Annotated in this window: 42 protein-coding genes and 2 pseudogenes (2 of these 44 running past the window's edge); 17 read left to right on the forward strand and 27 right to left on the reverse strand. The window is 70.8% G+C overall.

The genetic code is table 11. The annotated features are described in order from the left end of the window. From ACFYYT_RS03010 to xylA, 10 genes are all read right to left on the reverse strand, one after another. Positions 1–102, reverse strand: the 5' end (the start) of a protein-coding gene (locus tag ACFYYT_RS03010; RefSeq protein WP_351817143.1) for a MetQ/NlpA family ABC transporter substrate-binding protein. Its footprint begins 780 nt before the window's first position; 102 of the gene's 882 nt are visible here — the first part of the coding sequence; its start codon is at positions 100–102; its stop codon lies off the left edge, out of view. Between the two features lie 93 nt (positions 103–195). Continuing rightward, the gene (locus tag ACFYYT_RS03015; RefSeq protein ID WP_351817287.1) at positions 196–579 is read right to left on the reverse strand and encodes a GntR family transcriptional regulator; all 384 of its coding nucleotides are present in this window, start codon (positions 577–579) and stop codon (positions 196–198) included. 96 nt (positions 580–675) lie between these two features. Then, a complete protein-coding gene (locus ACFYYT_RS03020) occupies positions 676–1,662 on the reverse strand; it encodes an ABC transporter permease (protein ID WP_351817146.1) in 987 nt (328 codons plus the stop codon). Beyond that, positions 1,659–2,594: an ABC transporter ATP-binding protein gene (locus tag ACFYYT_RS03025; RefSeq protein ID WP_351817290.1), complete on the reverse strand. Its 936-nt coding sequence runs from the start codon at positions 2,592–2,594 to the stop codon at positions 1,659–1,661. The genes ACFYYT_RS03020 and ACFYYT_RS03025 overlap by 4 nt, the downstream gene beginning before the upstream one ends. A gap of 104 nt (positions 2,595–2,698) precedes the next feature. Next, positions 2,699–4,618, reverse strand: coding sequence for a GAF domain-containing protein (locus tag ACFYYT_RS03030; protein WP_351817149.1), 1,920 nt, complete (start codon positions 4,616–4,618; stop codon positions 2,699–2,701). A gap of 22 nt (positions 4,619–4,640) precedes the next feature. Then, positions 4,641–6,002, reverse strand: a complete 1,362-nt coding sequence (locus tag ACFYYT_RS03035) for an MFS transporter (RefSeq protein ID WP_351817152.1) — start codon at positions 6,000–6,002, stop codon at positions 4,641–4,643. Positions 6,003–6,243: 241 nt separating this feature from the next. Beyond that, positions 6,244–7,482: a multiple monosaccharide ABC transporter permease gene (gene mmsB, locus ACFYYT_RS03040; protein ID WP_351817155.1), complete on the reverse strand. Its 1,239-nt coding sequence runs from the start codon at positions 7,480–7,482 to the stop codon at positions 6,244–6,246. A 3-nt stretch (positions 7,483–7,485) separates the two neighbouring features. Then, the gene (gene mmsA / locus ACFYYT_RS03045; protein ID WP_351817158.1) at positions 7,486–9,033 is read right to left on the reverse strand and encodes a multiple monosaccharide ABC transporter ATP-binding protein; all 1,548 of its coding nucleotides are present in this window, start codon (positions 9,031–9,033) and stop codon (positions 7,486–7,488) included. A gap of 102 nt (positions 9,034–9,135) precedes the next feature. Beyond that, entirely contained in the window at positions 9,136–10,239 is a 1,104-nt protein-coding gene (chvE, locus tag ACFYYT_RS03050; protein ID WP_388606822.1) for a multiple monosaccharide ABC transporter substrate-binding protein, read from the reverse strand. 546 nt (positions 10,240–10,785) lie between these two features. Next, positions 10,786–11,958, reverse strand: a complete 1,173-nt coding sequence (gene xylA, locus ACFYYT_RS03055) for a xylose isomerase (protein ID WP_351817164.1) — start codon at positions 11,956–11,958, stop codon at positions 10,786–10,788. Between the two features lie 91 nt (positions 11,959–12,049). Here xylA and xylB point away from each other — a divergent pair, with 91 nt between their 5' ends. The 3 genes and pseudogenes from xylB to ACFYYT_RS03070 all read left to right on the forward strand — a co-directional run. Next, positions 12,050–13,480, forward strand: a complete 1,431-nt coding sequence (xylB, locus tag ACFYYT_RS03060) for a xylulokinase (protein WP_351817167.1) — start codon at positions 12,050–12,052, stop codon at positions 13,478–13,480. 13 nt (positions 13,481–13,493) lie between these two features. After that, a complete protein-coding gene (locus ACFYYT_RS03065; RefSeq protein ID WP_351817169.1) occupies positions 13,494–14,726 on the forward strand; it encodes an ROK family transcriptional regulator in 1,233 nt (410 codons plus the stop codon). 73 nt (positions 14,727–14,799) lie between these two features. Further along, positions 14,800–15,520 (forward strand): annotated as a pseudogene (locus ACFYYT_RS03070) (transposase); the annotation flags it as partial. Positions 15,521–15,576: 56 nt separating this feature from the next. Here ACFYYT_RS03070 and ACFYYT_RS03075 read toward each other — a convergent pair. Next, positions 15,577–16,101, reverse strand: coding sequence for a hypothetical protein (locus tag ACFYYT_RS03075; RefSeq protein WP_351817299.1), 525 nt, complete (start codon positions 16,099–16,101; stop codon positions 15,577–15,579). A 112-nt stretch (positions 16,102–16,213) separates the two neighbouring features. Here ACFYYT_RS03075 and ACFYYT_RS03080 point away from each other — a divergent pair, with 112 nt between their 5' ends. Continuing rightward, positions 16,214–18,556: a collagenase gene (locus tag ACFYYT_RS03080; protein ID WP_351817172.1), complete on the forward strand. Its 2,343-nt coding sequence runs from the start codon at positions 16,214–16,216 to the stop codon at positions 18,554–18,556. Positions 18,557–19,074: 518 nt separating this feature from the next. On the opposite strand, the gene ACFYYT_RS03085 is transcribed toward ACFYYT_RS03080, so the two are convergent. From ACFYYT_RS03085 to ACFYYT_RS03100, 4 genes are all read right to left on the reverse strand, one after another. Continuing rightward, positions 19,075–20,517, reverse strand: coding sequence for a GH1 family beta-glucosidase (locus ACFYYT_RS03085; RefSeq protein ID WP_351817175.1), 1,443 nt, complete (start codon positions 20,515–20,517; stop codon positions 19,075–19,077). Between the two features lie 124 nt (positions 20,518–20,641). After that, positions 20,642–21,538 (reverse strand): carbohydrate ABC transporter permease, encoded by an 897-nt coding sequence (locus tag ACFYYT_RS03090; RefSeq protein ID WP_351817178.1) that lies wholly within the window; start codon positions 21,536–21,538, stop codon positions 20,642–20,644. 4 nt (positions 21,539–21,542) lie between these two features. Beyond that, positions 21,543–22,607: a sugar ABC transporter permease gene (locus tag ACFYYT_RS03095; RefSeq protein WP_351817181.1), complete on the reverse strand. Its 1,065-nt coding sequence runs from the start codon at positions 22,605–22,607 to the stop codon at positions 21,543–21,545. A 116-nt stretch (positions 22,608–22,723) separates the two neighbouring features. After that, positions 22,724–24,091, reverse strand: coding sequence for an ABC transporter substrate-binding protein (locus tag ACFYYT_RS03100; protein WP_351817184.1), 1,368 nt, complete (start codon positions 24,089–24,091; stop codon positions 22,724–22,726). A 404-nt stretch (positions 24,092–24,495) separates the two neighbouring features. On the opposite strand from ACFYYT_RS03100, the gene ACFYYT_RS03105 reads away from it, so the two are divergent. After that, a complete protein-coding gene (locus tag ACFYYT_RS03105) occupies positions 24,496–25,560 on the forward strand; it encodes a LacI family DNA-binding transcriptional regulator (protein WP_351817187.1) in 1,065 nt (354 codons plus the stop codon). A 135-nt stretch (positions 25,561–25,695) separates the two neighbouring features. On the opposite strand, the gene ACFYYT_RS03110 is transcribed toward ACFYYT_RS03105, so the two are convergent. Together ACFYYT_RS03110 and ACFYYT_RS03115 are read right to left on the reverse strand one after the other, a co-directional pair. After that, positions 25,696–27,444, reverse strand: a complete 1,749-nt coding sequence (locus ACFYYT_RS03110) for a glycoside hydrolase family 6 protein (protein WP_351817190.1) — start codon at positions 27,442–27,444, stop codon at positions 25,696–25,698. 15 nt (positions 27,445–27,459) lie between these two features. Next, positions 27,460–27,660, reverse strand: a complete 201-nt coding sequence (locus ACFYYT_RS03115) for a hypothetical protein (RefSeq protein WP_351817193.1) — start codon at positions 27,658–27,660, stop codon at positions 27,460–27,462. Between the two features lie 471 nt (positions 27,661–28,131). Between ACFYYT_RS03115 and ACFYYT_RS03120 the strand changes: the two genes are divergently transcribed. Further along, positions 28,132–31,059: a glycoside hydrolase family 48 protein gene (locus ACFYYT_RS03120; RefSeq protein WP_351817196.1), complete on the forward strand. Its 2,928-nt coding sequence runs from the start codon at positions 28,132–28,134 to the stop codon at positions 31,057–31,059. Between the two features lie 80 nt (positions 31,060–31,139). On the opposite strand, the gene araA is transcribed toward ACFYYT_RS03120, so the two are convergent. Further along, entirely contained in the window at positions 31,140–32,651 is a 1,512-nt protein-coding gene (araA, locus tag ACFYYT_RS03125; protein WP_351817199.1) for an L-arabinose isomerase, read from the reverse strand. Positions 32,652–32,733: 82 nt separating this feature from the next. Beyond that, positions 32,734–34,428, reverse strand: a complete 1,695-nt coding sequence (araB, locus tag ACFYYT_RS03130; protein WP_351817202.1) for a ribulokinase — start codon at positions 34,426–34,428, stop codon at positions 32,734–32,736. Between the two features lie 533 nt (positions 34,429–34,961). On the opposite strand from araB, the gene ACFYYT_RS03135 reads away from it, so the two are divergent. The 5 genes from ACFYYT_RS03135 (at position 34,962) to ACFYYT_RS03155 (ending at position 40,984) form a co-directional block, all read left to right on the forward strand. After that, the gene (locus ACFYYT_RS03135; protein WP_351817205.1) at positions 34,962–35,963 is read left to right on the forward strand and encodes an ABC transporter substrate-binding protein; all 1,002 of its coding nucleotides are present in this window, start codon (positions 34,962–34,964) and stop codon (positions 35,961–35,963) included. 115 nt (positions 35,964–36,078) lie between these two features. After that, positions 36,079–37,665, forward strand: coding sequence for a sugar ABC transporter ATP-binding protein (locus ACFYYT_RS03140; protein WP_351817208.1), 1,587 nt, complete (start codon positions 36,079–36,081; stop codon positions 37,663–37,665). Next, entirely contained in the window at positions 37,662–38,759 is a 1,098-nt protein-coding gene (locus tag ACFYYT_RS03145; RefSeq protein ID WP_351817211.1) for an ABC transporter permease, read from the forward strand. Before ACFYYT_RS03140 ends, ACFYYT_RS03145 begins: the two co-directional genes overlap by 4 nt. Next, a complete protein-coding gene (gene yjfF, locus ACFYYT_RS03150; protein ID WP_351817214.1) occupies positions 38,756–39,778 on the forward strand; it encodes a galactofuranose ABC transporter, permease protein YjfF in 1,023 nt (340 codons plus the stop codon). The genes ACFYYT_RS03145 and yjfF overlap by 4 nt, the downstream gene beginning before the upstream one ends. A gap of 81 nt (positions 39,779–39,859) precedes the next feature. Beyond that, positions 39,860–40,984 (forward strand): aldose epimerase family protein, encoded by a 1,125-nt coding sequence (locus ACFYYT_RS03155; protein ID WP_351817217.1) that lies wholly within the window; start codon positions 39,860–39,862, stop codon positions 40,982–40,984. A gap of 27 nt (positions 40,985–41,011) precedes the next feature. Here the strand turns inward: ACFYYT_RS03155 and ACFYYT_RS03160 are convergent, their stop codons facing one another. Then, positions 41,012–42,088 (reverse strand): LacI family DNA-binding transcriptional regulator, encoded by a 1,077-nt coding sequence (locus ACFYYT_RS03160; protein ID WP_388606828.1) that lies wholly within the window; start codon positions 42,086–42,088, stop codon positions 41,012–41,014. Between the two features lie 320 nt (positions 42,089–42,408). Between ACFYYT_RS03160 and araD the strand changes: the two genes are divergently transcribed. Both araD and ACFYYT_RS03170 read left to right on the forward strand, forming a co-directional pair. Further along, complete coding sequence (gene araD / locus ACFYYT_RS03165) at positions 42,409–43,146, forward strand: L-ribulose-5-phosphate 4-epimerase AraD (RefSeq protein WP_351817223.1); 738 nt, start codon at positions 42,409–42,411, stop codon at positions 43,144–43,146. Between the two features lie 255 nt (positions 43,147–43,401). Continuing rightward, positions 43,402–45,873, forward strand: coding sequence for a glycoside hydrolase family 9 protein (locus tag ACFYYT_RS03170; protein ID WP_351817225.1), 2,472 nt, complete (start codon positions 43,402–43,404; stop codon positions 45,871–45,873). A gap of 89 nt (positions 45,874–45,962) precedes the next feature. On the opposite strand, the gene ACFYYT_RS03175 is transcribed toward ACFYYT_RS03170, so the two are convergent. From ACFYYT_RS03175 to ACFYYT_RS03205, 7 genes and pseudogenes are all read right to left on the reverse strand, one after another. Further along, the gene (locus ACFYYT_RS03175) at positions 45,963–47,405 is read right to left on the reverse strand and encodes an endo-1,4-beta-xylanase (protein WP_351817228.1); all 1,443 of its coding nucleotides are present in this window, start codon (positions 47,403–47,405) and stop codon (positions 45,963–45,965) included. Positions 47,406–47,742: 337 nt separating this feature from the next. Beyond that, complete coding sequence (locus tag ACFYYT_RS03180; RefSeq protein ID WP_351817302.1) at positions 47,743–47,934, reverse strand: hypothetical protein; 192 nt, start codon at positions 47,932–47,934, stop codon at positions 47,743–47,745. Beyond that, positions 47,935–48,198 (reverse strand): annotated as a pseudogene (locus tag ACFYYT_RS03185) (glycoside hydrolase family 6 protein); the annotation flags it as partial. It lies immediately after the preceding gene. Beyond that, positions 48,105–48,620 carry a glycoside hydrolase family 6 protein gene (locus ACFYYT_RS03190; protein ID WP_351817293.1) on the reverse strand — a complete coding sequence of 172 codons (516 nt, stop codon included), beginning with the start codon at positions 48,618–48,620 and terminating at the stop codon, positions 48,105–48,107. The gene ACFYYT_RS03190 and the pseudogene ACFYYT_RS03185, both read right to left, overlap by 94 nt. A 90-nt stretch (positions 48,621–48,710) precedes the next feature. Next, positions 48,711–50,207, reverse strand: a complete 1,497-nt coding sequence (locus ACFYYT_RS03195; protein WP_351817231.1) for a family 43 glycosylhydrolase — start codon at positions 50,205–50,207, stop codon at positions 48,711–48,713. Then, on the reverse strand, positions 50,204–52,423 hold the full coding sequence (locus ACFYYT_RS03200) for a glycoside hydrolase family 3 N-terminal domain-containing protein (RefSeq protein ID WP_351817234.1): 2,220 nt from the start codon (positions 52,421–52,423) through the stop codon (positions 50,204–50,206). The genes ACFYYT_RS03195 and ACFYYT_RS03200 overlap by 4 nt, the downstream gene beginning before the upstream one ends. 177 nt (positions 52,424–52,600) lie before the next feature. Beyond that, on the reverse strand, positions 52,601–53,614 hold the full coding sequence (locus tag ACFYYT_RS03205; RefSeq protein WP_351817237.1) for a LacI family DNA-binding transcriptional regulator: 1,014 nt from the start codon (positions 53,612–53,614) through the stop codon (positions 52,601–52,603). Positions 53,615–53,839: 225 nt separating this feature from the next. Here ACFYYT_RS03205 and ACFYYT_RS03210 point away from each other — a divergent pair, with 225 nt between their 5' ends. From ACFYYT_RS03210 to ACFYYT_RS03225, 4 genes are all read left to right on the forward strand, one after another. Further along, complete coding sequence (locus ACFYYT_RS03210) at positions 53,840–55,132, forward strand: extracellular solute-binding protein (RefSeq protein WP_351817240.1); 1,293 nt, start codon at positions 53,840–53,842, stop codon at positions 55,130–55,132. Beyond that, positions 55,125–56,114 (forward strand): carbohydrate ABC transporter permease, encoded by a 990-nt coding sequence (locus ACFYYT_RS03215; RefSeq protein WP_388606831.1) that lies wholly within the window; start codon positions 55,125–55,127, stop codon positions 56,112–56,114. Before ACFYYT_RS03210 ends, ACFYYT_RS03215 begins: the two co-directional genes overlap by 8 nt. Next, positions 56,111–56,941 carry a carbohydrate ABC transporter permease gene (locus ACFYYT_RS03220; RefSeq protein WP_351817243.1) on the forward strand — a complete coding sequence of 277 codons (831 nt, stop codon included), beginning with the start codon at positions 56,111–56,113 and terminating at the stop codon, positions 56,939–56,941. The genes ACFYYT_RS03215 and ACFYYT_RS03220 overlap by 4 nt, the downstream gene beginning before the upstream one ends. Before the next feature lie 230 nt (positions 56,942–57,171). Beyond that, positions 57,172–57,671 carry the start of a non-reducing end alpha-L-arabinofuranosidase family hydrolase gene (locus ACFYYT_RS03225; protein WP_351817246.1) on the forward strand. 979 nt of this gene lie beyond the right edge of the window, so only the first 500 of its 1,479 coding nucleotides appear in the window; its start codon is at positions 57,172–57,174; its stop codon lies beyond the right edge, outside the window.

Consider the following 57,671-nt stretch of genomic DNA (forward strand, 5'->3'; position numbering starts at 1 on the left):
GTCCTCGGCGCCGAGTCCGCAGCCGGAGGCGAGGAGGGCGAGGGCGGTGAGGGAGGTGGCGAGGGCGAGCGCGGTGCGGTGGCGCGGTGATTCGGCAATCATCGTGGGATCCAGTGATCAGAGGAACGCGTCAAGCGAGGTACCTCTGAACAGTAGGCAGGAATCCCGGTATTGACTTGATATGCAAGATCGCATTCACGATCTTGCAATGAATGAAAGGTCCGAGGGGTGGTCGGGGTAGATCTCGCCCAGGGCCGCGTCGAACAGGGTCGCCACGTCCCCGGCGCTCAGCCCCTGTTCCCGCGCTTCGCGCATCCACTCCCCGAGCCGTCCCCGCAGCGGGGACTCCGGCGCCGTCTGCGGAGTGGCCAGGGTGCGGGTGATGAAGGTGCCCGAACCCTGCCGGACCTCCACCAGTCCCAGCCGCTCCAGCTCGCGGTACGCCTTGAGGGTGGTGTTGGGGTTCACCTTGGTGGTGGCGGCGACCTGCGCCGCCGTCGGGAGCTTGTCCCCCTCCTCCAGGGCGCCCATGCGGAGCGCCTGTTCCACCTGGTGGACGATCTGGAGGTAGGCGGGCATGCCGCTGCGGCGTTCGATGCGAAACACGACCACGGTGCCCGCCTCCTCGATCTTCAGTGGGAGTTTCAGCCTAGGGGTTCGCCGGGAGCGCGGCGGCTACAGGGCCCGGCGCCGGGCCCGCCACAGCAGGACGCCGACGAGCACGGCGGCGAGCGCCGTGAACACCGCCGCGGCGATCCACTGCATGCCCGCCATCTGGTCCTCGCCGTAGTAGTCCGCGACCGAGTTGACGATGCCGAGCGCGCCACGGCAGCTCTCCGGCGCGCTGTCGTGCACACAGGTGCCCCAGCCGTAGAGCTTTCCGGAGGCGGTCGCGATCCACTCGTCGACCACCGGCACCCGATCGAGCAGGGCGGGCCGGGTGCCCCCGAACGGGTAGGTGAGCCGCCTCGGGGTGGCGAGCAGGGTGCGGAACGCCTCGGCCGCTATCAGGGCGGCGCTGCTGACCACAAAGGTGCAGGCCATGGACGCCACGGTGCGGCGCAGCAGCGCGCCGGTCAGGATGCCGAGGGCGGTGGCGAACAGGGCCGTGCCGATCCCGGTGGGGCCCGTGACCTCGAACACCGGGCTGGTCAGCCAGTCCCCGGCCGTGAACGGACCGGCGGCGCGCCACCACCAGGCGTACGCGAGGCCGAGGATTCCGGTCGTCACCGCGGCGAGGGCCAGGGCGAAGCCCAGCTTCCACGCCAGCCACCGGGTGCGGGACACCGACTGGGTGGTGACGAGCCGGGCGGTTCCGTTCTCCAGGTCGGCCGAGATCAGCGGGGCGCCGAGGAACACGCCCAGCAGCGTCGGGAGGAAGGCCAGCGAAGCGCCCGCGGCGTTCAGGTCGTTGGCGATCATGTTGGTGACGTTGCCGTTGATCTCCGCGCCGGGCTTCCCGGGCCAGCCGGCGCCGTGCAGGGCGTCGAGCATCGCGCCCCGCTGGTACGCGATCCAGGCCGTGCCGAGCACGACGGCCGCGGCGCAGACGATCAGGGCCGTACGGTGCTGGCGGGCCACGAGCCAGGCGAGTCCGCGCAGCCGGCGGCCCGGGGCGGTCGCGGTGCGCCGGCCGGGGCCGGTCTGGGTGAGCGTGCTCATGCGGCGCGCTCCTCTCGGTGGCCGGGGACGGCGGTGGGGGAGAGCAGGGCGGGGGCGCCGGGGGAGCGCAGATAACCGAGCAGCACTTCCTCCATGCTGGGCTCGGCGAGCTGCCAGTCGCCCTCCAGCGGTCCCTGGCGCCGGACCAGCGCGGTGAAGTGCCGCCCCGAGGTGCGTACTTCGACCACCGTGTGGGCGGCGAGCGCCGGGGGCAGGGTGCCGTCCGCGCTCACGCCCGTGACCAGGGTGTGCATGGGGACCAGCTCATCGGCCTCGCCGGCCATGCGGACGCGGCCGTCGGCGAGGACGAGCAGGTAGTCGCACATGTCCTCGATCTCGCTCAGCAGGTGGGAGGACATCAGGACGGTCGTGCCGTGTTCGGCGGCCTCGGACAGCAGCAGCGCCCCGATCTCGTCCCGGGCGACGGGGTCCAGATCGGACATCGGCTCGTCCAGCAGCAGCAGTTCGGGCCGCTTCCCGAAGGCGAGCGCCAGGGCCACGCGGGTGCGCTGGCCGCCCGACAGGTCGGCGGCCCTGGCCCGCATCGGCACCTCGCCGGCACCTACGATCCGCTCGGCCGCCTCCTGGTCCCAGTCCGGGTTCAGTTCCCGGCCCATCCGCAGGGTCTGCTCCACCGTGAACCGCTTGAACAGCGGCTTGTCCTGGCTCAGGTAGGCCCAGCGGGTCATGGCGGCGGGGTCGTCGGCGGGGGCGCCGAAAACGCGCAGTTCACCGGTCGAGGGCTCGGTCAGGCGGGTCGCCAGGTTCAGCAGGGTGCTCTTGCCGGCGCCGTTCGGGCCGACGAGGGCGGCGATGCGGCCCGCCGGAACGCGGAAGGAACAGTCCTTCAGGGCCCAGCGCCGCCCGTACTTCCTGCCGAGCCCGCGCGCCTCCAGGGCCCACCGGCCGTCCGCCGCGCCGGCGGTGGTCATGTCACGCACGGCAGCCCTCCTTTCCGTTAATCCACTAGATAACTAATGGAATCATGGACTCAGGGAGGAGCCCTGTCAACGGGCGTCGGTACGAGCCCCCGGGTTCAGGAAGCGGACGGCCCCGGCGCGGCCCCGCCCGACACCTGGTGCAGGCGCAGGGCCAGTTGGAGTTCCAGCGCCCGGTCGGGCGACTGCCAGTCGGGCCCCAGCAGCCGGCCGATGCGCTCCAGCCGCTGCACCACCGTGTTCACGTGGACGTGCAGGGCGTCCTTGGCCCTGGCCTGGCTCATCCCCGACGCGAAGTACACGCGCAGCGTGCCCACGAGGTCGCTGCCGCGCCGCTCGTCGTAGTCCAGCAGCGGTCCGAGCACCTCCCTGACGTACGCGGGCAGGTCCGCCCGGTCGCCCAGGAGCATCCCGAGGAAGCCGAGTTCCGCGAGCGTGCCGCCGTCCCCCTCCCGCCCCAGCGCACGCAGCGAGGCCAGGCAGCGCAGGGCCTCCGCGTGCGCGGCCGGCAGCACGGCGGGACTGCCCTCGGCGCGCGCCGCCCCCACCGTGACCGGGCCGCCCACCGCCCGGCCGAGCGCGCCGGCCAGTCCCGACGCGTCCGCGCCGGCGGACCGGGAGGGGGCCAGCAGCACGACGTGGTCGTGGTGCACCCCCGCCAGGCCCCCGCGCTCGCGGGCCTGGTGCGCCGCCGCGGCGAGCAGCCGCGGACGCGGGGCGCCCCCGCCGTGCAGGACGAACAGCGCGTGCGGCAGCCCGAGGTCCACGCCGAGGCGCCGGGCGCGTACCGCCAGTCCCGCGGGATCCGCCGACGGGCTCAGCAGGTCGCCCAGCAGCTCCCCGCGTATCCGGTCCTCGGTCTCCGCGACCTGACGGCGCAGGAGCAGCAGCAGCGCCGTCACCGTCGCGGCCCGCTCGAACAGGCGCCGCCCCGCGTCGTCGAGGTCCGCGCGGCCGGTCAGGGTGACGCTGCCCAGGAGCTCCGGCCCGGCCAGCACCGCGCACACCCAGGACCCCTCCCGGGGCACCGCCCGCCCGCTGCCCCGGGACGCCGCCACGGCGGCGGCGGGCGGTGCCGGCGAGTGCGCCCGTACGCGGGCCAGCTCCACGCCGTCCGCGTCGTGGATCAGCGTGCCGCCGTCCAGAAGCGTGCCGATCGCCGCCGCGACCTCGGTGACGTCCCCGCCGCGCAGCACCAGACCGGTCAGCCGGTCGTGCGCCTCCTCGGCCCGCCGCAGCGCGTCGCTGTTCTCCTGGATGGTCCGCGAGGCGGCGTTCAGCTCGGCCAGCGCCCGGCGCGTCTCCTCCAGCAGCCGGGCCCCGTCGATGGCGATGGCCGCGTGGTCGGCCAGCGAGGACAGCAGCGCCACCTCGCGCGCCGAGAACGCGCGCGGGCGCCGGTCGGCGGCGAACAGCACCCCGATCACCCGCGCGCCCAGCCGCAGCGGCACCCCCAGGATCGCGTGCAGATCCTCCTCGGCCACCGCGCCGTCGATGGCGCGCGTGTGCCGGAAACGCGGGTCGCCCTGGTAGTCCCCGGTCGCGTACGGGCGGGCGGTCTGCGCCACCAGCCCGCCCAGCCCCTCGCCCATCCCGAGCCGCAACTGCTGGAAGGCGGCCGACACCGACCCCTCGGTGACCCGCATGAAGGTGTCGCCGGCCGCCTCGTCGTTGAGGGAGAGGTACGTGACGTCCGTGTGCAGCAGTTGCCTGGCCCGGTGGGTGATGGCCCGCAGCACCGCGTCGAGGTCCCGCAGCGCCGCGAGGTCGCCCGCCGTGTCGAACAGCGCCGTCAGCTCCGCCTCCCGGGCGCGGTGGCGCAGCAGCGTCCGGTGCACCTCCAGCGCCACCCGCGTGGCCTCCTCCAGCGCCGCGACCTCCCCGGCGGGCGCCCCGGCGGCGCGCGCGGCCGCGGCCGGCCGGGCGAAGTCCTCGGCCGGCGCGCCCCGCGCGAGCAGGCCGAGCAGCTCCCGTAGGCCGGCCCCCTCGCCGGCGCGGTCCGTCACGGGGGTGAGCATACGTGCGCGCGTACGGATGCCGTCAGCCGCCGACGGACGCCCGCACGGGCGCCGGCGCCGGCCCGGACCCGGTGAGGCTGCGGCCCCGCGTCTCCCGGGCGAACAGCACGGTCACCGTGGTCACCAGCGCCGCCGCGCACAGGTAGAGCGAGACCGGCAGGGAGGACGCGTAGTCCTTCAGCAGCTCGACGGCGACGATCGGGGCCAGGGCCCCGCCGATGATGGAGGCGAGCTGCGAACCCATGGAAGCGCCCGAGTACCGCACCCGGGTGTCGAACATCTCCGTGATGAAGGCGGCCTGCGGACCGTACATCGCGCCGTGCAGCAGCAGTCCGGCGGTCACCGCGGCGGCGATCACCGGGAAGGAGCGGGAATCGAGCAGGGCGAAGAAGGCGAAGGCCCAGCCCGCCATGCCGACCGAGCCCACGAGGGTCACCGCGCGCCGCCCGATCCGGTCGGAGAGGGCGCCCCACAGCGGTATCGCCACGAAGTGCACGGCAGAGCCGATCAGTACGGCGTTCAGGGCGTCGGACTTCGGCAGGTGCAGGTGGGCGGTGACGTACACCAGCAGGAAGGCGGTGAGGATGTAGTACGAGACGTTCTCGCCGAGCCGGACCCCGATGGCCGTCAGCACCCCGCGCCACCCGGTGCGGAGCACCTCGACCACCGGCGGCCGCGCCTTCGCCCCCGCGGCCTCCTCCGCCTCGGCCCGGGCCCGCGCCTCCAGGAACGCGGGCGACTCCGAGACCGACACCCGGTTCCACAGCCCGATCACCACCAGCACCCCGGACAGCAGGAAGGGGATCCGCCAGCCCCAGGCGAGGAACGCCTCGTCGGACTGGACGGCGGCGAGCAGCGCGAGCACCCCGGTGGCCAGCAGGTTCCCCCCGGGCGCGCCGGCTTGCGGCCACGAGGCCCAGAACCCCCGGTTCCGGTCGTCGCCGTGCTCGGCGACCAGCAGCACCGCCCCGCCCCACTCCCCGCCCAGCGCGAACCCCTGCACCAGCCGCAGCACGGTCAGCAGCACGGGCGCCCCGACCCCGACGCTCGCGTGCGTCGGCAACAGCCCGATCGCGAAGGTGGCCCCGCCCATCATCATCAGGCTGAGCACCAGCAGCCGCTTGCGCCCGATCCGGTCCCCGTAGTGCCCGAAGACGACCCCGCCGAGCGGCCGGGCGGCGAAGCCGACGGCATAGGTGAGGAAGGCCAGCAGGGTCCCGACGAGGGGGTCGCTGGAGGGGAAGAACAGCTTGTTGAACACGAGTGCGGCGGCGGAGCCGTAGAGGAAGAAGTCGTACCACTCGATGGTCGTGCCGATGAGACTGGCGGCGACGATCCGTCTGATGCCGGTGGGGACGGAGGGAGCGGGTGCAGAGGCGGCCATGAATACCACTCCGGGCTGGTTGCGGGAACGATTCCGTGTCGCCACAACGTAGAAAAGCCCAGGTCGGTCAGCTATGTGGGAAACCACCACAGTTGCCTGCCCCCGTATGTGCCCGCCCCGCCGCCGCGCCGCCCCCCGCCCGATTCGTGCTCGGGCACGGCGACCTGCCCGAGCGGGTGCTCGGGCAGGCGCTTCCCGGCAGGTGGTCGCAGCCACCCGGGTCGGAGTTCCCGATACGCGGTCAGCCTCTGGCCTTGCGTTTGTTGTAGACGTCGAAGCCGACGGCCGCCAGCAGGACCAGGCCCTTGATCACCTGCTGGTAGTCGGTGCCGACGCCGACCAGCGACATGCCGTTGTTCAGTACGCCCAGCACCAGACCGCCGGTGAGCGCGCCGATGACGGTTCCCACTCCGCCGCTCGCGGAGGCGCCGCCGATGAAGGCCGCGGCGATCGCCTCCAGCTCGAAGTTGATGCCGGCCTGCGGGGTACCGGCGTTGAGCCGCGCGGCGAAGACCAGCCCGGCCAGGGCCGCGAGGAGGCCCATGTTGACGAAGGCGAGGAAGACGACCCGCTTGCTCTTCACTCCGGACAGCCTCGCGGCGGCCTCGTTCCCGCCGATGGCGTAGGTGTGCCTGCCGAGGATCGAGTTGCGCATCACGTAGCCGAAGCCGACCAGCAGGACGCCGAGGATCAGCAGGACGATCGGCACCCCGTGGTAGCTGGCCAGCAGCAGTGTGAAGGCCACCACGGCCGCGGTGATCGCGCCGAGCTTCATCAGGAACAGTCCGGCCGGGAGCGGTTCCAGCCCGTACGAGGCGGCCCGCCGCCGTCCGCGCACCTCCTGCAGGATCGCGACGGCCAGCACCGCGAGGCCCAGCAGCAGGGTGAGGTTGTGGTAGTCGGTGCGGGGGCCGACCTCGGGGAGGAAGCCGCTGCTGATGTTCTGGAAGCCCTTGGGGAACGGCGCCACCGACTGGCCCTGCAGCAGGATCTGGGTCCCCCCGCGGAACAGCAGCATGCCGGCCAGCGTGACGATGAAGGAGGGGATCCCGAGATAGGCGATCCAGAAGCCCTGCCAGGCTCCGGCGAGGGCACCGATCAGCAGCGCGGCCACCAGCGCCACGGGCCACGGCGCGTGGTGTTTGACCATCATCACCGCGGCGGCGGCCCCGACGAAGGCGGCGAGCGAGCCGACCGACAGGTCGATGTGCCCGGCGATGATGACGATCATCATGCCGATGGCCAGGATGAGGATGTAGCCGTTCTGCTGGATCAGGTTGGTGATGTTGAGCGGCTGGAGCAGGGTGCCGTCCGTCCAGAACTGGAACAGCAGCACGATCAGCGCCAACGCGAGCAGCATCCCGTACTGGCGCAGGTTGCCGCGCAGCGCTTGGGCCAGTACGGCGCCCGCGCGCGACGGACGTGGGCCGGTCTCCGGCGTGCCGGGCTCGGTGTCGGGGGTGGTCTGGATCTGGGCCATGCCTCACACCTGCTTGTCGGGGTATGCCGCGCTCATGGTCATGAGCCGCATGAGGGATTCCTGGGTGGCGTCCGCGCGGGTGACCTCACCGGTGATCCGGCCCTCGGCCATGGTGTAGATCCGGTCGCACAGGCCCAGGAGTTCGGGGAGTTCGGAGGAGATGACGAGGACCGTCATGCCCTGGGCGGCGAGCTCGGCGATGACGGTGTAGATCTCACCCTTGGCGCCGACGTCGATGCCCCGGGTGGGTTCGTCGAGGATCAGCACCTCCGGCTCGGCGAAGATCCACTTGCTGAGGACGACCTTCTGCTGGTTGCCGCCGCTGAGTTTGCCGGTCTCGGCGAACACCGAGGGGGCCTTGATGTTCATGGTCCGCCGGAACGATTCGGCGACCCGGGCCTCCTCGTGCCGGTCGACCCAGCCCCGCCGGGCGATCTTGCCGAGGGCGCTCAGCGAGATGTTCCGGCTGATGTCGGCGCCCAGGTCGAGGCCGAGCTGCTTGCGGTCCTCGGTCACGTACGCGATGCCGTGCCCGATCGCCTCCGGAACCGTCCGGGTACGGATCTCCCGGCCGTGCAGGCGCACCCGGCCGCCGGTCCACCGCCCGTACGAGCGGCCGAAGACGCTCATGGCCAGCTCGGTGCGGCCGGCGCCCATGAGGCCGGCCATGCCGACGATCTCGCCTCGACGGACGTGCAGCGAGGCGCCGTCGACCACCTTGCGCCGGTGGTCGATCGGGTGCCGGACGCTCCAGCCCTCGATCTCGAAGGCGACCTCGCCGATCTCCGGAGTGCGCTCCGGGTAGCGGTGTTCCAGGTCGCGGCCGACCATGCCGCGGATGATCCGCTCCTCGGAGATGCCCTCGGAACCGATCGCGATGGTCTCGATGGTCCGGCCGTCACGCAGGATGGTGACGGCGTCGGCGACCCGGGCGATCTCGTTCAGCTTGTGCGAGATGAGGATGCAGGAGACGCCCTGGGCCTTGAGTTCGAGGATCAGGTCGAGCAGCTTGCGGCTGTCCTCGTCGTTCAGGGCGGCCGTTGGCTCGTCGAGGATGAGCAGCTTGACCTTCTTGGCGAGCGCCTTCGCGATCTCGACCAACTGCTGTTTGCCCACGCCGAGATCGGCGATCCGGGTGTGCGGGCTCTCGTCGAGTCCGACTTGCCGGATCAGCGCGGCGGCGTGGGTCAGCGTCCGGTGCCAGCTGATGACGCCGCGAGAGGCGTGCTCGTTGCCGAGGAAGATGTTCTCGGCGATGGACAGGTAGGGCACCAGGGCGAGTTCCTGGTGGATGATCACGATGCCGCGCTGTTCGCTGGCCCGGATGTCCTTGAACCGGCAGAGCTCGCCCTCGAAGTAGATCTCGCCCTGGTAGCCGCCGTGCGGGTGAACCCCGCTGAGTACCTTCATCAGCGTGGACTTGCCGGCGCCGTTCTCACCGCAGACGGCGTGCACCTCGCCCGCGGCGACGGTCAGGCTGACCTCGGAGAGGGCCTTGACACCGGGAAACGTCTTGCTGATCGACCGCATCTCAAGAACGGGTCGGGCCATGGTTGTGCATCCGTATCGTCGGGGCGGTGCGGTGCCGGGCGGTCTCCCGGGCGCCGCACCGCCGGTTGGGCGTCGACGGGCCCGTCGGTCGGGCCCCGTGGGCTACTTGAGCTGGTCCGCGGTGTACTGGCCGCTGTCCACCAGGACCTTCTGGTAGTTCTCCTTGTCGACGCTGACCGGCTGGAGCAGCTGCGCCGGGACGGTCTTGACGCCGTTGTCGTACTGACTGGTGTCGTTGACCTCGGGCTTGCCGCCGGTCAACAGCGCGTCGCCCATCTGGACCGCGGCCCTGGCCAGTTGGCGGGTGTCCTTGTAGACGGTCTGGGTCTGCTCGCCCGCGATGATCGACTTCACCGAGGCCAGCTCTCCGTCCTGGCCCGTGACGACGGGCAGCGGCTGGCCGGCGCCGTAGCCGACGCCCTTGAGCGAGGAGATGATGCCGATCGAGATGCCGTCGTACGGAGAGAGCACGGCGTCGACGCGGGCGGCGGTGTACGACTTGCTCAGCAGGTTGTCCATCCGGGACTGGGCCAGACCGCCGTCCCAGCGCAGTGTGGCGACCTGGTTGAAGGAGGTCTGGCCGCTCTGTACGACCAGCTTCTTGTTGTCGACGTACGGCTTGAGGGCGCTCATCGCACCGTTGAAGAAGAAGGCGGCGTTGTTGTCGTCCGGTGAGCCGGCGAACAGCTCGACGTTGAAGGGGCCCTTGCCCTCCTTGAGGCCGAGCTTGTCGACGATGTAACTGCCCTGGAGGACACCGACCTTGTAGTTGTCGAAGGTCGCGTAGTAGTCGACGTTCTTCGTGCCGCGGATCAGCCGGTCGTAGGAGATGACGGGGATGTGGGCGTCGGCGGCCTTCTGCAGCACGTTGGTGAGCGAGGAGCCGTCGATGGCGGCGATCACCAGCAGCTTGGCCCCCTTGGTGATCATGTTCTCCACCTGGGAGACCTGGTTCTCCACGACGTTGTCGCCGTACTGGAGGTCGGTCTTGTAACCCTTGGCCTGGAACTCCTTGACCATGTTGTTGCCGTCGTTGATCCAGCGCTCCGACGACTTGGTCGGCATCGCTATGCCGATGAGGCCCCCTTTGGCCTCCGAACCGGCCCCCGCGGCGCCGGCGTCGCCCGCTCCGTTGGCGCTCTGGCCGCAGGCTGCCAGAGACAGTGTGAGACCCACGGTGACAAGGCCCGCTGAAAGCTTCCGCACAGTTCCTCCAGTGATGTTCCGCGACCGGCACGGTGCGACCCTGCTGGGAGAACCGGAAGCGGTCGAGCGGGGCCGGCCGGGGTCGTTTTCTCGCGCTGCGCGAAGTCGGGGTTGCAGCGGCTCCGGCCTGGCGATACCTGAGTGTTAACGCTCACAAGTGCGCCGTCAAGGGTCTGTTCGGATCACTCTGGAGGCGACGGCGCTGCCGGGATCGGCGCCTCGGCGGTGCGCCTGCGCACCGGGTGCCCGCACCGGGCGCCATCGCCACGCAGATACCGAGCGGCGTCTCAAGCGGCCCGGAGTCGTCGGCCCGTGTGCGGGGCGGATCCGCGTACTGCGGCGGCCGCCGCCGAGGCTGCTTGCTCCTCGATCGCGGGCCGATCATTTCGGCGCTCCGCGGGTGGTGGATTGTTACCGCTAACATCACGTCTTGTCGAGGAAAGTCCCTCGACTCGCACGACTCCGCAGCGGGCCATGCCCGTGGCCGCCGTGCGGCAGGACCGGTGCCCGGGGAGTGCCAGGGCCCCGGTCCGCCGGTACGCCGGGTCAGCGGGCGCCGAGGAGGTGTTCCAGAGCGAGCTGGTCGAGTTGTTCGAAGGCCATGCCGCGCTGGGCGGCGGCGTCGACGTCGAAGTCGTCGAAGGCAGAGCGGTCGGCCAGGAGGCCGGCCAGGCCGTCCTCGGCGGTGGGGAGGGCGAGTTCGGGCAGCCGGGAGGCGGCGAGCGCGGCCCGGACCTCCGGATCGGCCCGGAAGGCGCGGGAACGCTGCGCCAGAAGCAGGTAGTTGCGCATGCAGGCGGCCGCCGAGGCCCAGACGCCGGCGGAGTCCTCCGTGCGCGGCGGCTTGAAGTCGAAGTGACGGGGACCGTCGTAACCGGCCGACTCCAGCAGGTCGACCAGCCAGAAGGCCTGGCGCAGGTCGCCCGCGCCGAAGCGCAGGTCCTGGTCGTACTTGATGCCCGTCTGGCCGTTGAGGTCGATGTGGAAGAGCTTGCCGTGCCACAGGGCCTGGGCGATGCCGTGCGGGAAGTTCAGCCCGGCCATCTGCTCGTGGCCGACCTCCGGGTTGAGGCCGACCCGCTCGGGCCGCTCCAACTCGTTGATGAACGCCAGGGCGTGGCCGATGGTGGGCAGGAGGATGTCACCGCGCGGCTCGTTCGGCTTGGGCTCGATCGCGAAGCGCAGGTCGTAGCCCTGGCCGTCGACGTACTCGCCGAGCAGGTCGAAGGCCTCCTTCAGCCGGTCGAGGGCGGTGCGGACGTCCTTGGCCGCGCCCGACTCGGCGCCCTCGCGGCCGCCCCAGGCGACGTAGACCGAGGCGCCGAGTTCCACGGCCAGGTCGATGTTGCGGATCGTCTTGCGCAGCGCGTACCGGCGCACGTCCCGGTCGTTGGCGGTGAAAGCGCCATCCTTGAACACCGGGTGGGTGAAGAGGTTGGTGGTGGCCATCGGCACCTTCAGCCCGGCCGTGTCGAGTGCGGTCCGGAAGCGCTTGACCGCCTGCTCGCGGGCAGCGTCGCCGGCGGCGAAGGGGATCAGGTCGTCGTCGTGGAACGTGACGCCGTAGGCGCCGAGCTCGGCCAGCCGCTCCACGGTCTCGACCGGGTCGAGGGCGTGTCGGGTGGCGTCGCCGAAGGGGTCCCGCCCCTGCCAGCCGACGGTCCACAGGCCGAAGGTGAACCTGTGCGCGGGGGAGGGGGTGAGCGGGTCGCTGGTCATGGGCGCTCCGGATCGGGCCGAGGTCTATTTGTAAGGGCGAAAAACAAATTAGTATGCCGAGACGCCAGAAGGAACCCCACCGGAGGAACGCATGTCCGCACAGCATGTCGTGATCGGTGTCGACAGCTCCACCCAGTCCACCAAGGCCCTCGCCGTCGACCTGGCGACCGGCGCCGTCCTGGGCGAGGGCCGCGCGGCGCACACCGTCAGCTCGGGTGCCGGACGCGAGAGCGACCCGGAACAGTGGTGGCGTGCGTTCGGCGAGGCCACGGCCCTCACCGGCTGGGCGGATCGCGCCGCCGCCTGCTCGATCGCCGGCCAGCAGCACGGCCTGGTCACCCTCGATGTGGCCGGCCGGCCGGTGCGCCCGGCGCTGCTGTGGAACGACGTACGCTCCGCCCCCCAGGCGGGCGAACTCACGGCCGCCTTCGGCGCGGCAGAGCTCGCCCGCCGCACCGGCAGCGTCCCGACGGCCGCCTTCACGGCCGCCAAGTGGGCCTGGCTGCGCACCAACGAGCCCGCCGCCGCCGACCGCGTCGCGGCCGTCCGGCTTCCCCACGACTTCCTGACCGAGCGGCTGACCGGTGAGGCGGTCACGGACCGCGGTGACGCCTCGGGAACCGGCTGGTGGGGCCCGGACGGCTACGACCAGGACGTCCTCGCCCGGATCGGACTCGACCCGGAGCTGCTGCCGCAGGTCCTTCCCCCGGGCGCCCGGGCGGGCCTCGTCCGGTCCGGGATGCCGCTGCGCGAGGGCGCGCTGGTGGCCACCGGGACCGGGGACAACATGGCCGCCGCCCTCGGGCTGGGCCTGACCCCCGGACGTCCGGTGCTGAGCCTCGGCACCTCCGGCACCGTCTACGCCGTCGGCCGGACCCGGCCCGCCGACCCCGGCGGAACCGTCGCCGGCTTCGCCGACGCCCTCGGCGGCTGGCTGCCGCTCGCCTGCACGCTCAACTGCACCCTCGCCGTCGACCGCTTCGCCGCCCTCGTCGGCCGCGACCGCGAGGACGTCGAAGGAGGCGGCACGGTGGTGGTGCTTCCCTACCTCGACGGCGAGCGCACCCCGGACCTCCCGGGCGCTTCCGGCCTGGTCCACGGCTTGCGCCACGACACCACGCCGGGACAGCTGCTCCAGGCCGCCTACGACGGCGCCGTCCACGCCCTGCTCGCGGCCCTGGACGACGTACTGCGCGCCGGAGGCGAGAACCCGGCCCCCGACGAACCGCTGCTGCTGATCGGCGGCGGAGCCCGCGGCGCGGCCTGGCAGCGGACCGTCCTGCGGCTGTCCGGCCGAGCCGTTCAGGTGCCCGCGGCCCGGGAACTCGTCGCGCTCGGAGCCGCCGCCCAAGCCGCCGCGCTGCTCACCGGTGAGCCCGCCGATGCCGTCGCCCGGCGCTGGCGGACCGCCGAGGGCCGGGTCCTGGAGCCCGTACCCCGTGACGACGACACGCTCGAACGGATCACCAGTACGCTGCGGCGGGCGCGGGCCTTGCAGGAGGCGCCACAGGAAGGGCGATAGGAGGGCCAGGGTGATGACGGTGATCGGCAGGGCGGGCGGGGGTGTGGAGAGCGTGCCCGCCTCGCAGCAGGGGATGCGCCGCAAGAACCTCGCGGCGGTGACCGGCGCGGTCGCCGCGCACGGCCCGCTCTCCCGGGCGGACATCGCCGGACACACCGGGCTGACCAGGCCGGCCGTCTCCTCCCTGGTCGACGAGCTCATCGGCCGCGCCGCGCTGACCGAGATCGAGACCGCGCCCAGCGGGCGCGTCGGCCGCCCAGGGCGGGCACTGGCCCTGAACGACCGCGGTCCCGCGGGCCTCGGCCTGGAGATCGGCGTCACCCATCTCGCCGCGTGCGTCGTGGACCTGCGCGGTGAACCCAGGGTGTGGCGCCGGGTGGAGCGGGCGAACGCCGGCCGGCCGGCCGGGCGGGTACTGGCGGAAGCCGCCGCGCTGGGCGCGGACGCGGAGTCCGAAGCCGCCGCCCTCGGCCTGCGCGTCGAGGGCCGCGTCCTCGCCGTGCCAGGGGTGGTGGCGAACGCCCCGGGCGGACTGGTGGCGAACGCCCCCAACCTCGGCTGGCAGGCCGTCCGCCCCGCCGATCACTGGCCCGAACCGGGCACCGTGCCCGAGCCGGAGAACGAGGCAAACCTCGGTGCGCTCGCCGAGCAGCGGCGGCGGGGGCACCCCGCCGACACCTTCGTCCACGTATCCGCCGAGGCCGGCATCGGCGCCGCACTCGTCATCGGCGGGCAGCTGTTCCGGGGCGCCCGCGGTTTCGCGGGCGAACTCGGCCACCTGCCCGTCCACCCGGAGGGCGCACCCTGTCCCTGCGGGGCACGCGGCTGCCTGGAGCAGTACGCGGGTGAGGCGGCGGTCCTGCGCGAGGCCGGGCTGGGAGGCGCCGGTGACCCGGTGGCCCTGCTGGCCGAGCGGGCGGCGGCGGGGGACGCGGCGACCCTGCGCGCCCTGGACCGCGCGGGCCGGGCCCTGGGCCTCGCCCTCGCCTCGGCGGTGAACCTGATCGACCCGGACGGCCTCGTGCTGGGCGGCGCCTACGCCGAACTCGCCGACTGGCTCCTCCCGTCGGTACGCGCCGAACTCGCCGCCCGGGTCACCGTCCGGCCCTGGGACCCGGAGGCGGTCCGCCCCTCCGCCCTGGGGCGCCGCGGACCGGTACTGGGTGCGGCATGGTCGACGGTCCAGCAGATCATCGCCGACCCCGGCCGCCTGCCCGTCCGGCCCGGCCCGAAGGGCGGGGCGTAGGCGGCGTATTCAGTCGTGATCAATCTGCGGGATTCGTCTGCGCGGCGGGTCGGGGTCCGGCAGATGTTCTTGCGTGACGCGAGTGCAACGGACTGATGCAGAGTGGGAGTTCATCGGTCCGTACCTGCCGATCGGCGAGTACGGGCCGTATCCCGACCGGCTGAGGCAGCAGTTCGAGGGCGTGATCCGGCGGTTCAGGACGGGCGGGCAGTGGCGGGAGATGCCGCAGGAGTTCGGTGCCTGGTCGACCGTCCACAACCGTTTCCGGCAATGGCGTGACGCTCGTGTCTTCGAGGCCTTGCTGGAGGGCCTGATCACGGAGGCTGCGAAACGGGGCGAGGTGGACCTGTCCCTGGTCAGCATCGACTCCACCACTGCCCGTGCCCACCACGACGCCGCCGGGATGCACCTGGGCCAAGACGTCGTCACCGCTCTGGAGAAAGCCGCCGCCGAGGAGAAGAGCGGGTCAAGGGAGGGGCAGCCGCGACGAACAAACCGGGCAGGACACCGAAGTCGATCCCGAGCGAGAACAGCAACGGCGCATCCAGCGCCGACGCAAACTCCGGCTGAGGGCCACGCTCCTCGGGCGGTCCAGGGATGGGTTGACCAGCAAGGTCCACCTTGCCGCCGACCGCAAGGGCCGCCCGCTGGCGTTCGTCTTGACCGCAGGCCAGGCTGCGGACAGCCCGCAGTTCGTCCCCGTGCTGGGGCGGATACGAGTCCGCGGGTCTGTCGGCCGCCCCCGCACCCGGCCGGACGCGGTCGCCGGGGACAAGGCCTACCCCCCGTCGGGGCAACCGACCACGTGATGATCACGACTCGATTGCAGATCGGCGCGCGGGGAAACTGGTCATCCGTCGTAGGTGCGATGGCACCGCCAGGTCAGCCCCGAGCCTTCCGTTCCGGGCGCTGGCGCGAGCACAGGCTGGCCGCGCACGAGTAGATGCCGGGCGACCACACCGAGTTCGGAGGACACGATGCTCTGGTGCACGGCGTGCAGGATTCTCGACCGGTCATCCCCAGCTCCGGGAGAGGAGGCTCCGGTCGCATCGGCCCAGGAGAACCGAGTCGCTGCGGCGTCACCTTGGCCTTCCACCGTGATGCCGGAATCGTCGGCGTCCAGCCTCTGAACGGGCAGGGTCCCGATGCCGGTCAGGTACGGCTCCCGGCGCGCGAGCACCGCCGTTCTGGCGGCCGTACGCGAGCCACAGCACCACTGCTCCGTTGCCGTCCGGGCGTTCTCTTCGTCGGCCGGAAAGCCGGGATCGGAACGGTGCGGCGGAAAGACCTGCTTCCTTCGGTAGGTACACCATGCGCCCACCTCGTGGACGGCGAGCGTGGCGATGGCGCCGCGACGGCCGATGAATCTGGCCAAAAGACTTCCTACGGGGTGCGACATGTGAAATTTTACATGTCACATGCCAACTCGCATGCCACCCGCCCGTGTCCCCAGCACGTGGCCACAACGGCCCCGGAGGCCCCCGCAGATGCATCCCTTCCGGATATCCAAGGCCAACGCGCGCAGACTTCCTGCGCTCGGCGCGGCCGTCTTCATCACGCTCGGCCTGTTCACTCCGCAGAGCCAGGCCGCCTCCCTGCGCACCACGTCTCCGGTCGCCGCGAACGCACGGGGCGCCGCCTCCGCGCCGCGATCGATCCCGGTCCCCAAGTCGCCCGACGCGATGAACAAGAACTCGCGCTTCCGGATCTCCTCGCAGGACAGCGCCCAGGAGTCCGCTCCGGCGCCCGCGCCTACCGTCAAGCCGGTCAAGGTCAACAAGACCGAAAAGCAGTCCTCGTCCTCGTCCTCGTCCGCCGCCGCGGCCGAGTGCGGCGACCTCTCCGGGGTGATCAACTCCACCGGCAGCGCGCTGGTCCAGCAGCTCAAGGTCCTCCCCCGGATCGACTGCACCTACCCGCTGTTCAACCTCACCGGGGACAACGCGCGCAAGGCCTTCGGCGAAGCCCAGATGGTGACCGTCGCCAACGCCCTGCGCGACGCCTCGACCGGCTACACGGGGGACAACAGCGCCTCGGTCGGCCAGCTGGTGCTGTTCCTGCGCGCCGGCTACTACGTGCAGGAGAACCACTCGGACGTCGTCGGCGGCTACGGCCCGGCGCTGGACGGCGCCGCGCGCGGCGCGCTGGACGCCTTCCTCGCCTCCCCGCGCAGCAAGGACGTCACCGACGCGAACGGTGAGATCTTCAACGAGGTCGTCACGCTGATCGACAGCAGCCACACGGCCGGCCGGTACGCCGCCGTCATCAAGTGGATGCTCGGCACCTACGACGGCACCTGGCCCGGCCAGATGAGCCTCGCGATGGAACACGCCGAGTGGGTGGTCCAGAACGGCTTCAAGGCCAAGAACGACGGCCGCGGCTGGCGCGCCGCCCTCAAGGCCGACCCCGCCATCCTCGACACCTGGGCGGGCTTCATCACGCGCAACAGCGCTCAGCTGAACCGCCTGGACGTCGTCAGCAACGTCGGCCGCTACCTCGGCTTCGCCCTGGACGTCCCCGAACTCAAGGACCGGGTCCGGCCGCTGCTGAAGGACCTGATCAACCGCTACCCCAACGTCGGCCCCACAGCGCCGATCACGATGAACCTGGGCTGGTACACCCGCCAGTACGACAAGAACAACTGCGCCGCCTACGCCATCTGCGACCTGGGCGAGCGCGTGCTCCCGGTGGTCCTGCCGATCCAGCGCACCTGTACCCCGGGCCTGAAGATCCGCGCCCAGGACATGTCGCCCGGGCAGCTGGACAGCACCTGTACGAGCCTGGTCAACGAGGACGCCTACTTCCACCGGGTCATCGGTGACAAGGGCGCGATCCCCGGTGACGTGAACACCAACCTCGAGGTCGTCGTCTTCGACGACTACAGCCAGTACTCGCTGTACGCCTGGGCCATCTACAACATCGACGTCGACAACGGCGGCATGTACGAAGAGGGCAACCCGGCCGCCCCCGGCAACCAGGCCCGCTTCATCGCCCACGAGGCCGACTGGCTGCGCCCGTCCTTCCAGATCTGGAACCTCAACCACGAGTACACCCACTACCTCGACGGCCGTTACAACATGGCCGGCGACTTCGACGCCGGCATCACCACGCCGACCATCTGGTGGGTGGAGGGCATCGCGGAGAACATCTCCTTCGGCTACCGCAAGGAGCGCAACGACGCCGCGATCGCCGAGGCCGCCAAGAAGACCTACAAGCTCAGCGACCTGTTCGACACCGTCTACAACCAGGACGCCGACCCCGACGTCAACTCGAACCGGATCTACCGCTGGGGCTTCCTCGCCGTCCGCTACATGCTCCAGGCGCACCCCGCCGACGTCGAGACCGTGCTCGGCAAGTACCGCGTCGGCGACTGGAACGGTGCCCGCACCTTCCTGAAGCAGACCATCGGCACCAGCTACGACGCCGGCTTCGACACCTGGCTGACCACCACCTGCGCGACCAGCGACTGCGGCCCCCTGCCGGAGGCTTCGTCGACGCCGCTCTGCACCATCAGCGACCCCCGTCAGTTCGACAAGAACTGCCGCCGGGACAACCTCTCGGCCGCCGCGGGCAACTACAGCTACCACTTCGTGTACCTGCCGGCCGGCCTCAAGCAGCTGACCATCACGAGCACCGGCGGCACCGGCAACGCCGACCTGTACTACGGGGGCGCCAACTGGGCCACCACCGCCAATTACCTGGCGAAGTCCACCAACGCCGGCAACGGCGAGACCCTGACGATCGACAACCCGCCGGCCGGCTGGGTGTACTTCAGCCTCGCCGGTGCGCAGGACTTCAGCGGTGTGAGCCTCTCCACCCAGTCCAAGTGAGCCGGTCCCCCACCGGGGGCCCGGGCGTGACCACATGACGGCGGTCCTCGCCATCCCCCGCGGATGGCGAGGACCGCCGTTCGTCCGCCTCGCCCGGCCGGCCGACTCGGTGCGCCGCCGGTGCGCTGTCGGCGCCGCCTGGCTTGATCATGCCCGTTGATCGGTACCGCCAAGGGGACACCATGACCGCACGGTCGAAGACCAACCGCAGAGCGCTGCTCACCGGAGCCGTGGCCGGACTCGCCACCGGCGCCGCCGTGATGACGACCGGCGGGACCGCCGCCGCGGGCTTAACCGGCGCCACTTTGACGACAGGCCCTGGAGCCCGTTCGTCGGATCACCCCGCGGCCCGCGCGGGCCGAGCTGCGGTCGGCGGGCAAGGGGTACGCGGATGCGAGCCATGATGTGCCGCGGGCTTCGGCGAGTGGGGTTGCGCGGACCCCCGGAAGCTCGCCAGCTGAGCACTCCACGCCGTCCCCGGCCGTCCCGGGCCGTCCCGCCCCGGGCGGAGCACCGGGCTATCCGTCGCCCGGAGCGCGCAGCTCTCCCGACCGGGCCACGCGGGCGTACCAGCGCGCGCTCGACTTGGGCGTGCGCTCCAGGGTCTCGTAGTCGACGTGGATGGCGCCGAACCGTTTGGCGTAGCCGTACGCCCACTCGAAGTTGTCGAGCAGCGACCACAGGAAGTAGCCGCGCACGTCCGCCCCGTCCGTGATCGCCCGGTGGACCGCCTCGAGGTGTGCGTGGACGTACGCGGCCCGTTCCGGGTCGTGGACCGTGCCGTCCGGGCCGATCTCGTCCTCGTACGCCGCTCCGTTCTCGCTGATGACGAGCGGCAGGCCCGGGTAGCGGGCGGCGGTCCGGGTCAGCAGGTCGTACAGGGCGCTCGGGTCGACCGGCCAGCCCATCGCCGTCCGGTCGCCCGGCGCGCGGTGGAAGGCGACCTCGTCCGCGGCCGGCCACGGGGAGTGCGCGCTGTGGCCGTGCCCGTCGTCCTGCGGCCGCTCCGCGCCCTTCGCGACGTGGGAAACCACCGTCGGCGTGTAGTAGTTGACGGCCAGCAGGTCCAGCGGCTGGTGGATCGCGGTGGTGTCGGCGTCCTGGACGAAGGCCCAGTCGGTCAGGTGCGCGGTGTCGGCGAGGAGGTCCTGGGGGTAGGCCCCCTCCAGCATCGGGCCCAGCCAGATCCGGTTGCCCACGGCGTCGATGCGGCGGGCCGCCTCCCGGTCCGCCTCCGAGGGGCTCAGCGGGCGGACCTCGTGGAGGTTGAGGGAGACCGCGAGCCGAGCGTCCGCAGGCAGCGTGGACCGCAGCGTCCGGACGGCGAGGCCGTGGCCGAGGTTGAGGTGGTGGGCCGCGCGCAGGGCGGCCACCGGGTTCGTCCGCCCCGGGGCGTGCACACCGGATCCGTAGCCGAGAAAGGCGCTGCACCAGGGCTCGTTGAGGGTGATCCAGTGCTTCACCCGGTCGCCGAGGGCGTCCGCCACGAGCCCCGCGTACTCGGCGAACCGCTCGGCCGTCGCGCGCTCGGGCCAGCCGCCCGCATCCTCCAACTCCTGCGGCAGGTCCCAGTGGTAGAGGGTGAGGGCGGGTTCGATGCCGGCGGCGAGCAGCTCGTCGACGAGCCGACGGTAGAAGTCCAGGCCCTTCTGGACGGCGGGGCCCCGGCCGGTCGGCTGCACACGTGACCACGAGACGGAGAACCGGTAGGCCCCCAGGCCGAGTTCGGACATCAGGCGGACGTCCTCGGGATAGCGGTGGTAGTGGTCCACCGCCACGTCGCCGGTGTGGCCCTCGAAGACCTTGCCGGGCGTGTGCGAGAAGGTGTCCCAGATCGACGGCGTGCGGCCGTCCTCACGGGCGGCGCCCTCGATCTGGTACGCGGCGGTGGCCGTGCCCCAGAGAAAGCCGGGCGGGAAGGTGCGGGTGGTGGTGAGTGGCCGGGTCTCGGACGCGGTCATAGGAGAGCGCTCCCAACGCAGGTTCGGATGAAGTCGTGCCAGATGGAGCCCGCACCGGAAGGACACGGCGGCGGAAGGTGGCGCGGACGGACCGGCCTGGCCGGCCGGTCCTCGGCGAACGGCGTCAGTTCTTGACGGCGCCGGCCGTGATGCCGCCCACGATGTGCTTGCCGAGTACGGCGAACACCAGGAGCAGCGGCAGCGTGGATATGAGCGCGCCGGTCAGTACGACGGCCTGATTGACCGTGTGATTGCCCGCGCCGAGGCCGGCCAGGGCGACCTGGAGCGTGGGGTTGCCGTCGGGGGTCAGTGCGATGAAGGGCCAGAAGAAGTCGTTCCAGGCCTGGACGAAGACGAGCATCCCGAGGACCGCCATCGCGGGACGCGCCACGGGGAACACCACGTGCCAGATGATGCGCAGGCTGTGCGCCCCGTCCATCCGGGCCGCCTCCACGAGTTCCACCGGGAGGGCCTCGATGAGGTACTGGCGCATGAAGAACACGCCGAACGCCGCGACCAGTGAGGGCAGGACGACCGACTGGAGCTGGTCGACCCATCCGAGGTCGGTGATGATCTGGTAGAGCGGGATCACGCTGAGCTGCGGCGGGATCGTCATGGTGGCCACCACGAGGGTGAGCAGCGCGCCGCGGCCCTTGAAGGGCAGTTTGGCGAAGGCGAAGCCGGCCAAGGTGGAGAACAGGACGGTGGACAGGGCCACGAGTCCGGCCACGATCGTCGTGTTGACCAGCGCCTCGCCCATGTCGACCTGGTTCCAGGCGAAGGCCAGGTTGTCGAGGAGCCGGGGGCCGGGCAGGAGCGGGGCCGGGGCCTCGACCACGCGTTCGCCCGAGTGGGAGGCGGCGACGAGGTTCCAGTACAGCGGGAAGAGGGAGACGACGGCGGCCAGGCCGAGCAGGACGTAGGTCAGCGGCCCCGCGTGGTGCTGACGGCCGGCCGACGGACCGAAACGCCTGGTGCGGGATGCCGCGACGGGGCGCGTCGGGTCGAGTGTGCGGGCCATCGGATCAGCTCCCCGCCTTCGTGTGTGGGTTGCGACCGCGGCTGCGATCGCGGCTGCGGCTGCGGTTCGAGCGGGAGATCAGGGCCTGGATCCCGCCGATGAGCAGGAGGAGCAGGAGCATGACCCAGGCGATGGCCGAGGCCTGGCCGAGAGCGCCGGTCACCCAGCCCTTCTCGTACATGAGCAGGCTCAGGGTCTGGAACTGGTTGCCGCTGCCGCCGCTGATGCCGACGCTGCCGCCGAAGAGCATCGGCTCGCCGAAGAGCTGGGTGGCGCCGATCGTGGAGACGATGACGGTGAAGAGGATCGTGGGCCGGATGGAGGGGATGGTGACGCTGATGAACTGGCGCCATCGCGAGGCGCCGTCCAGAGCCGCGGCCTCGTAGAGGTCCTGCGGTACGGCCTGCATCGCCGCCAGGTAGATGAGCGCGTTGTAGCCCGTCCAGCGCCAGGTCACGATCACCGAAATGGCTATCTGTGCGGGCCACTTGGAGGAGTCCCAGGCGACCGGGTCGAATCCGGCCCAGCCCAGGACCGTGTTGATCAGGCCGTAGTCGGTGTTGAAGAGCTGGGCGAAGACGAGGGTGGCCGCCGCTATCGAGGTGGCGTACGGGGCGAGGATCGCGACGCGGAAGAAACCCCGGCCGCGGAGCCGGTAGTTGAGCAGGTGCGCGAGGCCGAGGGCCATCAGCAGCTGGGGGACGGTGGAGAGCACGCCGATGGTGAAGGTGTTGGCGAGGGCGTTCCAGAAGAACTCGCTGGTCGCCAGGGAGCGGTAGTTCTCCAGCCCCTTCCACTGGGCGCTGCCGCCGAGTTCGACCCGGTGGAGGGACAGCCAGCCCGTGTAGATCAGGGGGAAGAGGCCGAAGGCCGCGAAGGTGAGGAAGAAGGGGGCGATGAAGACGTAGGGGACGGCCTTCAGGTCGAAGCGGTAGAGCGTGCTGCGCCAGCCGCTCGGGCCTGAGGGCCGCTGCCCGCGGGAGCCGGGGCCGCTGTCGGTGCCGGAGCCCGGGGTCTGTGCGGCGGGAGGCGCGGAGCCGCCGCCCGCCGCCCGTACGGAGGTGGCCACGGGGGCTTCCTTCCAGATCGATGCGTGCAGTGATGCGGTGGTGCGGACGGTCGACGGCCCGCCGCCACCCGCGGGGCAGGGAGCTGGGGTGGCGGCGGGCCGTCGCTGCGACCCCGCTACTTGTCGATCTTGTCGTCGACCAGCTTCTTGACGTTCTCCCAGGCCTTGGCCGGGTCGGTGCCGCGCTGCTCGATGTCGAGGATGCCGTTGTCGGTGAGGAAGGTCTTCACCTGGCCGTCCCAGCGGCTGATCGGGGCGGGCGTGATGCCGGCCGCGGCCTGCGAGTAGATCCTGCCGACCGGGGTGTCGCCGAAGTACGGCAGCTTGGCGTCCTGGACGGCCGCGGACGTGAGCGTGTCCTTGGTGGAGGGGATGTTGCCGTTCACGCCGAAGACCTTGGCGTGCTGGGCCGGGGCGGTGAGCCAGGCGGCGAGCTCGGCCGCTTCCTTCGCGTGCTTGCCCGACTTCGGGACGGCCAGGAACGAGCCGCCCCAGTTCCCGGCCACGGGCGGCGCGGCGATGTCCCACTTCCCCTGGTTCTCGGGACCCGCCTGCTCCTTGATGATGCCCGTCATCCAGCTCGGGCAGGCGACGGTGGCGAACTTCGAGTTCTTGAAGGCCGCGTTCCAGGTGCCCTTCTCGTCGAACTGGCGCAGCTTCGCGGTCAGGTCGCCCTTCGCCGCGGTCACGGCGGTGTCCCAGGCCTTCTTCACGCCCGGGCTGTTCTCGTAGTCCAGCTGGCCCTTGGTGTTGGCGTACTGCACGGGCTCGCTGGAGATCACGGCGTTGAACAGACCGCTCGCGGAGTCGTGGAAGGACGTGCCCTCGGGGGCGCTCTTCTTGTACGTTTCGCCGGTCTGGATGAACTTCGCCCAGTCACCGGCCCAGAGCTTGGCGACCTCGGCGCGGTCGGTCGGCAGGCCGGCCTTGGCGAAGAGCTCCTTGTTGTAGCAGATGGCCATCGGGCCGATGTCCGTGCCGAGGCCGATGACCTTGCCGTCGGCCGTCGTGGCCTGCTTGACCTTCCAGTCGAGGAACGCGCCGAGGTTCGCGCCCCCCGTCTTGCTCAGGTCGGCCCACTTGTCCGCCATCGCGGGGCCGGTGGCCTCGGCGATGTAGCCGACCTCCAGGGCCTGGATGTCGGCGAGGCCGCTGTCGCGGGAGAGCCGCAGCTTGAGCGTGTCCCAGTACTTCTGGCCGTCCGCGACGTTCGACTCTTCGATCTTGATGTTCGGGTGGGTCTTCGTGTACTCGGCGTAGAGCTTGGCTCCGGTCGCGTCGTCGTAGCCGAAGGAACCGAAGGTACCGATCCGCAGCGTGATCTGCCCGCCGCCGGCGGCGCCGTCGCCCTTGCCGTTGTCGCTGTCACCGCCGCAGCCGGTGAGCAGGACCGAACCGGTCGCCACGGCGGCGACCGCGGCGACCGCGTTGATCACGGTGCGGCGTCCGCGTCCGCGACCGTGTCTGCTGCTGGAAGTGCGCATTCCACTCTCCTCGTCCAAGGTGCTGCTCGTTGTGCGCCATGGAGACCGGGCGGGCTTGTTCGCGGCTCGGCCAGGGGACCGCCCGGACCCGATGTGAAAGCCGTTGTCGCACCCATGGATGGGAGCGCTCCCACGTCGTTGCCGGAAGGTTGCTGCCTGACGGGTGCGGGTGTCAAGAGATGAATGCGAAATCATTACGCAGGGGTCTCCGGCGCGTGTCCGCCCCGGTTTCTCGGTGTGGTTCGTCGGGTTGCGGACGCGGGCGTTGGCGCGTTCAAGGAACCACGCGTAATGTGGGAGCGCTCCCACTAGGTTCTTCGGCGTAACCTGTGCCGCGCGACGCGGTGGGGTCCATCATCTTGCCTGATTCACCGGATCAGCTGGCCGGGCCGGCGCGGAGTGCGATGCACGAGGGGAGTTCGAGGGTCGTGAACGGACGGCAGAACGGCAGGCCCACCCTGGAGGAGGTCGCGGCCCTGGCCGGAGTCGGCCGGGGCACGGTGTCCCGGGTGATCAACGGCTCGCCGCGGGTGAGCGAGCAGGCGAGGCAGGCCGTGGCCCGAGCCGTGGCCGAGCTGGGTTACGTACCCAACCAGGCGGCCAGGGCGCTGGCGGGCAGCCGGACCGACGCGGTGGCCCTCGTGATCCCGGAGGCCGAGGCGAGGGTGTTCTCGGAGCCGTACTTCCTCGATCTGATCCGCGGGGTCAGCGCCGAACTGGCCGAGGCGGACAAGCAGCTGCTGCTCACCCTGGTGCGCACCGAGGCCGAGCGGCAGCGCTTCGAGCACTATCTGGCCGCCCAGCGGGTCGATGGCGTCCTGCTGGCGTCCGTCCACGGCGACGACCCGCTTCCCGACCGGATCGCGGAACTGGGGCTGCCGGTCGTCATGAACGGCCGCCGCTCCGAGGCCGAGCCCGTCGCCTACGTGGACTCCGACAACATCGGCGCCGGCCGGGCCGCGGTGGCCCACCTCGCGGGGCGGGGCCGGAGCCGGATCGCGACCATCAGCGGGCCGCTGGACATGTACGTGGCCCGCGCGCGGCTGGGCGGCTACCGCGCGGGCCTCGCCGAGGCCGGGATCGGGCCCGACGAGTCGCTCGTGGCGGCCGCGGACTTCACCGAGGAGGGCGGCCGGCGGGCGATGCGCGAGCTCCTGGAGCGCGCACCCGGCCTGGACGCGGTCTTCGCCGCCTCCGATGTGATGGCCGCCGGCGCACGCGGCGTGCTGCGCGAGGCGGGGCGGCGGATCCCCGAGGACGTGGCCCTCGTAGGGGTGGACGACTCGACGGTGGCCCGGCTGATGGACCCGCCCCTGACCAGCGTGCGCCAGCCGATCGAGGAGATGGGCCGCACGATGACGCGGCTGCTGCTCGACCGGATCGGAGAGGATCCCGGAGCCGGTCCTTCAGCGGGGGAGGAGCAGCGCCGGGTCCTTCCCACGGAGCTGATCGTGCGGGATTCCTCCTGAACGGTGAGAGGCCCGGGCCGGTGCGGAGTGCCGCTGGGGGCCGGGGGCTGGGAGCCGAGGGCCGAGTGCGCAACGGGCCGGAGCCGTACGGAACCAAGCGGTTCCGTACGGCTCCGGGGCTTCACCGGTGGTGTGTCACAGGGCCGGGTATGCGTTCTTCATGAGCTCCTGGAACTGTGCCGAGAACCACTGGCCGGCGAGCGGCGCGTTCGGGAGGGCCCCCGACATGCTGTTGCCGTTGCGTACGTTGCCCGTGTAGGTCGGGTCGCACATGCGGTCGAAGCCCTTGCCCTCGTTGTTCGGGATCTCCTTGCTCGCCCCGTCGGATTCGCCCGGCGGCTTGATCCACACGTACGCGTCGATGCCGGCCGCCGGGGCGGCTTGCGGGCGTTCGCCGAGCCCGGCGCCCGACTGGTTGCACCAGTTGCCGAGGTGGATGCGCCGGTCGTAGCGGCCGCCGTTGACGTACGTGTCCACGCTGGTCAGGGCGCCGGGTCCGGTCGGCCGGGCGGTGCCGCCCCAGCCGTTGCGGGAGGTGTCGATCAGCATGCCGATGTTGGTGTCGAAGCCCAGGGAGACCAGCTTGGTCCGCATGGCCTGGGCGTACGACAGCTCGTCCGTGTACCGGTTCCAGTCCACCCACTTCGACTGGCGTACGGACGTGCCGTTGACCGAGTCCTCGATCTTGAAGTGGTCCTCCTTGAGGGCACTGTAGTTGGCCGTGTTCACGATGAAGCCGTGCACGTTGGCGAGCGTGGAGCCCTCGGCCGTGGCCGCCTGCTTGAACATCTCGGCGGAGGCTCCGAAGTTGTCGTCCCAGCCGAGCCAGCCGTGGTGCCCCGCGTCCACGTAGTTGTAGACGTTGGCGATCGAACCCAGCTTGTTCAGCGCGTAGCCGACGCCCTTGACGTAGTTGCCGTTGGCCTTCATCACGTCGCAGTTGGGGGTGGCCGTCGGACGCCCGGAGACGTTGGTGACCAGGTTCGGCAGCGAGTCGATCTCGACGGTCGTGACGATCCGCAGTCCCGCGTACTTGGGATCGGCGAGGATGGCCGCGATCGGGTCGATGTACTGCGTCTTGTACTTGTCGATCTCGGTCGGGCCCAGTTCGCCGTTGGAGGCGAGCGCGGAGCAGTCCCGCCCGGGCAGGTTGTAGATCACCAGCTGGACGACCAGTTCGCCGCTGCCCTTCTGGGTGAGGGCCGCGTTGAGGTGGTCGCGCAGACCCATCGTGCCGCTCGTGCCGTTGACCAGGGCGATGCGGTCGAGCCAGACGGCGGTGGGCTGGTTGGCCACCCTGCTGCCGCCCGGTTCGGCGGCGGCATGGGCGGACCACTCGGGGTTCACGTACACCTTGGCGCCGGCGTAGGGGTTGTCGGCCTTGCCGCCGGTCGGCGGAGGCGTGGTCGGTGGTGTCGTGGGCGGCGTGGTGGGCGGCGTGGTCGGGGGAGTGGTCGGGTCGGTGGCGCCGTTGCAGGTGACGCCGTTGAGCTTGAACGACGCGGGCACGGCGTTCGTCCCGGTGTGCGAACCGTTGAACCCGAAGGACGTCGAACCGCCGCTGGCCAGCGACCCGTTGTAGGACATGCTCTTCGCCGTGACCGCGGCGCCGGACTGGCTGATGGTGGCGTTCCAGCCCTGAGTGACCTGCTGACCGTTCGCGTAGGACCACTCCAGGGTCCACGCGGAGACCGGGTCGCCGGTGTTGGTGACGATCACGTTCGCGCCGAAGCCGGTGTTCCACTGATTGGTGATCTGGTACTCCACCTTGCAGCCCGCGGTGGCGGCGCCGGCAGAGGTACCGAACACGGTGGCGGTGGCCCCGGCGGCCGTGACGAGACTGAGGGCCGCCAGGAGCGCGGTGCGGGGGATGGTGCGGCTCATTTCGTGGGGTGCCTTTCAGATCGGGGCGCGCAGGAGGTCGTGGATCCTGGCGCCGATGTGATGGGCGTTGCGTCGTACGGAGAGGGTGCGGCCGTCGTCGTCGGCCGGGCCGTGGTGGGTCCGGTGGACGCAGGTCCGCAGGTGGTGCCGCCGGTCTCGCCCGCGGCCAGGGGGCCGGGTCGCGACCGGGGAGAGGGCGGTGATTCGGCGAGCCACGTGCTCAGGTCCGTGCGGGGCGGGCCGGGGGCCGGGGGTCGGCAGGAAGACGCGGGACCGGGCCGCCGTCCGCCCGGCCTTCCACGGGTCCGATGCCGGTAATCCGGAGCCGGTGCCGGCAGGTGCCGTCGCCGCGAGAGTCCGTGCTGATCCGCCGATCGGCACGGGCAGGCGCAGGGACGTGACATGAGCGGGTCCTTGCGGGCAAGGCCCTTCGTGGTGCGCCGACTGATGGAAGCGCTCCCACTGGTTGGGGCCAGACCGTAGCGCCAACTGATGCCAAGCAAAAGAGGGGTTGAGTAAATTCCTCAGCGAAATCCTTTCGACTCTTCAGGCGTCTTGACGCCGTCGCGCCACCTCTGCACAGTGGGAGCGCTCCCACTGGTTCATAGGTTGTGCACGGTCTTTCTGCCCCGTTACCGCCGCACCCCCGTTCCCCCGTCTCCCCGAGCCGCGAGGAGAACCATCGGCATGTCGGCACATCCCCCACCCCCCAGGCTCCGAGGACGGCGCAGGCTGCTGATCGCGTCGGCCGCGTCCCTCTCCCTCTGCCTTCCCCTCGGCCTCACGGCCGTCGGCGCCACCGCCGCCGCGGCCGCCACGGTGCAGTGCAGCGTCGACTACAAGACCAACGACTGGGGCTCGGGCTTCACAGCCGAGCTCACCCTCACCAACCGGTCCGCGACCGCACTCGACGGCTGGACCCTGACCTACGACCACTCCGGCAACCAGCAGCTGACCAACGGCTGGAACGGCACCTGGACCCAGTCGGGCAAGAGCGTCCGCGTCGTGGCCCCGGACTGGAACAAGACGGTCGCGGCCGGCGCGGCCGTCACCGCCGGGGCCCAGTTCACCTACAGCGGGACCAACGCGGCCCCGACCTCCTTCGCCGTCAACGGCACGCCGTGCACCGGAGCGCACCAGCCCCCGGTCGCCGTGCTGACCAGCCCCACAGCGGGCGCCGTCTACACGGCGGGCACCCCCGTCCCGCTCGCCGCCACAGCCGCCGCGGCCGACGGCGCCACCGTCGCCAAGGTGGAGTTCTACAGCGGCACCACGCTCCTGGGCACGGACACCACCGCGCCCTTCACCCTGGACGCCACCGGACTCGCCGCAGGCTCCCACTCCCTCTACGCCAAGGCCTACGACAGCCTCGCCGCCTCCGCCGAGTCGGCCCCCGTGGGCATCACCGTCGCCGCCGGCCCCGCGCTCGTCGCCGCCCCCGCGCAGTTCTCCGTACGCCGGGGGGAGAGCGGTACCTTCGACCTGAAGCTGTCCAAGCAGCCGGCCGCGAACGTCACGGTGGGCGTGGCCCGCACCTCGGGCAACACCGACCTCGCCGCGACGCCGGCCTCGCTCACCTTCACCCCGGCGAACTGGAACACCGCCCAGAAGGTGACGGTCGCCGCCGGGTCCACCGGCAGCGGCTCCGCCGTCTTCACCGCGACCGCCCCCGGCCACGCGAAGGCCGAGGTGACGGTCGCCGAACTGGCCGCCGACTCCACCTACGAAGCCCGCTTCCTCGACCTCCACGGGAAGATCACCAACCCGGCCAATGGCTATTTCTCGCCCGAGGGCATCCCGTACCACTCCGTAGAGACGCTGATCGTCGAGGCTCCGGACCACGGGCACGAGACGACCTCGGAGGCGTACAGCTACCTGATCTGGCTGCAGGCGATGTACGGGAAGATCACCGGGGACTGGACCAAGTTCAACGGCGCGTGGGAGACCATGGAGAAGTTCATGATCCCCACCCATGCCGACCAGCCGACGACCGGCTCGTACAACGCCTCCAAGCCCGCCACCTACGCCCCCGAGCAGGACCTGCCCTCCCAGTACCCGGCCAAGCTCGACGGGACGGTCGGCGCCGGGGCGGACCCGATCGCGGGTGAGCTGAAGAGCGCGTACGGCACCGACGACATCTACGGCATGCACTGGCTCCAGGACGTCGACAACGTCTACGGCTACGGCAACGAGCCCGGAAAGTGCTCCGCCGGACCGACCGCGACCGGGCCCTCGTACATCAACACCTTCCAGCGCGGGCCCCAGGAATCGGTCTGGGAGACCGTTCCCCATCCCACCTGCGACAACTTCACCTTCGGCGGGAAGAACGGCTACCTCGACCTCTTCACCGGGGACTCCTCCTACGCCAAGCAGTGGAAGTTCACCGATGCCCCGGACGCCGACGCGCGGGCCGTCCAGGCCGCCTACTGGGCCGACGTCTGGGCCAAGGAGCAGGGCAAGGGGACCCAGGTCACCGCGACCGTCTCCAAGGCGGCCAAGATGGGCGACTACCTGCGGTACTCCATGTTCGACAAGTACTTCAAGAAGGCCGGGAACTGTGTCGGCCCGACCGTCTGCCCCGCCGCCACCGGCAAGGACAGCGCGCACTACCTGATGTCCTGGTACTACGCCTGGGGCGGCGCCGCCGACACCTCGGCCGGCTGGTCCTGGCGGATCGGCTCCAGCCATGCGCACAGCGGCTATCAGAACCCCCTCGCCGCCTACGCCCTCAGTCAGTACGCCCCGCTGAAGCCCAAGTCGCCGACCGGCGCCACGGACTGGGCGACCAGCCTCGACCGGCAGCTGGAGTTCTACCGATGGCTCCAGTCCGACGAGGGCGCCATCGCGGGCGGAGCCACCAACAGCTGGCAGGGGCGTTACGCACAGCCCCCGGCCGGGACGCCCACGTTCCACGGCCTCTTCTACGACGAGCAGCCGGTCTACCACGACCCGGCGTCCAACCAGTGGTTCGGCTTCCAGGCCTGGTCCATGGAGCGGGTCGCCGAGCTCTACCAGCAGACGGGTGACGCCGGCGCCAAGACGCTGCTCGACAAGTGGGTCGGCTGGGCCCTGTCGAAGACCACGATCAACCCCGACGGCACCTACCGCATCCCCTCTACCCTGCAGTGGTCGGGCGCCCCCGACACCTGGAACGCGTCTGCTCCCGGCGCCAACACCGGCCTGCACGTCACCGTCGCCGACTACACCGACGACGTCGGCGTGGCCGCCGCGTACGCCAAGACCCTGACCTACTACGGAGCCAAGTCCGGGAACGCCGAAGCCAAGCGGGTCGCCAAGGCCCTCCTCGACGGCATGTGGGGCCACGACCAGGACGCGCTGGGCATCACCACCCCGGAGACTCGCACCGACTACAAGCGCTTCAACGAGCCGGTGTACGTGCCCAGTACGTGGACCGGCGCGATGCCGAACGGCGACAAGGTGAACTCCTCGTCCACCTTCGCCTCGATCCGCAGCTTCTACAAGAACGACCCGGCCTGGCCGAAGGTCGAGGCCTACCTGGCGGGCGGCGCCGCGCCCGTCTTCACCTACCACCGGTTCTGGGCCCAGGCGGACATCGCCCTGGCCATGGGCTCGTACGCGGAGCTGCTGGAGTAGCGGCCCGCCCCGCCCGGAGAACGGCTCCGCGTACGACGAGGCCGGGCAGGCCGTGAGGACCTGCCCGGCCTCCGCGCGGTTCACCAGCCTTGTGCGAGCCGGTAATAGGCCTGATTCCAGCGGAGATCGCGCCGGAACTGCTTCGGGGTGGTGCTGTCGTCGATGAGGGCGAGTTCCACGCGGAGCATTTCCGCCAGGTCGTCGAGGTGCTCGGAGGTGAGGGCGGTACTCAGGACGGTGTGGTGCGGTCCTCCGGCCGTCAGCCAGGACTCCGTCGAGGTCGGCAGATCGGGGCGGGGCCGCCACACGGCGCGGGCTACGGGCAGGGCGGGCAGCGGGTGGGGGGGTGCCACCACGTCGATGTCGTTGGCCACCAGGCGGAAGCGGTCGCCGAGGTCGGCGAGGCCGACCACCACCGCCGGGCCGGGCGCGGCGTCGAACACCAGGCGCACCGGGTCCTCCCGGCCGCCGATGCCGAGGGGATGGATCTCGCACGCGGGCCTGGCGGCCGCGATGGTGGGACAGACTTCGAGCATGTGCGCGCCGAGGATGAGCTCGTTGCCGGGTGTCAGGTCGTAGGTGTAGTCCTCCATGAAGGAGGTGCCGCCCGGGAGGCCGGCGGCGGCGACCTTGAGGGCGCGCAGCAGGACGGCGGTCTTCCAGTCGCCCTCTCCTCCGAAGCCGTACCCCTGGGCCATGAGCCGCTGGACGGCGAGGCCGGGCAGCTGGCGCAGTCCGCCCAGGTCCTCGAAGTTGGTGGTGAAGGCCGCGAAGCCGCCCGCTTCGAGGAAGGTGCTCAAGCCGGCCTCGATCCGGGCCGCGTAACGCAGCGAGCCGTGGCGGTCGCCTCCCGGTCGAAGTTCCGGCGTCAGGTCGTACACGTCCTGGTACGCCTCGACGAGGGAGTCGACCTCGGTCTCGTCCGCGCCGTCGACGGCCTCCACCAGGTCGTTGACGCCGTACGTGTTGACGGAGACGCCGAAGCGCAGTTGCGCCTCGACCTTGTCCCCCTCCGTGACGGCCACGTCGCGCATGTTGTCGCCGAAGCGGGCGGCCTTGAGGGTGGACAGTTCGGATCGGGCGGCGGCCGCCCGCGCCCAGACCGCGACGCGTGCGCCCGTCCGCGGATCGGTGACGTGACCGGCGACGGTTTTGCGAGGGACGCCGAGGCGGGTCTGGATGTGTCCGAACTCGCGGTCTCCGTGGGCGGCTTGGTTGAGGTTCATGAAGTCCATGTCGATCGTGTCCCAGGGCAGGGCCACGTTCGACTGGGTGTGGAGGTGCAGCAAGGGCTTCCGCAGCGCGTCCAGTCCGGCGATCCACATCTTGGCCGGCGAGAAGGTGTGCATCCAGGCGATGAGCCCGATGCACCGGTCGTCGGCGTTCGCGTCGAGGCACACCCGGCGGATGGCATCGGCACCGGTCAGTACCGGCTTCCACACCACGCGAGCGGGAATGCCGCAGGCGTCGGCCAGCACGGCGGCGATCTGTCGCGACTGGTCGGCGACCTGTTCCAGCGTCTTCTCCCCGTACAGGCTTTGGCTGCCGGTGAGGAACCAGATTTCCCGGACGGGGGCTGTTCGGCTGGGCACATGGACTCCTGAAGGTGACGTCCCGCGGCCGTGGTGCGGGTGGCGGGCGGGTGGGGATGCGGGAAGGGGGTGCGGGGCGGGGTCAGCCCGTGGTGCGGGCCGCGTCGCGGATGCGCCTCAGGCGGTGCAGCAGACCGCCGGTACCGAAGTGGTCGTGCAGGAGCCGGTACTCGGCGAAGAGGGCGTCGTAGGCGTCGGCCCGGGACATGTCGGGCTCGTACACGGCGGGCAGCCGGCGGCCCATGGCCGCGGTGGCCGTGCGCACATCGGTGTGCGCGCCCGCGGCTACGGCGGCGTGGATGGCCGACCCGAGGGCGGGGCCCTGGTCGGACGCCGCCAGGGAGACGGGGCGGCGCAGCACGTCGGAGTAGATCTGCATGAGCAGTTCGTTCTTGGCCAGTCCGCCGGCGACGATGAACTCGTGCACCGGTACGCCGCCTGCTTCCAGGGCCTCCACGATGACGCGGGTGCCGAAGGCGGTGGCTTCGAGCAGCGCGCGGTAGAGGTCCTCGGGGCGGGTCGCCAGGGTGAGACCCACGACGACGCCGGAGAGGTGGTGGTCGACGAGGACCGAACGGTTGCCGTTCAGCCAGTCGAGGGCGACCAGCCCGTGACCGCCGACCGGCTGCAGGGCGGCCTTGCGGGTGAGCAGCGTGTGCAGGTCCTCGCCGTGGTCGGCCGCCTCGGTGAGGTAGTCGGACGGGACGCCCTGGTCCAGTACCCAGGCGAAGATGTCTCCGACCGCGCTCTGGCCGGCCTCGTACCCGTAGGCTCCCTCGACGATCCCGCCGCTCACGACACCGCAGATGCCCGGGACATCGGCGAGAACGGGGGCGTTCACGACGTGGCAGGTGGAGGTTCCCATGATGGCGAGCAGTTGACCGTCCTCGACGGCCTGGGCCGCCGCTGCGGTGACATGGGCGTCGACGTTGCCCGCGGCCACCGCGATGCCGGGGGGCAGCCCCGTCCAGCGTGCTGCCTCCGCGGTGAGCGAGCCCACGCGTGAGCCCAGCGCGGAGAGGGGGAATGCGAGGCGGGTGCGTGCGAAGTCGGCGAACCGCGGGTTCAGCGCGGCCAGGTATTCCTCGCTCGGGTAGGCGCCGTCCTGGTGGATCCCCTTGTAGCCGGCCGTGCAGGCGTTGCGGGACTCGGAGCCGGTGAGCTGCCACACGATCCAGTCGGCGGCCTCGATCCACCGCGCGCAGGCTTCGTAGACGAGCGGGTCCTCCTCCAGGACCTGGAGGGCCTTCGCGAACTGCCACTCGGAGGAGATCCGGCCGCCGTAGCGGGCGATCCACTTCTCCCCGCGGGCGTGCGCGAGTGCGTTGATGCGGTCGGCATGGGACTGGGCCGCGTGGTGCTTCCACAGCTTCGGCCATGCGTGCGGCCGTCCGGCGAGCTCGGTCTCGGCGAGGGGAGTCCCGTCGGCCAGCGTGGGCAGGACGGTGCAGGCCGTGAAGTCGGTGGCGATGCCGATCACCGAGGCGGGGTCGATCCGGGCCGCCGCGACGGCCTCCGGGACGGCGTGACGCAGTACGTCCCGCCAGTCCTCGGGGTGTTGCAGTGCCCAGTCCGGGGGCAGTTGCGCCCCGCCGTGCGGCAGGTGCCGGTCGATGACGCCGTGCCGGTAGGGGTGGACGGCCGCGGCCAGCTCCTGACCGTCGCGGACCCGCACCACCACGGCTCGGCCCGACAGGGTGCCGAAGTCGACGCCGACCGTGTACTGCTCCGGTTCCTCGGAAGGCGGGGTGGGCGCGAGGGGATGGGGTGACGTCAACGGAGTGCCTTTCGAGGGAGCAGGGGGAGACGGGCGGCGCGGCCCGGAGGCCGCCGAGGCCGCCGAGGCCGGGGAGGCCGCCCCGGCGGCGCCGACAACGGCCGGTGGTCCGGGCGGCCCGGAGCCCCGGTGGTCGGCAGAGGTCCGATGCCTTGCAGTGTGAGCGCTAACAATGTCGTGAGGCAAGAGGCACGCGTGGATCATGTGTCGAGCTCGCCCGGCGCGGCGGCTTCCGTATACGGCCTCTCGGTCCGGTTCGGCAGCGATCCGGCGCCCCAGGTAGCCGACTGCGGTGTCGCGCGGCGCGGTAACGGAGAGGTAACGCGCACAAGGGGGTTGAGAACCAAGCTTGTTAGCGCTCACAATGCGACGGCGTCCCTTCCCGGGGGCGTCCCTCTCCTGTCGGGTCCGGCTCTGAGCTCGGCATCCGACCCGGACCCCGGCCCCGCCACGTCCCCGTCTCTCCCCCCCCCGCGCAAGCCCGGCCCCGGCCGTGCGGAGCTCCTCGGCACACCCCCGAAAGGACAACCGCCATGTCTCGCAGAGCAGCCCTCGTCCTCGCCGCCACCCTTCTCGCCTCCTCGGCGTTGACCGCCTGCTCGACCCAGGGCCCCGCCTCCTCCGGCCCGGCCTCCGGCGCCAAGGCGCACTCCGGCGGCGCGATCACCATGGGCTTCGCCCAGGTCGGCGCCGAGAGCGGTTGGCGTACCGCCAACACCAAGTCCGTCCAGGAGGCGGCGAAGAAGGCCGGGATCGACCTCAAGTTCTCCGACGCGCAGCAGAAGCAGGAGAACCAGATCAAGGCCATCCGCACCTTCATCCAGCAGAAGGTCGACGTGATCGCCTTCTCGCCCGTCGTGGAGTCCGGCTGGGACACGGTGCTGAAGGAGGCCAAGGACGCGGGCATCCCGGTCATCCTCACCGACCGCGCCGTGGACACCAAGGACACCTCCCTCTACAAGACCTTCCTGGGCTCGGACTTCGTCAAGGAGGGCAAGTCCGCGGGCGAGTGGCTGACCAGCGCGTACGCGAACCAGCAGGGCCCCGTCAACATCGTCGAGCTCCAGGGCACCACCGGTTCCGCACCCGCCAACGACCGGAAGGCCGGCTTCGCCGACGCCATCCGTGCCGACGGCAAGTTCAAGATCGTTGCCTCGCAGACGGGCGACTTCACCCGCGCCAAGGGCAAGGAGGTCATGCAGGCGTTCCTGAAGTCGCAGAAGGACATCGACGTGCTCTACGCCCACAACGACGACATGGCCCTCGGCGCCATCCAGGCCATCGAGGAATCCGGCAAGAAGCCCGGTACGGACATCAAGGTGATCTCGGTGGACGGGATCAAGGACGCCTTCGTCGCGATGACCGAGGGCAAGATCAACGTCGTGGTGGAGTGCAACCCGATGCTCGGCGACCAGCTGATGGAGCTGGCCAAGAAGGTCGTCGCGGGGGAGAGCGTGCCGCCCCGGGTCGAGACGCAGGAAGGCGTCTTCCCGCAGGACAAGGCCGCGGCCGCACTGCCTTCCCGCACCTACTGACGCGGCCGTCCGGTGCACAGGAAGTCCGGCCCGGACCTCCTCCGGATCGTGGAGGCCCGCCACGCCTGGCACCGGAGCCTGCTCCACCACCACCCCACCCATGAGAGGAGGGCGGATGGCATCCCCGTCCACCCCGCGGCCCGCGGACCCCGGCGATCCTGGCGATCCCGGCGATCCTGGCGATCCGCAGCCGGTCCTGGAAGCCCAGGGCATCCGCAAGCAGTTCCCGGGCGTACTCGCCCTCGACGGGGTCGCCCTGCGGCTCTTCCCCGGTGAGGTGCACGCCCTGATGGGCGAGAACGGCGCCGGGAAGTCCACCTTGATCAAAGTGCTCACCGGTGTCCACCCCGCCGACGGCGGCACCGTCCTCGTCGACGGCCGGCCCCACGCGTTCGTGGACCCCCTACAGGCGCAGCGGGCCGGCATCAGCACCGTCTACCAGGAGGTCAACCTCTGCCCGAACATCTCGGTCGCCGAGAACATCCTCATCGGGCGCGAACCGCGCCGGTTCGGTCTCATCCACTGGTCCGCGGTGCGGCAGCGGGCGGCAGAGCTGCTGACGGAACTGGACCTCGACCTGGACGTCACCAGTCTGCTCGATTCACACTCCCTGGCCGTGCAGCAACTGGTCGCCATCGTCCGGGCGGTGGACGTCTCCGCGAAGGTGCTGGTGCTGGACGAACCCACCTCCAGCCTGGACCGCGAGGAGGTGGCCCAGCTCTTCGCCCTGGTACGGCGCCTGCGGGACCGCGGTGTGGCCATCCTGTTCGTCACGCACTTCCTCGACCAGGTGTTCGACCTCTGCGACCGCGTCACCATCCTGCGCAACGGCCGCCTGGAAGGTGAGTACCTCATCGGCGAACTCACTCCGGTGACACTGGTGCAGCGCATGATCGGCGGCGAGCTGGCCACCCTCGACCAGCTGTCCGGCCGCGCCCACGAGGAAGCCGCCGAACGGGAGGCCGGCGAGCCGTTCCTGCGGGCACGACAGCTGACCCGCACGGGCTCGATCGAACCCTACGACCTCGACATCCATGCCGGCGAAGTCATCGGGCTGGCCGGCCTGCTGGGCTCGGGCCGGACCGAAGCGGCGCGCCTCCTGTTCGGCGCGGACAGCGCGGACGCCGGAGAAGTGACCATCGAGGGCAGGAGGGAACTCCTGCGCACACCGCGCCACGCCATCGCCCGGGGCATCGCGTTCTGCTCCGAGAACCGCAAGTCCGAGGGGCTGGTGGGCGAGCTCACGGTCCGCGAGAACATCATCCTCGCGCTCCAGGCCGCCCGCGGCTGGACCAGGCCGCTGGCCCGGGCCAGACAGGACGAACTGGCACGGCACTGGATCCAAGCCCTGGACATCCGCCCCGCCGACCCCGAAACGCAGGTACGCCACCTCAGCGGAGGCAACCAGCAGAAGGTCCTCCTGGCGCGCTGGCTGCTGACCGCACCCCGGCTCCTGATCCTCGACGAACCCACCCGCGGCATCGACATCGGAGCCAAGGCGGAGATCCAGAAACTCGTGGCCCGCCTGGCAGGGGAAGGGACCGCCGTGCTGTTCATCTCGGCGGAACTCGAAGAGGTCCTGCGCCTGAGCCACCGCATCGCCGTGCTCCGCGACCACCGGATGGTGGCCACCCTCACGAACGACGACACCGTCACGCCCGAACGCATCCTCACGACCATCGCCACCGGAGCGGACTCATGACCACCCAGCCGGCCGAGCCCAGGGCGGCCGGTGCGATCGGGAAACGCCTGGCCGGCCACCGCCTGCTGTGGCCCGCGCTCATCCTGCTCGCGCTGCTCCTCGGCAACCTCGCCTTCCACCACGACTTCTTCTCCGTCCGCGTACGCGACGGCCACCTCTACGGCAGCCTCATCGACATCCTCCAGTTCGGTGCGCCCCTCGTCCTGGTGGCCCTCGGCATGACCCTCGTCATCGCCACCCGCGGCATCGACCTCTCGGTGGGTTCCACCGTCGCCATCGCCGCCGCCCTCGCCTGTGGGCACATCTCGACCGCCGCCCGTCCCGGCAGCGTCGCCACCATGCTCACGGCCGTGGCCCTCGCGCTGGGCGTCGCCCTCGTGCTGGGCCTCGCCAACGGGTTGCTGGTGTCGGGGCTGGGGGTGCAGCCCATCGTGGCCACCCTGATCCTCATGGTCGCGGGCCGCGGCGTCGCCCAGCTGATCACCGACGGCCAGATCATCACGGTGACCAGCGCCCCGTACAAGATGATCGGCGGCGGTTACTGGCTGACCTTCCCGTTCGCCGTCCTCCTCGCCGCCGTCCTCGTCGCGCTCACCGGTTTCGTCACCCGTCGCAGCGCCCTGGGCATGCTGATCGAGTCTGTAGGAGGCAACCCCGTCGCCAGCCGCCTGGTCGGCATCCGGGCCGGCGGTCTGCTCGCCCTCGTCTACGTCTTCAGCGCGCTGTGCGCCGCCGTCGCCGGGCTGATGATCAGCTCCAACGTCTCCAGCGCCGACGGCAACAACGCCGGCCTGTGGATCGAACTCGACGCGATCCTCGCCGTCGTCGTGGGCGGCACCGCCCTGACCGGTGGACGCTTCTCCCTCGGCGGCACCGTCCTGGGAGCCCTGATCATCCAGACCCTGTCCACCACCGTCTACACCCTCGGCGTCCCACCGGAGACCACCCTCGTCTTCAAGGCCTTCGTCGTCATCGTCGTCTGCCTCGTCCAGTCCCCGGCCTTCCGGGCGAAGGTCGTGCGCCGCAGGGCGACCACTCCCCGGTCCCACACCACGGCGGGCGCCGCCCCGCAGCAGCAGGAGGTACGCGCATGAGTACCGGCATCGCGAGCGCCACCGCGCACCTCGCCCGCCCCCTCGCGTCCGTGTCCCCGCGCGCCCGCACCCGTATCCCCCTGATCGTCACGGCCGTCCTGCTGGCCGTCATGTTCGGCGTCGGATCGGTGCGCTACGAGGGCTTCCTCTCCGCGCAGGTCGTGCTCAACCTGCTGATCGACAACGGTTTCCTCCTGGTCGTCGCGGTCGGTGCGACCTTCGTCATCCTCACCGGCGGCATCGATCTGTCCGTCGGTTCCATGGTGGCCCTGTCGACCATGCTCACCGCCTGGCTGGTCGAGTCGCACGGCTGGCCCCTGGCCACCGTCGTCCTGCTGGTGCTGCTGGTCGGCGCCGCGAGCGGGACGCTCATGGGCTGGATCATCCACACCTTCGAGATCCAGCCGTTCATCGTCACCCTGGCCGGCATGTTCCTCGCCCGCGGGCTCTGCTACACGATCAGCACCGAGTCCATCACGATCAGCGACCCCACCACGGCGGCGATCGCGCAGACCCGGCTGTACGGCCCGGGGGGACTGTTCGTCTCGATCCCGGTGGTCATCGCCCTGGCCGTGCTGGTGACCGCCTTCGTCGTACTGCACCACACGCGCTTCGGCCGCAATGTGTACGCGCTGGGCGGCAACGAGTCCTCGGCCCGCCTGATGGGTCTTCCGGCGGGCACCACCAAGATCGCGGTGTACGCCGTCAGCGGCCTGTGTTCCGCACTGGGCGGCCTGCTGCTGACCTTCTACATGCTCTCCGGCTACGCCCTGCACGCCATGGGCATGGAACTCGACGCGATCGCCGCCACCGTGATCGGCGGCACGCTGCTGACCGGAGGCTCGGGCTTCGTCCTGGGCACCGCCCTCGGCGTGCTCGTCCTCGGCATGATCCAGACGGTCGTCAACTTCCAGGGCACGCTCAGCTCCTGGTGGACCCGGATCGTCATCGGCGCCCTGCTGCTCGTCTTCATCGTGCTGCAACGTCTGATGGGCGGCCGCCGCCCCACCTCCGACTGACCGCCTCCCCGGCCGCGGCTGGTGCGGGAGCCCGCCCGCCCCGCGCCACCGTGCCGGCGCCGATCTCCAGGGAATACCGTCATGGAACACGCATGTGAATCCGTCGACCGGCCCGCCGGGCGCGGGCCGGCCGCCGTCCGTCCGGGGGCGGACCGCCCCCTGCGCCTGGACGACGAGGGAACGGGGGAGAGGTGGCGGTTCGGGTTCCCCGGCCGGGCCCGCGCGGAGGTCGGCGCGCGCGGCGCCCGCCTCCATTCGCTGGTCCTGCCGGACCGCTGGGGCCACCCCGCCGACCTGGTGCTCGCCTCGCGCGACCCCGCCGGCCACACGGGCTCCGCACGCTACTTCGGTGCGACGGTGGGCCGTTACGCCAACCGCATCGCCCGCGGCCGGCTCGTCGTGGACGGCGTCACCCACCAGCTCGCGACCCAGGAGACCGGGCACACGCTGCACGGCGGTCCCGACGGGTTCGACCAGCGCGTGTGGCGCTGCGAACCCTTCCACTGCGCGCACCGCACCGGCGTGCGGCTGTTCCTGCACAGCCCCGACGGCGACCAGGGATTCCCCGGTGCCCTCGACGTCCGCGTCACCTACACGCTGGACCGCGACGACAACCTGACCCTGTCGTACCGGGCGGTCGCCGACGCGCCGACGATCGTCAACCTCACCAACCACACCTACTGGAACCTCGAAGGGGAGGGACGCGGCAACGTCCTGGGCCACCACCTCCAGGTCGAGGCCCCCTTCTACACTCCCGTCGACGCCGAGCTGATCCCCGACGGCCCGCACCGCCCGTTCAGCGGCACCGCGTTCGACCTTCGCCGGCAACGGCGGCTCTCCGAGGCCCTGACCCGTTCGGATGCGCAACTGGCTCTCGCCGGTGGCGGGTTCGACCACAATTGGGTCCTGGGCCGCGCCCGGAGCGCCCGTCCTCGCAAGGCCGCGGTGCTGTACGCCCCCGTATCGGGCCGCCGCATGGACGTGCTCACCACGGAACCGGGGATCCAGGTCTACACCGCCCAAGGCCTGACCGGTGACATCCTGGGCAAGGGAGGCAGGCCCTACCACGCCTACGCGGGCATCGCGCTGGAAACCCAGCACTTCCCGAACACGCCGAACCGCCCCGACGACCCGACGGTCCTCCTGCTCCCGGGCGAGCCGTACCGGTCGACCACGATCCACAGTTTCAGCACCGTCACCGCCTGAAGGGGGCGGCATCCCCGGGCGGCGGGGTCACTCGGCTCCGGGAGCGATCCTGCGGGCCGTACTGGCGCGCACGATGAGCTCGGGGGCGACCACCAGGTGCGTCGATTCGTCGGTCCGGCCTTCGATGTGGTCCAGGAGCAGGCCGATGCTGTCCCGGCCGAGCGAGGCGAAGTCCTGCCGGATGGTGGTCAGCGGGGGCGGGAAGAACTCCGCCTCGGGGATGTCGTCGAAGCCGGCGACCGCCACGTCCTCCGGCGTGCGCAGGCCCGCTTCCCGCAAGGCCCGCAGGACACCGAGGGCCATCTGGTCGTTGGCGACGAACACCGCGGTGAGGCCCGCTCCCTGCCCCCGTGACGCCCGTACCCGACCTGCGAGCTGCTGGCCGGCCTGGTATCCCGACAGCGGACTCCAGTCGCCGCGCAGCAGGGGCGGCACCTCGGCGCCGGCGTCGCGCAGCGCTTCCTCCCACCCCTGGGTGCGGGCCTCGCTCTCCAGCCAGTCCGCGGGGCCCGCGACATGCCACACCGTGGAGTGGCCGCAGGCGAGGAGGTGTTCCGTGATCATGCGGGCGCCGAGGTTCTGGTCCAGGGACACGCCCGGCAGGTCCAGCGTGTGGCCGCCTTCGACGGTGACCACCGGGCACGGTGCTTCCAGGGCCGCCAGAGCCCTCACCGCGGCGCGCTGGGGGGTGACGGCGACGATGCCCTCCACGCCCCATCCGGCGAGGTGTTGCATGGCTTCGGCCAGGGCCGTCTGCGTGGCCGTCCGAAGCGTGACGGCGGACGTCAGATAGCCGCGGTCCCGAGCCGCCTCCTGAACTCCCGCCACGGTGCTGGCGGGCCCGTGCAGGGTGGTGTTCACCGCGATGACGCCCAGCGTGTGGGTCCGGCGCGTGGCCAGAGCCCGGGCTGCCGAGTTGCGGCGGTACCCCAGCTGTTCGATGACCTGCGTCACCGCGGCCCGGGTCTTGGCGCTGACGTTCGGGTGGTCACTGAGTACCCGGGAAACGGTCTGGTGGGACACGCCGGCGACGCGCGCGACGTCCGTCATCGTCGGCGCTCGCGAGACGTCTGGGAGCTGGGTCAACTCTCTTCCTTTCCTCATCGAGCGGCCTTCTCTCAAGGTACCGAACCAGCCGCGGCCCGCACATGTCTCGGGCCGACCGGGAGATCATCGACCTGAAACTGATGTTGGCGCTCACATTATGCAGCGTGAATCACAGAGTGCGGGCGGGAATCTTCGTGTATCTCTTGAGATTAGTGCTTGTTAGCGCTCACAATCTGACGAGGGTGGCTGCGGGTAGCGCAACCACGATGCCCGGCGCGGCCCCCGATCGGTTCAGCCCACTCATGCGCACGTGCGGGGCCTGCCGGACTCCGGCCCGGGAACCCCGCCGCCCATGTCGGAGAGACGGTGAGAGTGTAGTGAGCAAGACCAGCCTGGGGGACCTCCGTCGCGAGGTGCTCGCGGCCAACCTGCGCATACCGGAGGCCGGCCTGGCCACCCTCACCTGGGGAAACGTCAGCGGAGTGGACCGAGGTGCCGGCGTGTTCGTGATCAAGCCGTCCGGGGTCTCCTACGCCGACCTCACCGAGGAGGACCTGGTGGTGGTGGCGCTGGAGGACGGGCGGGTCGTCGAGGGGCGCCTCAGGCCGTCCACCGACACCGAAACCCACCGGTGCCTCTACCGGGCCTTCCCCTCCATCGGCGGCGTCACCCACACGCACTCGACGCACGCCGTCGCCTTCGCCCAGGCGCGCCGCCCGATCCCCGTACTCGGCACCACGCACGCCGACACCTTCAACGGGCCCGTCCCCGTGACGGACGACCTCACCGCCGAGCAGTGCGCGCGGGACTACGAGTACAACACCGGACAGGTGATCGTCGCCCGGCTCGACGGCGATCCCCGCCGGGCCGACGAGGTCCCCGGGGCGCTCGTCTCCCGGCACGGCCCCTTCACCTGGGGCGCCACCGCGAAAGCCGCACTGGAGAACGCCATCGTCTGCGAGGCCGTGGCGGAGATGGCGCTGCACACGCTGGCGCTGGGTTCCCGCCTCGGGGGCACATCCGAGCCGCCGAGCCATCTGCTGGAGCGGCACTTCACCCGCAAGCACGGACCGCACGCGTATTACGGCAACGTCCCCCACGCCCCGGGCGGCTGAGGCCTCCGGAGCCGGAGCGCGGCCGGCTCGCCACCCACCGCAGTGGCGCGGGCCGGATGGCGCGCCGCCGCCGACCGCCGATTTCGCGGGGCGGTCGGCCGTCCGTCGAAACTGTGGTGGCAGTGGCTTGCTCTCCGGCAGGCGGGCAGGCCAACTCCCTTTGCAGACACGAGGCTTGACGGGGTCGTTTGAGGGCTGGCTTGATTGGGAGCGCTCCCACTCCTGCCCCCAACCCACCGAGGAAGGCTCCCACACGTGCCTCCTGTCACCTCCTCCCGCAGCGTGCCGCACCGCGCCGCCGCCGTGCTCGCCGGCCTTGCGCTGGCCGTCGGCGTTCTGTCCACGACCGCCCTGACCGCGCCCGGTGCGGCTGCCGCCACCGTGGCCGCCGCTGCCGACACGCCCGTCCGGGTCAATCAGCTCGGCTACCTGCCCGACGGCCCCAAACGGGCCACCGTGGCCAGCTCCGCGACCGCCCCGCTCCCATGGCAACTGCGCGACGCCTCAGGCGCGGTGGCCGCCTCGGGCACCACCACGGTGCGCGGCGCCGACCAGGCGTCCGGCCAGTCCACACACCTGGTGGACTTCGGCGCGTACACGGGAACCGGCACCGGCTACACCCTGGGCGTCGGCGGCCAGACCAGCCACCCCTTCGACATCTCCGCGTCGCTGTACGACGGGCTGCGCGCCGACAGCATGTCGTTCTTCTACCAGCAGCGCAGCGGCATCGCGATCGATGCCGCCCTGGCGGGCGGCAGTGCCTACGCCCGCCCCGCCGGGCACCTGGGCGTCGCCCCGAACAAGGGCGACAGCAGCGTCCCCTGCCAGGCCGGGGTGTGCGACTACCAACTGGACGTGCGCGGAGGCTGGTACGACGCCGGTGACCAGGGCAAGTACGTGGTCAACGGCGGGATCTCCGTCTGGGAGATGGTCAACTCCTTCGAGCGGGCGCGCCGCTCGGGCGGCGACGCCGCCCTCGGAGACGCGACGCTGCGGGTGCCGGAGCGTGGCAACGGAGTGCCGGACGTGCTGGACGAGGCCCGCTGGGAGCTGGAGTTCCTGCTGCGGATGCAGGTCCCGGCCGGGAAGCCGATGGCCGGGATGGCCTTCCACAAGATGCACGACGCCAAGTGGACGGCCCTCCCGACCCGTCCCGAACTCGACTCCGAGCAGCGTGAGCTGCACAAGCCGTCGACCGCGGCGACACTGAACCTGGCGGCTTCGGCCGCACAGTGTGCCCGGGTGTACGCGCCGTACGACGCCGCGTTCGCCGCGCGCTGCCTCGACGCGGCCCGCCGCGCGTGGACGGCGGCCAAGGCCAACCCGAACGTGCTCGCCCCGGCGAGCGACAACACCGGCGGCGGTGCGTACGAGGACGCCGACGTCTCCGACGAGTTCTACTGGGCGGCGGCGGAACTCCTCGCCACCACCGCTGAGTCGCAGTACCGGGACGCCGTCACCTCCTCTCCGCACCACACGAAGCCCGTCGACGCCTTCTGGTGGGGCGGCACCGCGACACTCGGTCGCATCACCCTCGCCACCGTCCCCGGAGTGAACCTGCCCGCCGACGACAGGGCCCGGCTGCGCGGCCTGCTGACCGCGGCGGCCGATGGCCACCTCTCCACCATGGCCGGACAGGGCTACGCCGTCCCGCTCCCCGCCACCGGATATGTGTGGGGCTCCAACAGTTCCGTCACCAACAACGCGATGGTGCTGGCCGTGGCGTACGAACTCACCGGTCAACAGCGCTACCGGGCTGGGGTGTTGGAGTCCATGGACTATCTGCTGGGCCGCAACGCGCTCGACCTCTCCTACGTCACCGGCTACGGCGACCGCTATGCAGAGAACCAGCACCACCGGTTCTGGGCGCACCAGAACGAAGCCTCGCTCCCGCACCCGCCGGCCGGGTCCTTCGCGGGCGGCCCGAACGCGGGCCTGGAGGACCCGGTCGCCAAGGAGAAGCTCGCGGGCTGTGCTCCGGCGGCATGCTACGTGGACGACATCGGCTCCTACTCCACGAACGAGGTGGCCATCAACTGGAACGCCTCGCTGGCCTGGCTGGCGGCCTTCGCGGCCGAGCGGCGCAGCGCCCCGGCGGTGCCCACCGTCCAGGTGGCACCGGCGGCCCTGACGGTCCCGGAGGGTGGTTCGGCCCCGGTGGACGTGCGGCTCTCGGCCGCGCCCGCGCAGAACGTCACGGTGACGGTGGCCCGCAACTCCGGCGACGAGGACCTTTCCGCCGCCGCGACCTTGGTGTTCACCCCGGCCAACTGGGCCACCGCGCAACAGGTTTCGGTCATCGCCGCGCAGGATGCCGATGCCGTGCCGGGCAGCGCGACCTTCACGGTCGGTGGGCCTGGCGTGCAGTCCGCGACGTTCACGGCGACGGAGGCGGACGACGACGCGTCGGCCGCCTCGTGCGCGGTGGCGTACCGGATCGACAACTCCTGGGGCAACGGCTTCACGGCGACGGTGACGCTGAAGAACACCGGAACCGCGGCGATCTCCGGGTGGACCCTCGGCTGGAGCTTCGCGGGTGATCAGCGGATCAGCAACGCCTGGAACGCCTCGGCGAGCCAGTCGGGCAACACGGTCACGGTCCGGGACGCCGGGTGGAACGGGACGCTGGCGCCCGGCGGCAGCGCGAGCTTCGGCTTCCAGGCGACGTACTCGGGCACCAACGCGATCCCGACGCGCTACACGCTGGGCGGTGCACTCTGCTCCTGAGCGACCCCCACGCCCTGCCCGCCGGCCACCAGGCACGGCGGGCAGGGCGCGTTCGGGCCGGTCCTGTGCCGATCGGCAGGGGAGGGCCGTCAGGTGCGGGTCCAGCGCTGGTTGTTGCCGTTCGAGCAGGAGTAGAGCTGGATCAGGGTGTCGTTGGCGGTGCCGTTGCCGGTGGCGTCGAGGCACAGGCCGGACTGGACCCCGACGATGGATCCGTCGGAGTTGAGGTGCCATTTCTGGTTGTCGCCGCCCCAGCAGCTGTAGATCTGGACTTTGACGCCGTTGCCGGAGCCGGCGGCGTCCAGGCACTTGTTGCCGTAGACCCTGAGCTCACCCTCGGCCGTGTAAGTCCACTGCTGGTTGGTGCGGTTGTTGCAGTCCCACAGATGGATCTGGGTGCCGTCGGTGGTGGCTGCGCCGGGCACGTCCAGGCAGCGGCCCGAACCGACTCCCTTGATCTGCCCCGAACCGGGCGAAGGGGTCGGAGTGGGCGTCGAGGAGCCGGTGTTGAGCGCACCCAGCACGGAGGCGTAGGCGGGCTTCTTGTTGCCGTTGCCGTCGAACAGCAGCGGCGATTGCTCCGATCGCCAGGAGTCGGTGTCGCGCACACCCCAGACGGTGATGCCGAGGCAGCGCGGCACGGCCAGGCAGTCGTTGGTCACGTTGGCGTAGGTCGTGGCCGGGGCGCCCTGGATGTCGAGTTCGGTGACGGCCACATCGACGCCGAGGGCGGCGAAGCTCTGCAGGGTGGTGCGGAAGTTGCTGTTGTAGGGGCTGTCGTTGTTGAAGTGGGACTGGAAGCCGACGCAGTCGATCGGCACGCCGCGCTGTTTGAAGTCCCGGACCATGGAGTACACCGCCTGGGTTTTGGCCCAGGTCCAGTTCTCGACGTTGTAGTCGTTGTAGCAGAGCTTGGCCGCCGGATCGGCGGCGCGCGCGGTGCGGAAGGCGACCTCGATCCAGTCGTTTCCGGTGCGCTGCAGGTTGGAATCGCGCCGGGCTCCCGAACTGCCGTCGGCGAAGGCCTCGTTCACGACGTCCCACTGAACCAGCTTGCCCTTGTAGTGGGCCATCACGCCGTTGATGTGGTTGGTCATCGCCTGGCGCAGCGTGCTGCCGCTGAGATTCTGCATCCAGCCGGGCTGCTGGGAATGCCAGGCCAGGGTGTGGCCGCGTACCTGCTTGCCGTTCTGCACCGCCCAGTTGTAGACGCGGTCACCGGCTGCGAAATTGAACTGGCCCTGTTGGGGCTCGGTGGCGTCCGGCTTCATCTCGTTCTCGGGCGTCACCGTGTTGAACTCGCGGCCCGCGATCGTCGTGTACGCCGAGTCGCCCAGCCTGCCCGAAGCGATGGCGGTGCCGAAGTAGCGGCTGCTCTGCGCCGCCGCGCGGCCGAGCGTGCTCTCGGCGGCCTGTGAGGCCGGCGGCGCCACCAGCACGGCGGCCGCACCGAACACGGCGACGGCCAGGGCCGCGTACAGGCCACCGATCTTCCGGCGGACGGTGGTCGGGGGAATTGTGTGTGAGCCCACGAAAGAGCCTCCAGGACAGAAATCACGGAAGGAATGGAGCGCGGCGGAGCGAATCCGCGTGAACGACGCCTGCGTCCAAGGGAAAAGGACGCTCACCACCGGGATGTGAATATCAAAGGCCGGGGTCTGGCGCCCGGATGCAGAGGGGCGGACCGCCTCCTACCTCAGTCTGGAAACGCCGCCGAAACAAGTCAAGAGTTTCGAAATGGTTTCGAGAATGCGGGTGCTCATCTGGGTGGCCCAATAGTGGGTTTAAATCGAGCCCATCGCCACCGAAAGTATTTCGCGTACACGTCCGCGCAGCTTGAAGCCGACCCCGGTGTGCGGACGGCCCCGGTCAGCGCAGGAGCGTGTTGAACCCCAGTACGGGATCGGCGTTCCGGACGAGGGACTTGGCCTGATCCGGCCACCACACGCCGGCCGCGGGATCGACGATGCCGTACTCCGGGTCGATGGTGCCGCCCGGGACGCTGCGGTTGCACTGGCCGTCGGACTGGCCGACGGTCTTGATCCACAGATAGGCGTCCACCAGCGGAACGCGGGTGTTCGCGGTCGGCCGGGCACCGATGCCGCGTCCGGGAGCGTTGCACCAGGTTTGCGGATCGCCGCTGTATTTGCCTGCGGGCGGGGTCCATGAGCCCCGTCCGTTGCGGCTGGTGTCGACGACGAGATGGGTGAGCTCCTGCGCGGGCGGGTTGCCTACGTTCTCCCCGAACCAGCGGTCGGTCCAGTGCCACGTGTGCGGGTGACGCCGGCTTGGAGGAGGCGTTGCGCGATGTCGCCGACACTGCACCAGTGGCTGTTGCCTGCGTCCAGGTAGACGACGCTGTTCGGCTGCCGTTCCAGGGCGTCGATCGCATGGTTGAGGTCGGCGAGACGTCCGGTGGTGATCGCTCCGGTGGGGTCGCTGCCGGGACCGCAGTCGGAGGGGAGGTTGGCCAGCCCGTCCGGTTCGAGGACGACGACGGCCTTGCTGCGGCCGAGTCCCCGGGCGAAGGCGCTGATCCAGGCCTGGTACTCGGCGTCCGACTGGGCGCCACCGGAGGAGTACTGGGAGCAGTCGCGCAGCGGGATGTTGTAGGCCACCAGGACGGGAACCGTCCCGGTTCGCGCGGCGCGGCGTACCAGCTCGCGCACGCGGGATTCGACCTGCTCCGGGGTGCCGTCGGTGAACCAGGCCGCTTCCGGCCAACTGGCCAGCTTGGCAATGGATATGGCGCTGTCGACATCCTGCCGGAGGAGGTCGGTGACGGTTTGGTGGGCCGCGTCGCTGTCGGGAGCGAGGTACCGGGGCCGGCCGGGGGATCACCGGCGTCGGCGTCCCGGCGGTTCCCGCCGGCTCGGATAAGTGATGTCGAACCACGTGAAGTGGGCTCGGCTGATGGAGGGGCGGCCGTTGGAGGTGGCGTAGAGGCCGAGCTGGATGCTGGTGAACAGCGGTGCGAGGAAAGTGGCTTCGACGCTGGCCAGGTCCCGCCAGGCGCCGTCGGGTGCCGCGTGGGCGAAGGTGTGAGTGAAGCCGCGGATGCGGACCCCCAGCCGAACGGGGCCCGGGGGTAAGGGGACTTCGGCCAGTACCTCGGGCCCGCGGCGGAGGCTGAGTCCTTCCGCGGTGCGCAGGAGGAGGAGATGGGCGTCGTCGTCGAGGATGACGGCGAGGCCCGCGTGCTCGTCCGGTGCGGCGGGGGTGAAGTGCAGCTCGGTGGCGACGTCGCAGTCGGGCTGCTCCTGAGGGCGGGCCAGGAGGGACGGGGTGGTGCGTTCGCCGAGGCGTTCGGGGCGGAGCTGGAGACGGAGCCCGTCGCCTGTGGTCCAGAACCGTGCGCGTGGCGTGCGCAGGGTGTTCCAGTCGGCGGAGAGGGTGGCGAAGCCGTCGTGGAGGGGACGGCGCATGCCGGTGTGGACGACGGGGGAGAAGACCGGCCATCCGTCGTCCCACGTGACCCGGCTGAGGAAGGTCTCGCGGCCGAGGGCGGAGCCGGGGCGGACGCCCAGCAGGACGGCCCGCCAGTCGCCGCACGGGGTTTGGACGAGATCGGCGTGCCCGGTACAGGTGACGGGGCCCTCGGCGGGCGGTAGCACCGGGTTGCCGGGGGCGCCCTCGTAGGGTCCGGTCACACGGTCGGCACGGGCGGCCACCACGCTGTGGTCCACATCGGTGCCGCCCTCGGCGGTGAGCAGGAGATAGGAGCCGTCCCTCTTGTAGAGGTGCGGGGCTTCCGACCAGCGGGCGCCCGGGTGGCTTCCCGACCACAGGACGTGCTCGGGTCCCGTGAGCCGGCGTTCGAGGGGAAGGTACTCGCGCATCCAGATCTCGGTGTGGCCGGCGGTCTCGTCCCGCACGCGGGCGGCGGTGAACCAGGCCCGGCCGTCGCCGGTGTCGCCGTCGCCGTCGCCGCCGCTGTCGTCCGGCCCGTCGTCGAAGAACAGCGACGGGTCGAAGCCCTCGCCGTCCAGCCAGTGCGGCTCCGACCACGGCCCCGCCGGGTCGGTCGCCGTGACGACGAAATGGCCGGGACCGTCCATCAGCGTGCAGACGAGGTGGAAGACCCCGTCATGGTGTCGGATCGTCGGTGCGAACAGGCCCCGTGCGGGCTCGCACCCGTCGAGGTCGAGTTGAGACGCCCGGTCGAGCGCGGAGCCGATGCGCCGCCAGCTCAAGAGATCGCGGCTGTGGAACACGGGCAGGCCCGGGAACCATTCGAAGCTGGACGTCACCAGGTAGTAGTCCGCTCCCACTCGGCAGACGGACGGGTCGGGCCGGAACCCGGGCAGCACGGGATCACCGGTGAACCCGGTCATGGAACCGGGACGATCTCGACCGGCACGGACAGCACCCGGTCGGCCGCCGGGTGGCGTACGGGACCCTGCAGAGCGAAGGAGCCCTGAAGCGGAAGATCGCCGCTGGACCGTCCGACGGCCACGCCGACCTCCCCGGGTTCCACTCTTCTGCGCAGGTCGAGCCCGGTGAACGAGGTCCGGTCGGCATGGACGGAGAAGGTGATCCGTGCGGCCGCGCCCGGCTGCAGCTCGACCCTGGCGAATCCGGCGAGCCACCGCTGCGGCCGGACGACGGACGCCACGGGGTCCGAGAGGTACAGCTGGACCACCTCGGTCCCGGCCACCTCGCCGACGTTGCGTACGGTGGCCGACACGGAGACGGTCCCGTCCGTCGTGGCAACGGGATCCACCGACAGCTCCGAGCAGGTGAAGCTGGTCCAGCTCAGCCCGTGTCCGAAGGGGAACAGCGGGGTCGGGTCCACCGAGCTCCAGTCGGTGCGGCCGCCGAGCCTGGCGTGCAGGTAGGTGCCGGGCTGGCCGCCGGCCCGGCGGGGGATGGAGACGGGCAGCCGCCCCGACGGTTCCGCGGCACCGCTGATGAGCCGGGCCAGCGCCGTACCGCCCTCCTCTCCGGGGAAGAAGGCCTGCAGCACAGCCGAAGCGCGATCGGCCAGGTCACCGAGCGCGTAGGGCCGTCCGGAGACGAGGACCAGGACGGTCGGCACCGCGGAGTCCAGCACGGCGGAGGCGAGTGCGGCCTGGTCGCCGGGCAGGTCGAGGGTCTCGGCGTCGCAGCCCTCGCCGGAGGTGCCCCGGCCGAACATGCCGGCCCGGTCGCCGAGCACCAGTACGTTCACGTCCGGATCGTCCGCGGTGACCGTGAACCCGGCAGCGGTGAGTGCCTCGCCGAGCGTCGGGATGTCCAGCCCGGGGTCGCCGGGCAGCGCGACGTGGTTGGGGAAGGAGTAGCAGCCGAGGAAGGACTGGGGGTCGTCGGCGTACGGCCCGCTGATCGCCACGCGGCAGGGCCGCAGCGGCAGGATGCCGTCGTTGGCGAGCAGCACGGTGGACCGTTCGGCCAGCAGCCTGGCGAGTGCCCGGTTCTCCGGCGGGTCGAGGTCGACCGGTTCGGGCTTGACGGGTTCCCATCCGGGGTCGAGCAGGCCGAGTTCGGCCTTCTGCCGCAGGACCCGTTCCGCGGCCCGGTCGATGAGCTCCTCGGACAGGTTCCCGGACCGCACGAGTTCGGTCAGCGGTCCCCCGTAGCAGCGGGCCGTGGGCAGCTCGACGTCGATTCCCGCGGTCAGCGCCAGGGCGCCGGCCGCGCCGCGCGATCCGCTGACGCCGTGCCGGGTCTCCAGGAAGGAGACGGCGTAGTAGTCGGCGACGACCACGCCGGTGAAACCGAGTTCACCCCTGAGCAGCTCGGTCAGAAGCCGCTCGTCGGCGGCCACCGGGACACCGTCCACGTCGGTGTAGCTGTTCATCACCGACCGGGCGCCACCCTCTCGCAGTGCCCGTGCGAACGGCTCGACCAGTACGTCGGCGAACTCGCGCGGACCCGAGGCCACGGGGGCCATGTTCCGGCCGCCGCGTGAGGCCGAGTACCCGGCGAAGTGCTTGAGCGTGGCCACGATCCCGGCGCCTTCCAGGCCCTGTACGTAGGCGGTGCCGATCGCTCCGACCAGATAGGGATCCTCGCCGATGCACTCCTCGGTCCTGCCCCACCGGTAGTCGCGGACCACGTCGAGCACCGGCGCCAGCCCTTGGTGGACGCCGACCTGCCGCATCCCCGTGCCGATGGCGGCGGCCATCCGGCGCACGAGCCCGGGATCGAAGGAGGCGCCCCAGGCCAGCGGCCCGGGGAAGACCGTCGCCCCCAACGTCATGAACCCCGTCAGGCACTCCTCATGAGCGAGCGCCGGGATCCCGAACCGGCCGGATCCGGTCACCTGCCGCTGGAGCGAGGCGAGCCGCTCCATCCCGGCCTCAGCGGTGATCGGCGCGGTGCCGTACACCCGGGTGAGCTGGCCGAGCCCGTGGACGACGATGTCGGCGAGGCCGGGTGCGGACTCGCCGGAATCGTCCTCCATCGGCGCGACCGGTGTCCCCGGATCCGAGGGCAGCGCCCAGAAGCCGGCGAGCTGACCCGCCTTCTCTTCCAGCGTCATCCGGTTCAGCAGATCGGCGACCCGTACGGATACGGGCAGGAGAGGGTCACGCCAGGGCTCGGTCAAGGAGTTCTCCTAGGAGCGTCGTCAAAGTGGCGCCGACCGCCCGAAGTGCGGGGCCGGTGAGCCTGGTGCGTGTGGTCGCGGGGCGGAGGAGGGAAGCGACGCGGAGCGTCGTCGACCGACGACAACGCGGCGAGCGTGCGTGCCGGGCCCCACCGACCGGGCGGGACTTCGACAGCGCTAGAGACGGGGCGGGGCGGTGGAGAGCCGGACCTTGAGCTCGGTCGAGAGCTCCATCCGGGGGCTGACCAGGGGCTGGCCGTCCAGGAGCCGGAAGAGCGTGTGGGCGGCGAGCCGGCCCATCTCCTCCAGCGGTTGCCGCACGGTCGTCAGCGGCGGTGACAGCCATTCGCACATCGGCAGATCGTCGAACCCGACCACACTGAGGTCCTGCGGGATGCTCAGCCCGCCCTGCCGGGCGGCTTCGTAGACGCCCATGGCCTGCTGGTCGCTACCGGCGAAGACGGCGGTCGGCGGCTCGGGGAGGGCGAGCAGTTCCCGGGCGCGCTGGAACCCGCCCTCGTGCTGGAAGTCGCCGAACCGGATCAGGTCGCGGTCGACCTCGATCCCGGCCCGCTCCAGCGCGGCCCGGTACCCGTCGATGCGGGCCTGGCTGCAGAGCATCTCCTTGCGCCCGCCGATCGTGGCGATCCGCCGGTGCCCCAGCTCCAGCAAGTGCTCGGTGGCGGCGAGGCCGCCCGCCCAGTTGGTCGCGCCGATGCTCGGCACACCATTGCCCGGGAGGTCGATCGGGTCGATGACGACCAGCGCCACCCCGGCCTGTTCGACCTGGGCGCGCTGGGCCTGGGTGACCGAGGCGGTGACGAGGATGACGCCGTCGCTGTGGTGCAGGACCGGCAGTGCGGCCCAGCTCGACGGCGTGGCCTCGCCCGGCGGGACGAGCGACACGACGGTGCCCACGCTCCGCTGGGCGCACTCGGCTTCGACGCCGCGCAGTATTTCGACCGCCCACGCGCTGTCCAGACCGCCGATGATCAGGTCGACCAGGCCCGACCTGCGGGCCCTGCCCTGGCGGCCGGGGTGCAGGTAGTTGTGAGACCGCAGCAGGCCCTCGATCCGTTCGCGTGTGGCGGGTGCGACATCGGAGCGACCGTTGATCACCTTGGACACGGTGGCCTGGGAGACCCCTGCCTCCGCGGCGATGACGGCCAGGGTCGCACGCTGCTCGCTCAACTTCGCTCCTCTGGGCGGACGCCTTGGGCCGGCGGCATGTATCGCAAACTTTCGAAGAGTTTCCGATCGGCGTGACCTGGTTGTCAAGCTCCAAGAAGCCTGCTGTGGAAGGCAATTCGGTGAGAATGCTTGACCGGGAGGCCTCGCGTTCCTAGTTTGTGGCAGCACGAATTCGAGAATGTTACGAAACATTTTCGAAGTGCCGTTCCCCACTCCGGAGGTTCCATGGCCAGCACACCCCCGAGTCGACGAACCTTCCTCGCGCTCTCGGGCCTGACCGCCCTGTCCGTCTCGCTCACCGCGGCCTGCGGCCGCGGGGACTCCGGCTCGGGGCCGACGGCCGACGGCAAGGTGGCCTTCGCGTGGTGGAACATCGCCACGACGGAGCCGGGCAAGTCCCTCTTCCCGCAGATCTCCTCGTCGTTCACGGCCGCCCACCCGAACATCACCATCAAGACGACCTCGTTGGAGAACGAGGCGTTCAAGTCCAAGCTGGCGGCCGCCACTTCGTCGGGAAAGCTCCCCGACGTCTTCCAGACCTGGGGCGGCGGAGTCTTGCGGCAGCAGGTCGACGCGGGGCTGGTCGAGGACCTCACCGACGTGTTCGGCTGGTCGTCCGGCCTCACCCCGGTCTCGCTGCAGGCCTATCAGTTCGAGGGCCGGACCTACGGGGTGCCCTACGACGTCGGCATGGTCGGCTTCTGGTACAACAAGAAGCTCTTCGCCAAGGCCGGGATCACCGCTCCGCCGGCCACCTGGGCCGAGCTCCTGGAAGACGTCAAGAAACTCAAGGCGGCGGATGTCACCCCGATCGCCCTCGCGGGCAAGGAGAAATGGCCCGGCCACTTCTACTGGGCCTACCTCGCGATGCGCGCCGCAGGCCTCCCCGCGCTGCAGCAGGCCGCGACCACCAAGGACTTCACCGGCGCCGGTTTCGTCCGGGCGGGCATCCACCTCAAGGAGCTGGTCGACGTCCAGCCGTTCCAGACGGGCTTCCTCGGCGCCGGCTACTCGACCCCCGGCGGCCAGGCCGCGACCATGGGCAACGGCAAGGCCGCCATGGAGCTGATGGGGCAGTGGGGGCCGTCGGTGCAGAAGGACGCGGGCGCCGACCTCGGAGCCAACCTGGGCTTCTTCCCCTTCCCGACGGTCGACGGCGGAGTCGGCCGGGCCACCGAGGTGCTGGGGGGCGGTGGCGGCTTCGCGCTGCGCAAGGGTGCCCCGAAAGAGGCCCTGGAATTCCTGAAGTTCCTCGTTCTGGAGAACGAGTCCAGACTGCTGGCCTCCAACGGCTATCTGCCGGTGGTCAAGGGCGCGGAGAGCGGGCTCGCGGACGCCAACAGGAAGGCGGTGGCCGACAGCCTGGTCAAGGCGACGGGCTTCCAGCTCTACCTCGACCAGGCCTACCCGCCGGCGGTCGGCCAGGAGGTCAACGACAGCGTCGCCGACCTCATCGCGGGCAAGAAGACGCCCGAGCAGGTCACCAAGTCGATCACCGCGGCTGCGAAGGGTGCCTAGCTCCGTGTCCACCCTGACCGCGGAGCGGACGAAGGACGTCGGGCCGGTGCCCCTTCCCGCCCCAGGACGGCCGCTCCTGCGCGGGTTGCGCACCTGGGCGTCGGTCGCCTGGTTCCTCGTCCCGGCTCTGGTCCTCTTCCTCGTCTTCGTCCTCGCCCCCATCGCGGTCGCCGTCTACACCGGCTTCTTCAAGTGGGGTGGGGTCGGCCCCCTGGACGACTTCGTCGGCTTCGACAACTACGCCAAGCTCTTCGGTGATCGGGTCTTCCTCGGCGATCTGGAGCGCGGGCTGTACCTGATCGCGCTGTCGATCACGCTTCAGTTGCCGTTCGCGCTGTTCACCGCCGTCCTGCTCAACCGGAGGCTGCGCGGCCGGGCCGTCTACCGGATGCTGTTCTTCGCGCCGTACATCCTGTCCGAAGTGGTCACGGCGGCCCTCTTCACGATGATCTTCCTTCCTGGTGCCGGCATGGCCGACCATCTCGCGGGCGCCCTCGGCCTGGAGGGGCTGCGCGGGAAGTGGCTCGCCGATCCCTCGACGGTCATGCCGACCCTGTTCGTGGTCATGACCTGGAAGTACTTCGGGTTCCACATGATGCTCTTCCTCGCCGGGCTGCAGAGCATCCCGGGCGAGATCCTGGAGGCCGCCTCCATCGACGGCGCCGGCGCCTGGCAGCGCTTCCGGCACGTGACGCTGCCGTTGCTCGGCCCGACGATCCGGATCAGCGTCTTCCTGTCGGTCATCGGCGCCATCCAGCTCTTCGACCTCGTCTGGGTCATGACCGCGGGCGGACCCAACCACTCCTCCGAGACGATGGCGATCTCGATGTTCCAGTTCGGATTCAAGCGCTATCAGGTCGGCTACGCGAGTGCGATCAGCGTGGTGCTGTTCATGATCAGCTTGGTCTTCTCCCTCTTCTACCAGCGCTACGTACTGCGCCGTGACCTGAGCGGGGCCGTCACGTCGGGAGGCGGGCGGTGAACGCCCGCAAGGCGGCGCGAGGGCTGTCACTGCACGCCGTCGTCTGGCTGATCGGCGCGTTCGTCGTCGTGCCGCTGGTTTACGCGGTGATCTCCGGGTTCAAGAGCACCGGTGAGCTGACGACCAACCCGTTCGGGCTGCCGGAGCACTGGAAGACCGCCAACTACACCGGCATTCTCGGCAACGGGATGTTCTGGCGGCAGATCGCAAACAGCGCGGGCATCGCGATCGGCACGGCGTGCTGCACGGTTGCGGTAGCGGCGATGGCGGCGTTCGTACTGGCCCGCTACGCCTTCCGGGGCAGGGAGCTGTTCTACACACTGTTCACGATCGGGCTGATGTTCCCGTTCGCGGTGGCCGCCCTGCCCCTGTTCCTGCTGCTGCGCACCTTCGACCTGCTCGACAACCCCCTCGGAGTGATCCTCCCGCAGGCGGCCTTCGGGCTTCCCATGACGATCATCATTCTGCGCGGGTTCTTCCGGACCGTTCCGGCGGAGGTCGAGGAGGCGGCGATCATGGACGGCTGCGGCAAGTTCCGCTTCTTCTGGAAGATCCTGCTGCCGATGGCCCGTCCGGCGCTCGGCACGGTCTCGGTGCTCGCGATCGTCGCCAGCTGGAACAACTTCTTCCTGCCGCTGCTGGTGTTCAACGACCCCGCATGGCAGACGATCCCGGTCGGTGTCCAGCAGTTCCAGGGCCAGTATTCGACCGACTACGCGCTCGTCCTCGCCTACATCGTCCTCGCCATGGTCCCCGCCCTCGCCTTCTACGCCGTCGCCGAGCGGCAGCTCATCGGCGGACTCGCGGCGGGCGCCACCAAAGGCTGACCCCTCCCGCGTGACCTTCACCCCCGAGGAGATGTCGTGGAACACCCGACCGCAGCGACGGCAAGATTGTTAGCGCTAACACTCCCGATGTGCCGTCCGCGTGTCCGGCGCGCCAACGCTTCGGCGTGTGCGGCCTCCTTCCTACCCATCCCGTCCCCGACCCCCCAAGGCGGCTGCCCTGCGGTTCGTCGGGGTCACCTCACCCCCGTCCCCCCGAAGGAGCTCTTCTGATGCGGTTTCGCCATCCGTCTCCGGCCGGCCTGAGACGACGCACGCTCGCCGTCCTCGCGCCCTTGCTGCTCCTGGCCGCTTTCCTCGGTGTGCCGCCCGCCGACGCCGCGACGGCCGTCGACCCCAACGCTTCGTACGTACTGGTCAACCGCAACAGCGGCAAGGCCCTTGACGTCTACAACCTGGCCACCGGCGACGGCGCCCGCATCACCCAGTGGACCAGGAACGATCAGAACCAGCAGCAGTGGCAGTTCATCGACTCCGGCGGCGGCTACTACCGCATCAGGTCCCGCCACTCGGGCAAGGTGCTGGACGTCCAGAACCGGTCCACCGCGAACGGCGCATCGATCGTCCAGTGGGCCGACGCGAACGGGACCAACCAGCAGTGGCGGCTGGCCGACAGTTCGGACGGCTACGTGAGGTTCATCGCACGCCACAGCAGCAAGGCCCTCGAAGTACAAGGAGGCTCCACCGCCGACAACGCGAACATCGTTCAGTA

It is taken from the genome of Streptomyces sp. NPDC002032 (assembly GCF_042890765.1).
GTDB lineage: Bacteria > Actinomycetota > Actinomycetes > Streptomycetales > Streptomycetaceae > Streptomyces.

What these genes read in the sequence shown, in the direction of transcription:
- ACFYYT_RS03015 (WP_351817287.1), bottom strand. Translation starts at nt 579, where the DNA reads ATGCCCGCCTACCTCCAGATCGTCCACCAGGTGGAACAGGCGCTCCGC.
- ACFYYT_RS03020 (WP_351817146.1), bottom strand. Translation starts at nt 1,662, where the DNA reads ATGAGCACGCTCACCCAGACCGGCCCCGGCCGGCGCACCGCGACCGCC.
- ACFYYT_RS03025 (WP_351817290.1), bottom strand. Translation starts at nt 2,594, where the DNA reads ATGACCACCGCCGGCGCGGCGGACGGCCGGTGGGCCCTGGAGGCGCGC.
- ACFYYT_RS03030 (WP_351817149.1), bottom strand. Translation starts at nt 4,618, where the DNA reads ATGCTCACCCCCGTGACGGACCGCGCCGGCGAGGGGGCCGGCCTACGG.
- ACFYYT_RS03035 (WP_351817152.1), bottom strand. Translation starts at nt 6,002, where the DNA reads ATGGCCGCCTCTGCACCCGCTCCCTCCGTCCCCACCGGCATCAGACGG.
- mmsB (WP_351817155.1), bottom strand. Translation starts at nt 7,482, where the DNA reads ATGGCCCAGATCCAGACCACCCCCGACACCGAGCCCGGCACGCCGGAG.
- mmsA (WP_351817158.1), bottom strand. Translation starts at nt 9,033, where the DNA reads ATGGCCCGACCCGTTCTTGAGATGCGGTCGATCAGCAAGACGTTTCCC.
- xylA (WP_351817164.1), bottom strand. Translation starts at nt 11,958, where the DNA reads ATGACCAGCGACCCGCTCACCCCCTCCCCCGCGCACAGGTTCACCTTC.
- xylB (WP_351817167.1), top strand. Translation starts at nt 12,050, where the DNA reads ATGTCCGCACAGCATGTCGTGATCGGTGTCGACAGCTCCACCCAGTCC.
- ACFYYT_RS03065 (WP_351817169.1), top strand. Translation starts at nt 13,494, where the DNA reads ATGACGGTGATCGGCAGGGCGGGCGGGGGTGTGGAGAGCGTGCCCGCC.
- ACFYYT_RS03080 (WP_351817172.1), top strand. Translation starts at nt 16,214, where the DNA reads ATGCATCCCTTCCGGATATCCAAGGCCAACGCGCGCAGACTTCCTGCG.
- ACFYYT_RS03085 (WP_351817175.1), bottom strand. Translation starts at nt 20,517, where the DNA reads ATGACCGCGTCCGAGACCCGGCCACTCACCACCACCCGCACCTTCCCG.
- ACFYYT_RS03090 (WP_351817178.1), bottom strand. Translation starts at nt 21,538, where the DNA reads ATGGCCCGCACACTCGACCCGACGCGCCCCGTCGCGGCATCCCGCACC.
- ACFYYT_RS03100 (WP_351817184.1), bottom strand. Translation starts at nt 24,091, where the DNA reads ATGCGCACTTCCAGCAGCAGACACGGTCGCGGACGCGGACGCCGCACC.
- ACFYYT_RS03105 (WP_351817187.1), top strand. Translation starts at nt 24,496, where the DNA reads ATGCACGAGGGGAGTTCGAGGGTCGTGAACGGACGGCAGAACGGCAGG.
- ACFYYT_RS03110 (WP_351817190.1), bottom strand. Translation starts at nt 27,444, where the DNA reads ATGAGCCGCACCATCCCCCGCACCGCGCTCCTGGCGGCCCTCAGTCTC.
- ACFYYT_RS03120 (WP_351817196.1), top strand. Translation starts at nt 28,132, where the DNA reads ATGTCGGCACATCCCCCACCCCCCAGGCTCCGAGGACGGCGCAGGCTG.
- ACFYYT_RS03135 (WP_351817205.1), top strand. Translation starts at nt 34,962, where the DNA reads ATGTCTCGCAGAGCAGCCCTCGTCCTCGCCGCCACCCTTCTCGCCTCC.
- ACFYYT_RS03140 (WP_351817208.1), top strand. Translation starts at nt 36,079, where the DNA reads ATGGCATCCCCGTCCACCCCGCGGCCCGCGGACCCCGGCGATCCTGGC.
- ACFYYT_RS03145 (WP_351817211.1), top strand. Translation starts at nt 37,662, where the DNA reads ATGACCACCCAGCCGGCCGAGCCCAGGGCGGCCGGTGCGATCGGGAAA.
- yjfF (WP_351817214.1), top strand. Translation starts at nt 38,756, where the DNA reads ATGAGTACCGGCATCGCGAGCGCCACCGCGCACCTCGCCCGCCCCCTC.
- ACFYYT_RS03155 (WP_351817217.1), top strand. Translation starts at nt 39,860, where the DNA reads ATGGAACACGCATGTGAATCCGTCGACCGGCCCGCCGGGCGCGGGCCG.
- ACFYYT_RS03160 (WP_388606828.1), bottom strand. Translation starts at nt 42,088, where the DNA reads ATGAGGAAAGGAAGAGAGTTGACCCAGCTCCCAGACGTCTCGCGAGCG.
- ACFYYT_RS03195 (WP_351817231.1), bottom strand. Translation starts at nt 50,207, where the DNA reads ATGACCGGGTTCACCGGTGATCCCGTGCTGCCCGGGTTCCGGCCCGAC.
- ACFYYT_RS03210 (WP_351817240.1), top strand. Translation starts at nt 53,840, where the DNA reads ATGGCCAGCACACCCCCGAGTCGACGAACCTTCCTCGCGCTCTCGGGC.